Origin of the sequence: Litchfieldia sinesaloumensis, from assembly GCF_900156865.1 — a bacterium.
Classification (GTDB): domain Bacteria; phylum Bacillota; class Bacilli; order Bacillales; family Bacillaceae_L; genus Ferdinandcohnia; species Ferdinandcohnia sinesaloumensis.
Map to the genome: position 1 here is coordinate 978,756 of NZ_LT732529.1, position 57,671 is coordinate 1,036,426.

At 36.9% G+C, this 57,671-nt stretch carries 54 protein-coding genes (2 of these 54 cut by a window edge); all 54 read left to right on the top strand.

Annotated elements, in window-relative coordinates; translation table 11 throughout:
• On the top strand, positions 1 to 872 hold the 3' portion of the coding sequence (gene flhB / locus CZ490_RS04855; RefSeq protein WP_077617830.1) for a flagellar biosynthesis protein FlhB. 211 nt of this gene lie to the left of the window's left edge; only the last 872 of its 1,083 coding nucleotides appear in the window; its start codon lies beyond the left edge, outside the window; the stop codon is at positions 870 to 872.
• A gap of 71 nt (positions 873 to 943) precedes the next feature.
• Positions 944 to 2,980: a flagellar biosynthesis protein FlhA gene (gene flhA, locus CZ490_RS04860; protein WP_077617831.1), complete on the top strand. Its 2,037-nt coding sequence runs from the start codon at positions 944 to 946 to the stop codon at positions 2,978 to 2,980.
• The gene (gene flhF / locus CZ490_RS04865; protein ID WP_077617832.1) at positions 2,977 to 4,149 is read left to right on the top strand and encodes a flagellar biosynthesis GTPase FlhF; all 1,173 of its coding nucleotides are present in this window, start codon (positions 2,977 to 2,979) and stop codon (positions 4,147 to 4,149) included. Before flhA ends, flhF begins: the two co-directional genes overlap by 4 nt.
• Positions 4,146 to 5,018, top strand: a complete 873-nt coding sequence (locus CZ490_RS04870; protein WP_077617833.1) for a MinD/ParA family protein — start codon at positions 4,146 to 4,148, stop codon at positions 5,016 to 5,018. The genes flhF and CZ490_RS04870 overlap by 4 nt, the downstream gene beginning before the upstream one ends.
• 10 nt (positions 5,019 to 5,028) lie before the next feature.
• Positions 5,029 to 6,093 carry a protein-glutamate methylesterase/protein-glutamine glutaminase gene (locus CZ490_RS04875; RefSeq protein ID WP_077617834.1) on the top strand — a complete coding sequence of 355 codons (1,065 nt, stop codon included), beginning with the start codon at positions 5,029 to 5,031 and terminating at the stop codon, positions 6,091 to 6,093.
• Between the two features lie 17 nt (positions 6,094 to 6,110).
• Positions 6,111 to 8,150, top strand: a complete 2,040-nt coding sequence (locus tag CZ490_RS04880; RefSeq protein ID WP_077617835.1) for a chemotaxis protein CheA — start codon at positions 6,111 to 6,113, stop codon at positions 8,148 to 8,150.
• 30 nt (positions 8,151 to 8,180) lie between these two features.
• Positions 8,181 to 8,642 carry a chemotaxis protein CheW gene (locus tag CZ490_RS04885; protein WP_077617836.1) on the top strand — a complete coding sequence of 154 codons (462 nt, stop codon included), beginning with the start codon at positions 8,181 to 8,183 and terminating at the stop codon, positions 8,640 to 8,642.
• 5 nt (positions 8,643 to 8,647) lie between these two features.
• Positions 8,648 to 9,295 carry a chemotaxis protein CheC gene (locus tag CZ490_RS04890; RefSeq protein WP_077617837.1) on the top strand — a complete coding sequence of 216 codons (648 nt, stop codon included), beginning with the start codon at positions 8,648 to 8,650 and terminating at the stop codon, positions 9,293 to 9,295.
• The gene (locus tag CZ490_RS04895) at positions 9,282 to 9,779 is read left to right on the top strand and encodes a chemotaxis protein CheD (protein WP_077617838.1); all 498 of its coding nucleotides are present in this window, start codon (positions 9,282 to 9,284) and stop codon (positions 9,777 to 9,779) included. The genes CZ490_RS04890 and CZ490_RS04895 overlap by 14 nt, the downstream gene beginning before the upstream one ends.
• Before the next feature lie 42 nt (positions 9,780 to 9,821).
• On the top strand, positions 9,822 to 10,589 hold the full coding sequence (locus CZ490_RS04900; protein WP_077617839.1) for a FliA/WhiG family RNA polymerase sigma factor: 768 nt from the start codon (positions 9,822 to 9,824) through the stop codon (positions 10,587 to 10,589).
• A 25-nt stretch (positions 10,590 to 10,614) separates the two neighbouring features.
• A complete protein-coding gene (locus CZ490_RS04905; protein WP_159439910.1) occupies positions 10,615 to 11,970 on the top strand; it encodes a DUF342 domain-containing protein in 1,356 nt (451 codons plus the stop codon).
• A gap of 25 nt (positions 11,971 to 11,995) precedes the next feature.
• Entirely contained in the window at positions 11,996 to 12,298 is a 303-nt protein-coding gene (locus CZ490_RS04910; protein WP_077617841.1) for a hypothetical protein, read from the top strand.
• An 11-nt stretch (positions 12,299 to 12,309) separates the two neighbouring features.
• Positions 12,310 to 12,864: a hypothetical protein gene (locus CZ490_RS04915; RefSeq protein WP_077617842.1), complete on the top strand. Its 555-nt coding sequence runs from the start codon at positions 12,310 to 12,312 to the stop codon at positions 12,862 to 12,864.
• Positions 12,865 to 13,011: 147 nt separating this feature from the next.
• The gene (rpsB, locus tag CZ490_RS04920) at positions 13,012 to 13,710 is read left to right on the top strand and encodes a 30S ribosomal protein S2 (protein ID WP_077617843.1); all 699 of its coding nucleotides are present in this window, start codon (positions 13,012 to 13,014) and stop codon (positions 13,708 to 13,710) included.
• A gap of 184 nt (positions 13,711 to 13,894) precedes the next feature.
• A complete protein-coding gene (tsf, locus tag CZ490_RS04925) occupies positions 13,895 to 14,776 on the top strand; it encodes a translation elongation factor Ts (RefSeq protein ID WP_077617844.1) in 882 nt (293 codons plus the stop codon).
• A 226-nt stretch (positions 14,777 to 15,002) separates the two neighbouring features.
• Complete coding sequence (gene pyrH / locus CZ490_RS04930; RefSeq protein WP_077617845.1) at positions 15,003 to 15,725, top strand: UMP kinase; 723 nt, start codon at positions 15,003 to 15,005, stop codon at positions 15,723 to 15,725.
• Between the two features lie 4 nt (positions 15,726 to 15,729).
• Complete coding sequence (gene frr / locus CZ490_RS04935) at positions 15,730 to 16,287, top strand: ribosome recycling factor (RefSeq protein ID WP_077617846.1); 558 nt, start codon at positions 15,730 to 15,732, stop codon at positions 16,285 to 16,287.
• Positions 16,288 to 16,426: 139 nt separating this feature from the next.
• A complete protein-coding gene (locus CZ490_RS04940; protein ID WP_077617847.1) occupies positions 16,427 to 17,188 on the top strand; it encodes an isoprenyl transferase in 762 nt (253 codons plus the stop codon).
• A 37-nt stretch (positions 17,189 to 17,225) separates the two neighbouring features.
• Positions 17,226 to 18,017: a phosphatidate cytidylyltransferase gene (locus tag CZ490_RS04945; RefSeq protein ID WP_077617848.1), complete on the top strand. Its 792-nt coding sequence runs from the start codon at positions 17,226 to 17,228 to the stop codon at positions 18,015 to 18,017.
• A 24-nt stretch (positions 18,018 to 18,041) separates the two neighbouring features.
• Positions 18,042 to 19,199 carry a 1-deoxy-D-xylulose-5-phosphate reductoisomerase gene (locus CZ490_RS04950; RefSeq protein WP_077617849.1) on the top strand — a complete coding sequence of 386 codons (1,158 nt, stop codon included), beginning with the start codon at positions 18,042 to 18,044 and terminating at the stop codon, positions 19,197 to 19,199.
• Between the two features lie 40 nt (positions 19,200 to 19,239).
• Positions 19,240 to 20,499: an RIP metalloprotease RseP gene (rseP, locus tag CZ490_RS04955; RefSeq protein WP_077617850.1), complete on the top strand. Its 1,260-nt coding sequence runs from the start codon at positions 19,240 to 19,242 to the stop codon at positions 20,497 to 20,499.
• 31 nt (positions 20,500 to 20,530) lie between these two features.
• A complete protein-coding gene (locus CZ490_RS04960) occupies positions 20,531 to 22,234 on the top strand; it encodes a proline--tRNA ligase (RefSeq protein ID WP_077617851.1) in 1,704 nt (567 codons plus the stop codon).
• A gap of 132 nt (positions 22,235 to 22,366) precedes the next feature.
• Positions 22,367 to 26,674, top strand: a complete 4,308-nt coding sequence (locus tag CZ490_RS04965; RefSeq protein ID WP_077617852.1) for a PolC-type DNA polymerase III — start codon at positions 22,367 to 22,369, stop codon at positions 26,672 to 26,674.
• Positions 26,675 to 26,972: 298 nt separating this feature from the next.
• Entirely contained in the window at positions 26,973 to 27,446 is a 474-nt protein-coding gene (gene rimP, locus CZ490_RS04970) for a ribosome maturation factor RimP (protein WP_077617853.1), read from the top strand.
• Between the two features lie 96 nt (positions 27,447 to 27,542).
• Positions 27,543 to 28,676: a transcription termination factor NusA gene (gene nusA / locus CZ490_RS04975; protein ID WP_077617854.1), complete on the top strand. Its 1,134-nt coding sequence runs from the start codon at positions 27,543 to 27,545 to the stop codon at positions 28,674 to 28,676.
• Between the two features lie 11 nt (positions 28,677 to 28,687).
• Entirely contained in the window at positions 28,688 to 28,966 is a 279-nt protein-coding gene (gene rnpM, locus CZ490_RS04980) for an RNase P modulator RnpM (protein ID WP_077617855.1), read from the top strand.
• A gap of 1 nt (position 28,967) precedes the next feature.
• Entirely contained in the window at positions 28,968 to 29,270 is a 303-nt protein-coding gene (locus CZ490_RS04985; protein WP_077617856.1) for a YlxQ family RNA-binding protein, read from the top strand.
• A 19-nt stretch (positions 29,271 to 29,289) separates the two neighbouring features.
• On the top strand, positions 29,290 to 31,458 hold the full coding sequence (gene infB, locus CZ490_RS04990) for a translation initiation factor IF-2 (protein ID WP_077617857.1): 2,169 nt from the start codon (positions 29,290 to 29,292) through the stop codon (positions 31,456 to 31,458).
• Positions 31,455 to 31,733, top strand: coding sequence for a DUF503 domain-containing protein (locus CZ490_RS04995; protein WP_077617858.1), 279 nt, complete (start codon positions 31,455 to 31,457; stop codon positions 31,731 to 31,733). Before infB ends, CZ490_RS04995 begins: the two co-directional genes overlap by 4 nt.
• Before the next feature lie 16 nt (positions 31,734 to 31,749).
• The gene (gene rbfA, locus CZ490_RS05000) at positions 31,750 to 32,115 is read left to right on the top strand and encodes a 30S ribosome-binding factor RbfA (protein ID WP_077617859.1); all 366 of its coding nucleotides are present in this window, start codon (positions 31,750 to 31,752) and stop codon (positions 32,113 to 32,115) included.
• A gap of 133 nt (positions 32,116 to 32,248) precedes the next feature.
• Entirely contained in the window at positions 32,249 to 33,175 is a 927-nt protein-coding gene (truB, locus tag CZ490_RS05005; protein WP_077617860.1) for a tRNA pseudouridine(55) synthase TruB, read from the top strand.
• A gap of 30 nt (positions 33,176 to 33,205) precedes the next feature.
• Complete coding sequence (gene ribF / locus CZ490_RS05010) at positions 33,206 to 34,171, top strand: bifunctional riboflavin kinase/FAD synthetase (RefSeq protein ID WP_077617861.1); 966 nt, start codon at positions 33,206 to 33,208, stop codon at positions 34,169 to 34,171.
• A 103-nt stretch (positions 34,172 to 34,274) separates the two neighbouring features.
• Positions 34,275 to 34,544 (top strand): 30S ribosomal protein S15, encoded by a 270-nt coding sequence (gene rpsO / locus CZ490_RS05015; RefSeq protein ID WP_077617862.1) that lies wholly within the window; start codon positions 34,275 to 34,277, stop codon positions 34,542 to 34,544.
• A gap of 188 nt (positions 34,545 to 34,732) precedes the next feature.
• Positions 34,733 to 36,850, top strand: coding sequence for a polyribonucleotide nucleotidyltransferase (gene pnp / locus CZ490_RS05020; RefSeq protein WP_077617863.1), 2,118 nt, complete (start codon positions 34,733 to 34,735; stop codon positions 36,848 to 36,850).
• A 157-nt stretch (positions 36,851 to 37,007) separates the two neighbouring features.
• Positions 37,008 to 37,982, top strand: coding sequence for a polysaccharide deacetylase family protein (locus CZ490_RS05025; RefSeq protein ID WP_077617864.1), 975 nt, complete (start codon positions 37,008 to 37,010; stop codon positions 37,980 to 37,982).
• A 31-nt stretch (positions 37,983 to 38,013) separates the two neighbouring features.
• Positions 38,014 to 39,255 (top strand): M16 family metallopeptidase, encoded by a 1,242-nt coding sequence (locus CZ490_RS05030; RefSeq protein WP_077617865.1) that lies wholly within the window; start codon positions 38,014 to 38,016, stop codon positions 39,253 to 39,255.
• Between the two features lie 64 nt (positions 39,256 to 39,319).
• Positions 39,320 to 39,580, top strand: a complete 261-nt coding sequence (locus CZ490_RS05035; RefSeq protein ID WP_077617866.1) for a YlmC/YmxH family sporulation protein — start codon at positions 39,320 to 39,322, stop codon at positions 39,578 to 39,580.
• 332 nt (positions 39,581 to 39,912) lie between these two features.
• Positions 39,913 to 40,812 carry a dipicolinic acid synthetase subunit A gene (gene dpaA / locus CZ490_RS05040; RefSeq protein WP_077617867.1) on the top strand — a complete coding sequence of 300 codons (900 nt, stop codon included), beginning with the start codon at positions 39,913 to 39,915 and terminating at the stop codon, positions 40,810 to 40,812.
• Positions 40,813 to 41,418: a dipicolinate synthase subunit B gene (locus CZ490_RS05045; RefSeq protein ID WP_077617868.1), complete on the top strand. Its 606-nt coding sequence runs from the start codon at positions 40,813 to 40,815 to the stop codon at positions 41,416 to 41,418.
• Positions 41,419 to 41,543: 125 nt separating this feature from the next.
• Positions 41,544 to 42,596 carry an aspartate-semialdehyde dehydrogenase gene (asd, locus tag CZ490_RS05050; RefSeq protein ID WP_077617869.1) on the top strand — a complete coding sequence of 351 codons (1,053 nt, stop codon included), beginning with the start codon at positions 41,544 to 41,546 and terminating at the stop codon, positions 42,594 to 42,596.
• A 28-nt stretch (positions 42,597 to 42,624) separates the two neighbouring features.
• Positions 42,625 to 43,860 (top strand): aspartate kinase, encoded by a 1,236-nt coding sequence (gene dapG / locus CZ490_RS05055; protein ID WP_077617870.1) that lies wholly within the window; start codon positions 42,625 to 42,627, stop codon positions 43,858 to 43,860.
• A 219-nt stretch (positions 43,861 to 44,079) separates the two neighbouring features.
• Entirely contained in the window at positions 44,080 to 44,949 is an 870-nt protein-coding gene (gene dapA, locus CZ490_RS05060) for a 4-hydroxy-tetrahydrodipicolinate synthase (protein WP_077617871.1), read from the top strand.
• Between the two features lie 146 nt (positions 44,950 to 45,095).
• Positions 45,096 to 45,851: a ClpP family protease gene (locus CZ490_RS05065; protein ID WP_077617872.1), complete on the top strand. Its 756-nt coding sequence runs from the start codon at positions 45,096 to 45,098 to the stop codon at positions 45,849 to 45,851.
• Positions 45,848 to 46,057: a YlzJ-like family protein gene (locus CZ490_RS05070; RefSeq protein ID WP_077617873.1), complete on the top strand. Its 210-nt coding sequence runs from the start codon at positions 45,848 to 45,850 to the stop codon at positions 46,055 to 46,057. Before CZ490_RS05065 ends, CZ490_RS05070 begins: the two co-directional genes overlap by 4 nt.
• Positions 46,058 to 46,179: 122 nt before the next feature.
• Complete coding sequence (locus CZ490_RS05075; RefSeq protein WP_077617874.1) at positions 46,180 to 48,510, top strand: DNA translocase FtsK; 2,331 nt, start codon at positions 46,180 to 46,182, stop codon at positions 48,508 to 48,510.
• Positions 48,511 to 48,719: 209 nt separating this feature from the next.
• Positions 48,720 to 49,445 carry a GntR family transcriptional regulator gene (locus tag CZ490_RS05085; protein ID WP_077617876.1) on the top strand — a complete coding sequence of 242 codons (726 nt, stop codon included), beginning with the start codon at positions 48,720 to 48,722 and terminating at the stop codon, positions 49,443 to 49,445.
• A 104-nt stretch (positions 49,446 to 49,549) separates the two neighbouring features.
• Complete coding sequence (locus CZ490_RS05090; RefSeq protein ID WP_077617877.1) at positions 49,550 to 50,659, top strand: BMP family lipoprotein; 1,110 nt, start codon at positions 49,550 to 49,552, stop codon at positions 50,657 to 50,659.
• Between the two features lie 136 nt (positions 50,660 to 50,795).
• Complete coding sequence (locus tag CZ490_RS05095) at positions 50,796 to 52,322, top strand: ABC transporter ATP-binding protein (protein WP_077617878.1); 1,527 nt, start codon at positions 50,796 to 50,798, stop codon at positions 52,320 to 52,322.
• Positions 52,319 to 53,383 carry an ABC transporter permease gene (locus CZ490_RS05100; RefSeq protein ID WP_077617879.1) on the top strand — a complete coding sequence of 355 codons (1,065 nt, stop codon included), beginning with the start codon at positions 52,319 to 52,321 and terminating at the stop codon, positions 53,381 to 53,383. Before CZ490_RS05095 ends, CZ490_RS05100 begins: the two co-directional genes overlap by 4 nt.
• 1 nt (position 53,384) lies before the next feature.
• Positions 53,385 to 54,338 (top strand): ABC transporter permease, encoded by a 954-nt coding sequence (locus CZ490_RS05105; protein ID WP_077617880.1) that lies wholly within the window; start codon positions 53,385 to 53,387, stop codon positions 54,336 to 54,338.
• Positions 54,339 to 54,407: 69 nt separating this feature from the next.
• Positions 54,408 to 54,587: a hypothetical protein gene (locus CZ490_RS05110; RefSeq protein WP_077617881.1), complete on the top strand. Its 180-nt coding sequence runs from the start codon at positions 54,408 to 54,410 to the stop codon at positions 54,585 to 54,587.
• A gap of 7 nt (positions 54,588 to 54,594) precedes the next feature.
• The gene (locus CZ490_RS05115) at positions 54,595 to 56,064 is read left to right on the top strand and encodes a sodium:solute symporter family protein (RefSeq protein WP_077617882.1); all 1,470 of its coding nucleotides are present in this window, start codon (positions 54,595 to 54,597) and stop codon (positions 56,062 to 56,064) included.
• Positions 56,065 to 56,233: 169 nt separating this feature from the next.
• Positions 56,234 to 57,514: an EF-P 5-aminopentanol modification-associated protein YfmF gene (gene yfmF / locus CZ490_RS05120; RefSeq protein WP_077617883.1), complete on the top strand. Its 1,281-nt coding sequence runs from the start codon at positions 56,234 to 56,236 to the stop codon at positions 57,512 to 57,514.
• Positions 57,514 to 57,671, top strand: partial view of an EF-P 5-aminopentanol modification-associated protein YfmH gene (yfmH, locus tag CZ490_RS05125; RefSeq protein WP_077617884.1) — the start only. Its footprint extends 1,132 nt past the window's final position; the window shows 158 of its 1,290 coding nt (coding positions 1–158); it begins with the start codon at positions 57,514 to 57,516; its stop codon lies beyond the right edge, outside the window. The genes yfmF and yfmH overlap by 1 nt, the downstream gene beginning before the upstream one ends.

The following is a 57,671-nucleotide window of genomic DNA, read 5'->3' on the forward strand; positions in this document are numbered from 1 at the left end:
TTCGTCATTATTTATCCATTACACCCACTGAACAAAGTATCCAAGAGATATTTATCGAGTTATCTCTGGAAGCTGCCATATTATTAGCACCAATTATGTTGATTGCTCTTATTGCAGGGGTTGCAGCGAACCTTATGCAAGTCGGCTTCCTATTCTCAACAGAAGCGATTCAAATGAAGCTAAACAAACTTGATCCAATACAAGGATTTAAGCGTATTTATTCGATTCGTGCACTCGTTGAAATGATAAAATCAATTTTGAAAATTGTCATTGTTGGTGGCGTTACATTTGCGATTCTTTGGTTCCGTTTAGAGGATATTTTATCACTCTCTCAGAAAACCATTGGATCCGCTCTAATTGTTCTTTCTAAATTAACGGTCCAGATGGGCTTGTTTGCAGGTGGTGCACTTCTATTCTTATCTTTCTTAGATTATCTTTACCAACGTTTTGATTATGAAAAAAACATTAGAATGTCGAAGCAGGACATTAAAGATGAATATAAGAAGACTGAAGGAGATCCACTCATTAAATCCAAAATAAAGCAAAAACAACGTGAAATGGCAATGAGCCGAATGATGCAAGAAGTTCCAAAGGCAGATGTCATTATTACAAACCCAACTCACTTTGCAATTGCCCTAAAATATGATGAGTCTAAAATGGATGCTCCCTTTGTTGTCGCAAAGGGTGTAGATTTTGTAGCCCAACGGATAAAGGAAATTGCTAAAGAGCATGAAATAATCACCATCGAAAACCGACCCCTTGCTAGGGCACTATATGCTGGTACAGAAATAGGGGATGCTGTACCGGAAGAATATTTTAAAGCAGTTGCTGAGATTCTTGCTTATGTATACCGCTTAAAGGAACAAATTTAGATTTTTAGTTGAGCAGTTTCGTTGCTATCGAAACTCCCACCATGTGCTTTTGACTTAAAGGAGAGAAAACAATGCGAGTTAGAGATTTATCTGTTTTATTAAGTGTAATTTTAATAGTTGCAATGCTTATTATCCCTTTTCCATCGTGGATGCTAAGTATTTTAATTATTGTCAATATTTCTCTTGCATTGTTGGTTCTCTTAACCTCAATGAATATGCAGGAACCACTTCAATTTTCGATCTTTCCATCATTACTACTATTATTGACCCTATTCAGGTTAGGGCTAAACGTTTCAACAACTAGATCAATACTTGCTACAGGGGAAGCGGGTGGAGTCGTACACACCTTTGGTACCTTTGTAGTTGGTGGGAATGTTGTTGTTGGATTTGTTGTCTTTTTAATCCTCATTATTATTCAATTTATTGTTATTACAAAAGGTTCTGAGCGTGTATCAGAAGTTGCTGCAAGATTCACATTAGATGCTATGCCTGGTAAGCAAATGAGTATTGATGCCGATTTAAATGCTGGCATGATATCTGATAAAGAAGCCCGTGAACGACGTGAAAAAGTAAGCAGAGAAGCGGATTTTTATGGGGCTATGGATGGAGCAAGTAAATTTGTTAAAGGTGATGCGATTGCAGGTATCATCATAGTTCTTATCAACTTACTATTTGGATTTATCATTGGAATGACGCAGCATGGGCTAGGGTTCCAGGAGGCACTCTCAAAATTTACCCTCCTTACAGTTGGCGATGGAATTGTTAGCCAAATACCTGCTTTGTTGATTTCTACTGCTACTGGTATTGTGGTTACTCGTGCTGCATCAGAAGGTAACTTAGGAACAGACATTACAAGACAGCTGTTCGCGTATCCAAAAATGCTTTATGTTACTGCAGGTACAATCTTCCTTTTAGGGCTATTTACTCCAATCAATGACCTATTAACAATATCCATATCAGGTTTACTTGCAATTGGCGGATATATGATTGCTAGAAGTAACAACCAGGAAATCGAGTTGGAATCAGAAACGGAAGAAGAAGTACAAGTAGAGGATCTTAAGAGTCCGGAGAGTGTGGTTAATCTTCTTAATGTTGATCCAATTGAATTTGAATTTGGTTATGGCTTAATCCCATTGGCAGACACAAACCAAGGTGGAGATATTTTAGATCGAATCGTAATGATTCGAAGACAACTAGCAATTGAGTTAGGTCTAGTTATTCCTGTTGTCAGAATTCGGGATAATATTCAATTACAACCAAATGAATATCGTTTGAAAATTAAAGGTAGTGAAATGGCAAGGGGAGAACTTTTACTAGATCATTTCTTAGCGATGAGCCCTGGCTATGATGATCATTCAATTGAAGGTATTGATACAATCGAACCGTCGTTTGGATTGCCGGCAAAATGGATATCCGAGGAACTGAAGGACCAAGCGGAAATGCAGGGTTATACGGTAGTTGATCCACCTTCTGTCGTTTCCACACATATTACTGAAGTGATACGCAGAAATGCTCATGATTTGCTAGGTAGACAAGAAACGAAGCAATTAATCGATCATTTAAAAGAATCATACCCAATATTAGTAGAAGAAGTTACACCAACACCATTATCTGTTGGAGATATTCAAAAGGTATTAGCTAAATTACTGAAAGAAAATGTATCAATCCGGAATTTACCAATTATTTTCGAAACTCTTGCTGATTTTGGTCGAATGACCACTGATACGGATTTGTTAGCTGAATATGTGAGGCAGTCTCTAGCTAGACAAATCACCAATCAATTTATTGTTCCTGGGGAAACAATGAAGGTTGTTACACTGTCAGGAAAAGTAGAAAAGGCAGTGGCAGATGGTGTTCAGCAAACGGAGCATGGTAATTATCTATCAATTGAACCTCAGATTTCACAATCTATAATTGAATCTATTGCCAAGCAAATCGAAAATGTTAGTATCCAGGAGCAGTCTCCTATTTTATTATGTTCGCCAGCTGTAAGAATGTATGTTAGACAGTTAATAGAACGATATTTCCCTCAGGTTCCTGTGCTTTCATATAATGAGCTTGAGGCTAATGTTGAAGTTCAAAGTGTTGGGGTGGTGAATATAGATTGAAGGTAAAAAAATACATTGCTCCTTCCATGCCGGAAGCTATGAAGATGATACGTGCCGAATTAGGTAGTGAAGCGGTAATATTAAATTCAAAAGTCGTGCAAACTCAAGGCTTTTTTGGCCTGTTTCGTAAAAAGAACTTTGAAGTGATTGCAGCTATAGACTCAGAAATTCAAAGACCAGAGAGGATGCCAATTAAAGAAAAAGAAAAAAAAATAACGGATATTGAGTCGAAAAAAGAAATTGTAAAACCAGTTGTCCATGAATCTGTTAACATGAATGAAACGAAGAATATTCTCGAGACAACTCCAGAGCTTATAAAAGAAATTCAAGAGCTAAAAGCAGCAATGAAAGAATTTATCCCGGATATTAATTCTTATCCGGGTCAGCTACAAGAAATAAATGAACTGTTATTAGACCAAGAAATTACTCCAATTATTCGAAAAGATATTATGGCAAGTTTATTAGAAAGATGGTACCGATCCACAAAAAGTGCTTCTACAGAAGAACTCAAAAATTGGGCAAAGGAGATTATCATTTCTAAAATTTCGGATGTTGAATACGGAGGAATTTCGTATCAGAAAAAATATGTGAATGTTGTTGGTCCGACCGGCGTAGGTAAAACGACTACAATTGCTAAAATTGCAGCTGACTGTATGATGAAGGACAAAAAAAGCATTGCTTTTATCACCACTGATACGTTTCGAATTGCTGCGATTGAGCAATTAAAAACCTATGCTAAAATTCTTGGTGCACCTGTCGAGGTTTGTTATACGTTTGAGGATTTCAAGCAAGCAAAAGAAAAATTCAGGGAATATGATGTGGTTTTCATTGATACAGCTGGAAGGAACTTCCGTAATGAAAAGTATATTGAAGATTTAAATAACCTTATTCAATTTTCAAGTGATATGGAGTCGTTCTTGGTACTCTCCTTAACCTCTAAAATGGGTGATATGAGAGCAATATATGAACAATTTTCAAAAATCAACATATCGAAATTTATTTTTACTAAAGTAGATGAAACAGCAAATTATGGAGCAATGGTGAATTTAATTGCGGGTTATGGGATTGGTGTTGCTTACTTAACGAATGGACAAAATGTTCCAGATGATATAGTCCTGGCAACACCTACAATAATAGCGAATACTATCCTTGGAGACGATGAATCATGATGGATCAAGCTGAAGCTCTTCGCAAAAAACTAGCATCAATGAATGATGATAACCACCCGAAGACAATAGCTGTCATCAGTGGAAAAGGTGGGGTAGGTAAATCAAACCTGTCTTTAAACTTTTCCATTGCTCTTTCTAATTATGGTAAAAAGGTATTGCTTTTTGATATGGATATTGGAATGGGTAATATTGATATATTGATGGGGATTACTGCTCATCATACAATTGCTGATCTATTTGAAGATAATCTCACCATTAATGACATCATTATCAAAGGGACAGAAGGTATTGATTATATTGCTGGAGGTAATGGACTACCAAACCTCTTTAAGCTTGATGATAAGAAAACTGAATATTTAATTGACCAATTGCAACTTGTGTTAAATGAATATGACTTCGTACTTTTTGATATGGGTGCAGGTATGACTGAGGAAAATGTTAAGTTTCTTATGGCGATGGATGAAATATTTGTCATCACAACCCCTGAGCCAACATCAATTACCGATGCATACTCGGCGATAAAATATATATGTTTGTTTGACCAATCCATTCCTATGTATTTAGTCGTAAACCGTGCTGAGAACGAGTCGGATGGCTTACAAACTTTAAAAAGGTTGAGACAGGCGGTATTGCAGTTTTTAGTAAAGGAAGTCAAAATATTAGGTGTTTTACTTGATGATAGAACCGTGCAAAGAGCTGTAAGCCATCAAAAGCCGTTTTTATTGTATGCACCAAAAGCGGGAATCAGTAAGAATCTATTAGAAATCTGTAATAAATACCTAGAGAAAAATAACGAACAAAAATTAATAAGGAATCAACACATTTCCTTTATATCTAAGTTACAGCGTTTCTTCGTACGTGGTAGATAGGAGAATAATGATGACAAGAGTAAATGTCCTTATTGTAGATGATTCAGCATTTATGAGGAAGCTTATTACTTCCTTTCTTCAGGAAGACCCGAGAATTAATGTTGTTGGCACTGCAAGAAACGGAATTGATGCACTTGATAAAATAAAAAAATACAATCCAGATGTTGTTACATTAGACGTTGAGATGCCCGAAATGAACGGAATAGAAGCATTACGACAGATCATGAACGAATATCCACGACCTGTTGTAATGCTTTCAAGTACAACAAAGGAAGGGGCTGAAAATACCCTACTTGCAATTCAATATGGAGCTGTTGATTTTATTTCAAAACCATCTGGTTCGATTTCAATGGATCTACACCTTATTAAAGATGAAATGGTGTCAAAAGTACTACTCGCAGGGAAGGTTAATGTTGATTTACTTAAAAAGCCATTGAATATACAAGAAGAAACTACTAATAAGTTAGTAGATTATAGTAAAATAGAACTAGACTCAAATGTGAATGTTAAGAAAATTGTTTGTATGGGTACTTCTACAGGGGGGCCGAGAGCTTTGCAGCAGGTCCTTCCTAAATTTCCGAAGAATTTTCCTTCACCGATTGTCATCGTACAACATATGCCAGCGGGTTTTACAAAATCATTAGCCGATAGGCTTAACGGTTTATGTGAAATCACGGTAAAAGAAGCTGAAAATGGAGAGTTTCTAAAGGCAGGTACAGCTTATATAGCACCTGGTGGTTTCCATATGAAAATAAAAAAAATTGGTACTACTCTTGCAGTAAATATTGATGAAACAGAAATTCGAAATGGACATAGACCTTCAGTTGATGTTTTATTTGAATCAATTAGTGAGATTAAGGGAATTCCAAAGATTGCTGTAATTATGACCGGTATGGGTTCAGATGGTTCAAATGGGTTGATAAAACTTAAAGAAACTGGACAAGTGTTTTCAATTGCGGAATCGAAAGATACCTCTATCGTTTTTGGTATGCCAAAAGCCGCAATTGAAACTAATTTAGTTGATAAGGTTGATAATTTAGACGATATAGCGAGTACCGTGCTTCGTTTTACATAAGTAAAGGGGTGGATTTGATGGATATGGATCAATATTTAGAGGTGTTTATTGAGGAAAGTAAAGAACATCTACAGGCATGTAATGAGCATTTACTGCAATTAGAAAAGGAACCTGAGAACATTTCAATTGTAAATGAAATTTTTCGTTCGGCCCATACGTTAAAAGGGATGTCAGCTACAATGGGATATGAGGACCTTGCAAGCCTTACACATCAGATGGAAAACGTTCTAGATGGGATTCGTAATATGAAAATAAAAGTTACACCGTCCCTTTTAGATATTGTTTTTAAAGCGGTTGATTATTTGGAGGAGATGATTTTTTCAATTACCGATGGTGGTGATGGAAAGAAAAATGTTTCTGATGTTGTTTCGTTATTAAAGAAAATTGAAAGTGGAGAAGAATTTTCTGATTCAAGTACCACTGATTCTATTGAATCTATATCTATAGATAAACTTACAACAGTAAAATCAACATATGATGATTTTGAATTGACAGTCATTCAACAATCAAAAGAGCAAGGATTTAATTGTTATGAGATAACGGTATGTTTGGTTAATGACTGTTTATTAAAGGCAGCCCGTGTATTTATGGTGTTTGAGGTCCTTGAACAAGTTGGCGAAATTATCAAGTCAATACCATCAGTAGATCAACTTGAAGAAGAGTTGTTTCAAAATGAATTTAATGTAACGCTTGTATCTACGGAAACAGCTGAGGTAATTAAAAAACGAATTATGAAGGTCTCTGAAGTTGAGAATGTTATCGTTCATGATTTTGATTCAATGGCTCAGGTCGATGATCTTTTGGAAGCAGAGGCTGAAGTTGCCCCAGCAATCATGGAAACAGAAGAGAAACAAAAATCTGAAACTGCAGAAACGCCTTCGACTAAATCAAGCAATAAACAAGGTGGAAATCACAAGACAATTAGAGTCAACATCGAAAGACTAGATATTCTGATGAACCTTTTTGAAGAACTTGTCATCGACCGTGGACGCTTAGAACAAATATCTAAGGATCTCAATCATTCTGAGTTGAATGAGACAGTTGAAAGAATGTCTAGAATTTCTGGAGATTTGCAAAATATTATCCTAACTATGAGAATGGTTCCAGTTGAAACGGTATTTAATCGTTTCCCACGTATGGTTCGGCAGTTAGCGAAAGACTTGGATAAAAAAATAAATCTACAAATCATAGGGGCAGAAACGGAATTAGACCGAACTGTCATTGATGAAATAGGTGATCCACTTGTTCACCTTTTACGAAATGCACTTGATCATGGAATTGAAACACCAGACATCAGATTGCAAGAAGGTAAAAGTGAGGAAGGTACAGTTATATTACGTGCCTATCATAGTGGAAATCATGTCTTTATCGAAATTGAGGATGATGGTGCAGGGATTAGCAGAGAAAAAGTTATTCAAAAGGCTATTACTAAGGGGCTTATTACCGCAAAAGCAGGAGAGGCTTTAACAGATAGCCAGGTGTTTGATTTTATTTTTTCTTCAGGTTTTTCAACTGCTGAAAAGGTCTCAGGCGTATCGGGACGTGGTGTTGGGCTAGACGTTGTGAAAAACACAATTGAGGCATTAGGTGGCGCAATTACAATTCATTCAGCGATTGGAAAAGGATCAGTATTTTCTATCCAACTACCGCTCACATTATCAATCATATCGGTTATGTTAGTAGAGGTTCAGAAGGAAAAATACGCAATTCCACTATCTTCAATAATCGAAACAGCAATAATTAAGAAAAGTGAAATTCTTCATGCACATAATCAGAAAGTGATAGATTTCAGAGGAAAGGTCGTACCACTAGTAAACTTAAAAGATATATTTGACGTCCCGACCGTCACTGAAGAAGATGATTATGTGTCAGTTGTAATTGTGAAAAAAGGTGATAAGTCTGCTGGTCTAATTGTAGATTCCTTCATTGGTCAGCAAGAGATTGTGTTGAAATCGTTAGGGAATTATTTAACGAATGTATTTGCTATATCAGGAGCAACGATACTTGGAGATGGACAGGTAGCACTTATTATCGACTGTAATGCGTTAATAAAATAATTATATAGCTTTATTAAGGGGAGAGAATGAATGTCTGAACAAGCAGAGATGTTAAAAGTAATTGTTTTTTCACTACTTGATGAGGAATACGGTATCCCAGTTTCCCAAGTACGATCAATTGAGAAAGTCCAGCATATTACTCGTGTGCCAAGAACTGCACCATTTGTTAAGGGTGTTATAAATTTAAGAGGTGTCGTTACCCCAATCATTGACTTACGAACACGTTTTGCGATGCCTGAAACTGCCTACAAGGATAGTACCAGAATTATCATTGTCGCTACAGAGGACGTAGAGGTAGGGTTAATTGTCGATACAGCTAACGATGTAATGGATATACCTGTTGACACAATTGAGCCGCCACCAGAGATTGTAGGTAGTGTAGAAATTGAATACTTAGAAGGAGTAGCAAAATTGGATAAAAGACTACTTATCTTATTAAACTTAGATAGGGTTCTTAATCCAGATATCGTAAAGGAAAAGATTAAAGGGTAATTGCTATGACATTTTTTCAACGTATTAATTCCACACATTTAGATATTTTAAAAGAGATTGGCAATATAGGGGCAGGTCATTCTGCTACTGCCCTTTCAAAGCTTTTGAATCGAAAAATAGATATGCAGGTACCAAATGTAAAGATTGTTTCTTTTGATGAAATGATGGAGTCTGCTGGTGGTTCTGATAATGTAGTTGCAGCTATCTTCCTTCGAATTGAAGGGGATTTAACAGGTAATATGTTTTTTATATTACAGCTTCCACAAGCAACAAAACTAATTCAGGATTTATTGGGTGATGAGCATTTTACCTTTGAAAGTGAAGGTAAGCATGAAATGGGAATCTCTGCTTTTCAAGAGGTCGGAAATATTTTATCGGGTTCCTATCTTACTTCATTATCCGATTTTACCGGTTTAAATTTATATCCGTCTGTTCCAGGTTTTTCGATAGACATGGTTGGTGCAATTATTGGATATGGTTTACTGGAACTCTCGCAGGTAAGTGATTTTGCAATTGTAATCGAAACAGCGATTAATGAATCTGAAAATCTTGAAAACAATAATATAAATGGGCACTTTTTACTGTTGCCAGATCCTGATTCATTTGAAAAAGTCTTTCTTGCATTAGGAGTTCAAACAAATGACAGAGACTAATCAAGTAATTAAAGTTGGGATAGCTGACATGAATGTTATTACTGCTCCAGATTTAATTCGAACATCGGGATTAGGTTCATGTGTAGGGGTTGTCATTTATGATCAGGCCAAAAAGGTAGCAGGACTTGCCCATATCATGTTACCGAGTTCAGCATCTACAAAAGCAGGCAACTTAAATATTGCAAAATATGCTGATACTGCTATTGAGGAGCTTATCCAACGAATTATTAAAATTGGTGGGAGAGCCAAGAGTTTAAAGGCAAAAATTGCGGGTGGAGCTCAAATGTTCCATTTTCAAACTGGAAGCGATATTATGAGAATCGGTCCTCGAAATGTAGAGGCAGTTGAAGCAGAATTACAGCGATTTAACATACTTGTAGTTGCTTCGGAAGTTGGTGGAAGCAATGGTCGGACAATTGAATTTGATCCTGCTACAGCGATTCTTAAAATTCGAACAGTAAATAAAGGTATTAAGGAAATATAAGCAGGCAAAAATAACTAAACGTTAGAGTAAAGGAGGAGTAGAATGTCCAGATTATCAAACTCAGATCATCAGGAATATTGGCAGAAATGGACCGAGTCTCGAGACTCAGATGCGGGGGATGTCCTGGTTAGAAAATATATGCCTCTCGTTTCATATCATGTGCAGCGAATCTCAGTCACACTTCCCAAAAGTGTAAATAAAGATGACCTAAAAAGTCTCGCGATGATTGGTTTATATGATGCTCTGGAAAAATTCGATCCTTCTCGTGATTTAAAATTTGATACATATGCTTCTTTTCGGATTCGAGGAGCAATTATTGATGGTCTTAGAAAAGAAGATTGGTTACCTAGAAGCTCAAGAGAAAAATCAAAAAAAGTGGAAGCTGCTATTGAAAGACTTGAGCAAAACCTGATGAGAAATGCAACGTTACCGGAAATTGCAGCAGAAGTCGGAATGACCGAAGATGATGTATATCAAACAATGAATGAGGGTTTCTTTGCCAATGTTCTTTCAATGGATGATTATCAACATGATGATGAAACTAATGAAAAATCAGCGTTTTCAATAAAGGATCATTCAACATTAACACCAGAAGAACATATCGTAAAAAAAGAGATACTAAACCAATTAGTGAATGTCATTAAACAATTGAATGAGAAAGAACAGCTTATTATTAGTTTGTTTTATAAAGAAGAACTTACATTAACTGAAATTGGTCAGGTTATGGGGCTTTCTACATCTAGAATATCTCAAATTCACTCAAAGGCTCTTTTTAAGCTGAAGGGAATCTTACAAAAACACATCCATTAATTAGGTGCAAAAAGGTGGGAGGACTGTGGCGGAAATAGAATTAATAGTGTCCAAAGACAAGTTTACGGTACACCTCAACGTTATTAATGATACTCTACCACTAGATTTCGAGGAGATTGATGTGTATTCATTGCTGTCTAAGCAGGGAATTTCATTCGGTATAAAACGAGATGTGATTTCTAAGATGATTTCAGATCCTGAGACCTCACTATTTCCTTTGTTAGTCGCTGAAGGAGAAGCGCCAACAAAAGGTAAAGATGGCTTTATAAAACTAGAATCAGGTGAAAAGAAACATGATCGTCATTCACCTGATATCTTAAATTTTCGTAATGTACGCAAAATACCATCTGTAAGAGCTGGACAACTTATAGCAACAGTTTATCCGAACAAACCAGGAAATCCAGGAAGAAATGTACTTGGGCAACCTATTCAAGCAACAAGTGGTAAACCTTACTCTTTGAAACTTGGAAAAAATGTTGTTGAAACCAATGGGAAGATTTATGCCACAATAGATGGACAGATTAGCCTCTCTGGGAAAAAAATGAGTGTCCTTCCAGTATTTGAAGTGAATGGTGATTTAAACCTAAAAACAGGCAATATTGATTTTATTGGAAATGTAACGATTAATGGCAATGTGCCTAGCGACTACCGCATAAAAGCAGGTGGAAACATCTCGGTATATGGAATTGTTGAAGGAGCTCATTTAGATGCAGGAGGTTCCATCTATATTTCAGGTGGCATCGCAGGCTTTACCAAGGCCAAGGTACATGCTGAAGGTGATATTATTGCCTCTTATTTAAATCAATGCCAAGTATATGCAGGAAACAACATTGAAGTAACGGGATTAATCTTACATAGCATATGTGATGCAAAGTGCGATGTTCGCTCAATGAGTAGTATAATTGGGGGCCAAATAGTAGCCGGGAATCATGTGTATTCAAAGGACATAGGAAACACTTTACATACAAAAACAGAGATACATATCCGGGAGAGTAATCACCCAAATGAAGAAGAGAAAAGGCTTCGGATGGAGATTGAGACAATTAAAGCTCAACTTCAAAAAGTATATCTAATTCTTCAAAAGTTAACAGAAAAGTATAAAAGAACATCTACGCTTTCAGAAGATGAAATTCTACTACTTAGAAGAGATAAACTCACACAAACGGAGCTAACCAAAAAATTAGCAGAATTAGAGTCTGAATTAGATACTACTACAATTAAACAACATGAAGCCATTACTACTTCCATAACTGCAACGGGAGGTCTCTACCCTAACGTCCATGTCCAGTTTGGAAAGTACCAAAGAATTATAAACCAGCAATTTCGCTCTGTAATAGTGCAATTATTAAATAAGGAAATAACTATTTACAATCTTTCATAAATAAGAATCGGAAGAAGTGAATCCTTTGAGTCTAAAATTAGTCGAATTACAGGTTGCAATTCCTAGAACACAAGATGCAGGAAAACTTCATGAACAACTAATGATGCGCGGGCAACATATGCAAGAACATATTTCGGCTGAAACCGAAAAGATGGAAAAGAGAAATCGACAAAGTGTTAACGAGAAGAACAAATCAGAAAACGCACAACTACAGAAGGATTCTTCTTCAAATAATTTAAAACATCCTCAACAGAAGACCGAAAGCCCAGAACAGGAAGAAAAAGAACAACATCCCTACAAGGGTAACTTTATTGATTTCATGGGATAGAGGGAATAGGAATGACAACCATTTTATTAATACTTTGCTTTGCGTTACTAGCATTAGCGTTTTTTTTAATTATTCTTTTGTATCTTAAAATTTCACAATTAAAAGATGTTGAAAAGAAACAAGAACGCTTATTAAAAGAATTTGAACATGTCATCACCTCATATGTGATGGAAATCAAAGAAGAGAATGAAGTGTTTTTAAATCGAATTAAACATATGAACCAACCTAACAATGACGAAAAGATTCAGGAGAGAGATGGCCCTAATCCAGAAGAGAAATCTGATAATAAAAGAGTAGATTTAATTGAATTGGAATTAACTTCGGATGATCTACAGGACCTTCTACCATCTAATTATGATGAGGAAGAAGAATTGAAGGAACAAAAGCTAACAGAAACAGACAATAAAGAAGAGTCATCCGAAAAAGATGCAAAAAATGTAGAAATTCTTTTCAAAGATATCGAACACCTTATTAAACTTGGTCTTTCTTATGAAGAAATTGCCAAAAAGTTAAATAAAGGTAAGACTGAAATTGAGCTTTTACACAAATTTCGTCAAAACCACTAATTTTTCTTGATTGAAGGTTACGATTGTGATATATTAATTTTTGGTGTTATTACACACGTTCATAGATTTAAGCAATGGTGCTGGTAAAACAGTTTTGTTTAAAGATGATATGAACGGAGGAAAAAAAACCATTAGGAGGATTTACACATGTCAGTAATTTCTATGAAGCAATTGCTTGAAGCTGGTGTTCACTTCGGTCACCAAACACGCCGTTGGAACCCAAAAATGAAGCGTTACATCTTTACAGAGCGTAACGGTATCTACATCATCGACCTACAAAAAACAGTTAAAAAGGTTGAAGAAGCTTATAATTTCGTAAAGGAATTAGCAGGTAACGGCGGAACAATGCTTTTCGTTGGTACTAAAAAGCAAGCTCAAGATTCTGTTAAAGAAGAAGCTGAGCGTTCTGGAATGTACTTTGTTAACCAACGCTGGTTAGGTGGTACATTGACAAACTTTGAAACAATTCAAAAGCGTATCAAGCGTCTTAAAGACATTGAAAAAATGCAAGAAGACGGAACTTTTGAAGTTCTACCTAAGAAAGAAGTAGTTGGGCTTAAGAAAGAATTAGAACGTCTTGAAAAATTCTTAGGCGGAATTAAAGATATGAAGCAATTACCAGATGCTTTATTCATCATTGACCCTCGTAAAGAGCGCATTGCTGTTGCAGAAGCACATAAATTAAACATCCCAATCGTTGGTATCGTTGATACTAACTGTGATCCAGATGAAATTGATTATGTAATTCCAGCTAACGATGATGCAATTCGTGCGGTTAAACTTCTAACAGGAAAAATGGCTGACGCTATCCTAGAAGCTAAACAAGGTGAAGAAACATCTGCTTAATGAGCGAAAGGTGATAAGAGGGTTATGCCTTTTATCACCTTTTTTAAAGAAGATGACTAGATCTTCTTTAGAATTATATATTTTTACGAATTAAGTCATAATAGATACAGATTGTTATAACTTTTTTATGGCTTTGCACAAAACAAATGATTAAAGTACATAGTGTCTTAAGGAGGAAAACATAATGGCAGTTACTGCACAAATGGTAAAAGAGCTCCGTGAAAAAACTGGAGCAGGTATGATGGATTGTAAGAAGGCTCTTACAGAAACTGATGGAGATATGGAAAAAGCAATTGATTACCTTCGTGAAAAAGGTATTGCAAAGGCTGCGAAAAAAGGTGACCGTATTGCTGCTGAAGGTTTAACTTCTATTGAAGTTCAAGGTAACGAGGCGGTAATTTTAGAAGTTAACTCTGAAACAGACTTTGTTTCAAAGAACGAAGGTTTCAAAACTCTAGTAAAAGAATTAGGTGCTCATCTATTAGCGAAAAAGCCTGCTAACGTTGAAGAAGCAATGGAACAAAAAATGGACAACGGTTCAACTGTTTCTGAGTATGTAAATGCTTCAATTGCAAAAATAGGTGAAAAACTATCACTTCGTCGTTTTGAAGTTGTTACTAAAGAAGATGGTGATGCATTCGGAGCATACCTTCACATGGGTGGACGTATCGGCGTACTAACAGTTCTTGGTGGTACTTCGGATGAAAGTGCTGCGAAAGACGTTGCAATGCATATTGCTGCAGTAAATCCTAAATATGTAACACGTGACCAAGTTTCTGCTGAAGAAGTTGAACGTGAGCGTGAAGTGTTAACACAACAAGCATTAAATGAAGGAAAACCAGAAAATATCGTAGCGAAGATGGTTGAAGGACGTCTAAGTAAGTTTTTTGAAGACATTTGTCTTCTTGACCAAAGCTTTGTTAAGGACCCAGATCAAAAAGTACGCAAATTTGTTGAATCTAAGGGTGCTACAGTGAAGAGCTTTGTTCGTTACGAAGTTGGTGAAGGTATCGAGAAACGTCAAGATAACTTTGCTGAAGAAGTAATGAGCCAAGTGAAGAAGTAAAAAGAAAACAGGGAACACTTCATGTGTTCCCTCTTTTTGAAGATAAGAAAGTAAAAATTTCGTATCTAGTATTCAGTGTCTAGCTCCAGTGCCTAGCCCCTCGAGGTCACAAGTCGTTTCTTCAAGTAGGTCAAAGGACGACCTTCTTGACGACTCGTCTTGTGCTATGCCTGAGGCTGAACAAGGCGCTTGCGCTTTTCTAATTAAGATGGAGGTTTTTTATTCGATGAGCAATGCCAAATATAGACGTGTAGTGTTAAAATTAAGTGGAGAAGCATTAGCGGGTGAGCAGGGGTTTGGCATAAATCCATCTGTAATCCAGTCCGTAGCACAACAAGTGAAAGAAATTGCTGAACTTGGAGTTGAAGTTGCTGTAGTTGTTGGCGGTGGAAATATCTGGAGAGGTAAGATTGGTAGTGAAATGGGTATGGACCGTGCCAATGCTGACTACATGGGAATGCTTGCAACAGTGATGAATTCTTTGGCTTTACAGGATAGCTTGGAAAATGCAGGGATACAAACTCGAGTTCAAACATCCATTGAAATGCGTCAGGTTGCTGAACCATACATAAGAAGAAAAGCAATCCGTCATCTAGAGAAAAAGCGGGTTGTTATCTTTGCAGCAGGTACAGGAAATCCTTACTTCTCAACAGACACTACTGCTGCTCTACGTGCTGCAGAAATTGAAGCAGAAGTTATTTTGATGGCTAAAAATAATGTTGATGGTGTGTACAGTGCAGATCCAACGAAAGATAAGACAGCAGTGAAGTATGAAACATTATCCTATCTTGATGTTATTAAAGAAGGATTAGCTGTAATGGATTCTACAGCTTCTTCACTTTGCATGGATAATGACATTCCGTTAATCGTCTTCTCTATCATGGAAGAAGGCAACATTAAACGTGCAGTACTTGGTGAAAATATCGGAACAATTGTAAGGGGGAAATAACTTTATGGCAAATAACACGTTAAATCAAGTTAAAGATAAGATGTCAAAAGCGATTCAGGCACTTTCTCGTGAACTAGCAACTGTTAGAGCTGGCAGAGCAAACCCAGCTATTCTTGATAAAGTTACGGTCGATTACTATGGGGCAGCTACACCTTTAAATCAGTTAGCTTCTATTAACGTTCCTGAAGCAAGAATGCTTGTTATTCAACCATACGACAAGTCAGCATTGGGAGATATGGAAAAAGCTATCCAAAAGGCTGATCTCGGCTTGAATCCAACAAATGATGGTTCAATTATCCGTATCTCAATCCCGCCACTAACAGAAGAAAGACGTCGTGAATTAGTGAAAGTGGTTAAGAAATATGCAGAAGAATCCAAAGTTGCGGTTCGTAATGTTCGTCGTGATGGAAATGATGAATTGAAAAAGCTAGAGAAGAATGGTGAAATCACTGAGGATGAGTTACGTAGCTTAACTGATGACATTCAAAAAATCACGGACGAATCTATTAATAAAATTGATTCTGTAGCTAAAGAAAAAGAAAAAGAAATCATGGAAGTCTAATCCATTTCAATGTACAATATATTGTAAAAAGACCCTCTTACGTTTACAGGGGGTTTTTTTGTTAATACTGTCTACTAATTAGTCACCTCGAACAAAAAGATGGTAAAATGGATTGATACGGGTGTTGGAGGACTTATGCATGTTTGAAAAATTTAGAAAGCCAAAAAAGGGACCAGTAGCTATTTCTGAGGAAGAAATAGTAAAAGGGCCAATTCCTAATCACATAGCAATTATAATGGACGGTAACGGGCGATGGGCGAAAAAACGATCATTGCCACGAACTGCTGGTCACCATGAAGGAATGAAGGTTGTAAAAAAAGTGACAAAACTTGCAAGTAGACTAGGGGTTAAGACATTAACAGTTTACGCATTTTCAACAGAAAACTGGAAGCGTCCAGAGGATGAGGTTAATTACTTACTAAAACTTCCTCAAGAATTTATGGGAACTTTCTTGCCAGAATTAATTGAGGAAAATGTTCGGGTGCGAATTATGGGGGATAAAGATGCGATTCCTGCACACACCCAAAAAGCAGTCGATAAAGCTGTAAACGATACAAAGAATAACACGGGTCTTGTTTTAAATTTCGCACTTAATTACGGAGGTCGTGCGGAGATCTTGGATGCAGTAAACCACATTGTTACAGACTTTCGAGAAGGAAACTTACAAAAAAAAGTAGATGAAGATCTATTTTCAGGGTATTTAATGAGTGCTGGATTACAAGATCCTGATTTGTTGATTCGGACAAGTGGAGAGATTCGATTAAGTAACTTTATGCTCTGGCAGCTTGCATATACGGAGTTTTGGTTCACTGATGTACTGTGGCCTGATTTTAAAGAACAGCACCTATTAGAGGCCATCTATGGATTTCAAAAGAGAGGTAGACGTTTTGGTGGTATTTAAGTAAACAACCGAATCGTATAAAAAAAGGAATGATACAATGAAACAAAGAATTATTACAGCAATAGTTGCAGCAGCAGTTTTTCTACCTATTGTGATTATTGGGGGCATCCCGTTTACGATTTTGGTCTATTTAATGGGGGCTATTGCTACTTTTGAGCTTTTGCGGATGAAGAATATCAAAATAGCATCGATACCTGGTATTATCTCCATTTTATTGTTATGGGTGATTTTAATACCTAGTAAATACAATGAAGTATTTACTACACTTAAATTTACAAAAATAGAAATAGTCCTTCTCATTGTTTTATTTATTTTAACGTATACAGTGATTTCAAAGAATAGCTTTAGTTTTGATGATGCAGGTCTTGTTATATTGGCAGCGATGTATATTGGATTTGGATTTTATTATATGATTGAAATAAGAGCGATGGAACTAGCATATATATTCTATGCATTCGTTGTTATTTGGACAACAGATTCTGGTGCTTATTTCGTTGGTAGAAAGCTTGGTAAAAACAAACTTTGGCCGGAGATTAGTCCGAACAAAACGATAGAGGGTTTTGTAGGCGGAATTTTAACAGCTATTGTATTTGCGTTTATCTTTAATATGATTACACACTTATTTGATTCTTTCATCTCCTTATTCTTTGTAACATTGGTAGTTTCTGTTTTTGGTCAAATTGGGGATTTAGTAGAATCTGCACTAAAGCGACATTACAAGGTCAAGGATTCAGGTACGATTCTGCCTGGACATGGTGGAATTTTGGATAGATTCGATAGCATGCTATTCATCTTACCGATTCTCTATTTTTTGCGTTTAATTATTTAGTGGTTGTTTATTGGGAGTGAGTTTGTGAAAAAAATTAGTTTATTAGGTGCTACCGGCTCGATTGGGCAACAAACTTTGGATGTAATTGAACAGCATCCAGATCAGTTTGAGCTTGTAGCAATGTCACTTGGGGATAATAGTACCCTAGGACGGGAAATTATACATAAGTTTTCACCAAAGCTTGTTTCTGTGAAGTCAAAGGAAACATATGAACTATTCAGGAATGAATTTTCGAGTGAAATTCAATTCGTATATGGTGACGAAGGATTAATTGAGGTGGCTACCTTCGACGAAGCTACTATAATCCTTAATTCAGTAGTTGGAAGTGTTGGACTATTACCGACTCTCAAGGCTATCGAAGCGAAAAAGACGATTGCCCTTGCAAATAAGGAAACATTAGTAACTGCAGGTCATATAGTCATGGAAGCTGCTAAAAGAAATGGTGTAGCTATATTACCAGTTGACAGTGAACACTCAGCTATTTTTCAATGCCTTCAAGGTGAAAAAGAAAAAAATGTTGAAAAGATAATTCTCACGGCTTCTGGTGGAAGCTTCCGTGATCGAACGCGAGAACAACTTAAAGATGTTTCGATAAAAGATGCTCTAAATCATCCGAATTGGTCAATGGGTGCTAAAATTACAATCGATTCTGCAACGATGATGAATAAAGGATTAGAGGTAATCGAGGCTCATTGGTTATTTAATTTACCATATGACCAAATTGATGTACTTCTTCATAAAGAAAGCATAATTCATTCTATGGTAGAGTTTCATGATAGTAGTGTAATTGCACAACTTGGAACACCAGATATGAGAGTCCCTATTCAATATGCCTTTTCATATCCAGATCGATTACCTATGTCAGCATCTAAGGATCGATTGCGACTTTGGGAGATCGGAAAACTACATTTTTCGAAACCTGATTTTGACAGATTTAGATGCCTTGGACTTGCTTTTCACGCAGGGAAAACAGGCGGCACTCTTCCAACCGTTTTGAATGCAGCCAATGAAGAGGCGGTTGCAGGATTCTTGAGTGAGAAAATCTCATTCTTGGAAATAGAAGAAATTATAGAAGATACATTAGAAAAACATGATACCATCCAAAATCCTAGTTTAGATATTATTCAACAGGTGGACATGGAAACACGGGCTGTTGTTCGTTCTTTAATACAGAAGAAATAATAAAAAGTCAAAGTCAATCTAACAAAAGGTGGTTAAATATGTGGAGACTGTGATAGCCTTTATCATTATATTTGGTGCACTCGTATTTTTTCATGAGTGGGGTCATCTCGTTTTAGCAAAACGTGCAGGTATTCTCTGTCGCGAATTTGCAATAGGGATGGGACCAAAGGTGTTTACCTTTAGAAAAAATGAAACACTTTATACGATTCGTCTCCTCCCAATTGGCGGATATGTTAGAATGGCTGGTGAAGACCCAGAGATGATTGAAATAAAACCCGGTCATAATATCGGTTTAATGTTCGATGAAAATGGGAAAGTAGATAAGATTATTCTTAATAACAAAGATAAGTATCCAAATCTAAAGGTGATTGAAGTCGAGGAAGCAGATTTGGAACATAATCTTTTTATTTCTGGCTATGAAGATGGGGACGATGAAGTATTAAAGAGGTTTGATGTTAGTGACACTGCGTTTTTTGTTGTAGATGGACAAGAGACTCAAATCGCACCTTATAATCGTCAATTCGCTTCTAAAACTCTTATGCAACGTACATTGGCTATTGCTGCTGGACCGGCAATGAATTTTGTGCTCGCCTTCTTTATTCTAATTGCAATAGGACTCTTACAAGGAACCCCTGTTGATAAACCAATATTGGGGACATTAACGGAAGATGGTGCAGCACTTCAGGCCGGTCTACAAGAAGGTGATATTGTTCGAGAGGTTGACAACGAACAAGTATCAAGTTGGAATGAAATTGTACAGATCATTCAAGCCCATCCAGAAGAGGAAATAGGTTTTGTTGTAGAGCGAAATGGCGAGCTCCATGAACTTTCGGTAACACCAAAAGCTCAACAACGTGAGGATCAAACAATCGGTATCATCGGTGTATATGGACCAGTAGAAAAATCAGTCTTACCATCTTTAAAGTACGGGGTTATGGAAACCTTCACGTGGACCAAGGAAATCTTATTGGGGCTTGGAAAGCTTATAACCGGGCAATTCTCAATAGATATGCTTTCTGGACCAGTAGGTATCTACGTTTCAACCGATACCGTTGTTCAATCAGGAATCTATTATGTGATGAAATGGGCTGCTATCCTAAGTATAAACCTAGGTATTGTCAACCTATTACCGTTGCCTGCACTTGATGGCGGGAGATTGGTATTCTTTGCTTTAGAAGCAGTACGAGGAAAACCAATTGATAAGCATAAGGAAGGCATGGTTCACTTTATTGGTTTTGCCTTACTAATGCTGTTGATGTTGGTTGTTACGTGGAACGATATTCAAAGATTCTTTTTATAAAATTAAGCTGAAAATATAAGAGGTGCAAGATATGAAACAAAGTATGATGCTTATACCTACACTACGAGAAGTGCCAGCAGATGCCGAAATAAAAAGTCACCAGCTTTTAATAAGAGCTGGTTTTATTAGACAAAATGCGAGTGGAGTATATAGTTATCTTCCGTTAGCAAAACGAGTATTACAAAAGATTGAGACCATTGTCCGCGAAGAAATGGAGCGTGCAGGTGCTGCTGAACTGCTCATGCCTGCTTTAACACCAGCAGAGCTGTGGCAGGAATCTGGTCGATGGTATTCATATGGACCGGAACTAATGAGATTGCATGACCGTCATGAGCGCGACTTTGTACTAGGTCCCACTCATGAAGAGGTAATAACCAGCTTAGTCCGTGATGAAATAAAGTCATATAAAAGATTACCTATTACCCTTTATCAAATTCAAACAAAATTTCGTGATGAAAAAAGACCACGCTTCGGGCTATTACGAGGTCGTGAATTTATTATGAAAGATGCATATTCTTTCCATGCTAATCAAGAAAGTCTCCACGACGTATATGAAAAGATGTATACTGCATATTCTAATGTGTTCTCTCGTTGTGGCTTAAACTTCCGTGCGGTAATTGCGGATTCAGGGGCAATGGGTGGAAAAGACACGCATGAATTTATGGTTCTATCAGAGGTAGGAGAGGATACAATTGCTTATTCTGATACTTCCTCATTTGCGGCAAATATTGAAATGGCACCTGTTGTTATGGAATATCCAAAAAGTGATGAGCCAGTTAAAGAACTAGAAAAAGTGGAAACAGTTGGTAAAAAATCAATTGAAGAGGTTGCTACATTCCTCAAAGTGTCAGAAGAAAAATGTATTAAGTCACTACTCTTCCAAGTCGATGAAAAATTTGTACTTGTATTAGCTCGTGGGGACCACGAAATTAATGATATTAAAGTGAAAAACTTACTTGAAGCGACAAACGTAGAATTAGCAAATACAGAAGACACTGAACGTATAATGGGCAGTACATTTGGGTCTTTAGGTCCAATCAATGTGTCAGATGATATTACTGTAATAGCTGACCTTGCAGTAGCTTCTGTCGTTAACGGTGTTTGTGGTGCAAATGAAGAGAATTTTCATTATCTAAATGTTAATCCTGAGCGGGATTTCACTGATGTTCAATATGCAGATCTCCGTTTTATTAAAGAAGGCGACCCATCTCCAGACGGACAAGGTAAAATTGTCTTTGCTGAAGGGATTGAGGTAGGTCATATTTTTAAGCTTGGTACGCGATACAGTGAAGCGATGAACGCGACTTTCCTTGATGAAAATGGAAGATCACAACCTATGATTATGGGATGCTATGGAATTGGAGTTTCAAGAACGCTATCCGCAGTTGCTGAGCAATCAAACGATGAAAATGGTTTAATATGGCCAGCTAACCTTGCTCCGTTTGATATGCATCTAATCCCCGTAAATATGAAGAACGAAGAACAAAAAGCCCTTTCTGAATCGTTATATCTAACCTTAAAGGAAAGTGGTTATGACGTTTTATTCGATGACCGTGCCGAGCGTCCAGGTGTAAAATTTGCAGATTCAGATTTAATCGGATTACCACTACGTATAACCGTTGGTAAACGTGCAAGTGAAGGTATAGTCGAGGTAAAAGTACGACAAACAGGGGAAACATTGGAAATAAATATTGAAAATCTTATCGAGACAATTAGCAAATATGTAGTAAAATAAATAATAGAAAAGAAAAGGGTACCTCACAGATTGATGAGGTACCCTCATTAATGTGAAAGTGGAAGAGGAAGGTTTGACCGTTTGTCACTCCAATCGCATAACTAGCATTCTGTCTGAAGAGGGGGAACGAAGATGGAATTAACGCCACAGCAGAAGGAGCGTTTTACTGTACTGCTTCAGCAGCTTGAATTAACTGATGATGCAATGGTAGCGCACTTTGAAAATGCAGGGATAGAAAAACTCATGATAGAAAAAGACAAAAAGACATGGCATTTCTTTTTTACTTTTGAAAAGGTAATTCCTGTGGATGTCATGAGAATTTTTGCTACGCAATTACGAACAAAGTTTTCTCATATAGCGTCTGTAACCTTTTCTTTAAATGTACAGTCACAGCAAATAACAGAAGAAATGGTACAAGACTATTGGTCACTATGCTTACAAGAATTAGACGGAATTGCACCACCAATTCTTTCTTTATTGCATAATCAAATTCCAACTCAACAAGGTCTTAAGCTTCATATCAAAACAAGAAATGACACCGAAGCGGTTGCTATTAAAAAGAAATATGGGCAATTAATTGGACAAGTGTATCAATCATATGGTTTTCCATTCTTTCAACTTGAAACTGAGGTAGAAGCTTCAACTAAAGAGTACGAACAGTTTCTAGAAAAAAAACAACAGGAAGATCAAGAAAAAGCTTTATTAGCTGTTGCAGATATGCAGAAGAAGGATAAGGAGCAGGAGAGTGCACCTTCTGGACCAATTACAATTGGTTATACGATAAAAGCAGATGAAGATATTAAGGAGATTAGTTCAATCCTAGATGAAGAACGAAGAATTGCAATCCAAGGATATATCTTCTTTGCAGAAACAAAAGAATTACGAAGTGGAAGAACACTGCTAACCTTTAAAATGACGGATTATACGGATTCCATCTTAGTTAAGGTCTTTTCTCGTGATAAAGAGGATGTTCATCTACTGCAATCCATCAAAAAGGGAATGTGGGTACGAGCTCGAGGAAGTATTCAAAATGATACGTTTGTAAGAGACCTAGTCATGCTTGCAAATGATATTAATGAAATTCAGCCAATGAATGAAAGAATAGACACGGCACCTGATGGAGAAAAACGTGTTGAATTACATCTGCATTCTCCGATGAGTCAAATGGACGCTGTTACTTCAATAAGCCAGTATGTAGGACAAGCTAAAAAATGGGGACATACAGCAATTGCTATAACGGACCATGCTGGTGCGCAATCATTTCCGGAAGCCTATTCTGCTGCTAAGAAAAATGGGCTTAAGATGATTTATGGAGTTGAAGCAAACTTAGTAGACGATGGTGTACCTATTGCGTATAATTCGCAACATCGTTATCTAGAAGATGACACTTACGTCGTATTTGACGTTGAAACAACTGGGTTATCTGCAGTTTATAATACAATAATCGAATTAGCTGCTGTGAAAGTGAGAAACGGTGAGGTCATCGACCGATTTGAATCTTTTGCTAACCCACACCATCGATTAAGTGCAACAACAATTGATTTAACTGGTATTACAGATGATATGGTTAATACAGCACCTGAGGTCAGTGAAGTGCTGACTAAGTTCAAAGAATGGACAGCAGATGCGATACTAGTCGCTCATAATGCTAGCTTTGACATGGGCTTCTTAAATGTGGGTTATAAAAAGTGTGGCTTTGAACAAGCAACTAACCCAGTAATTGATACACTTGAACTTGCTAGATTTTTATATCCAGAATTAAAAAATCACCGTTTAAATACGTTGTGTAAGAAGTTTGATATCGAATTAACGCAGCATCACCGCGCTATATACGATGCAGAAGCAACAGGGTACTTAGCTGTGAAGCTTTTAAAGGATGCCGCTGAAAAAGAAATTAAATATCATGATCAGTTGAATGATTATATGGGCCAAGGTAAGGCTTACCAACGCTCCAGACCATATCACGCCACATTATTAGCTCAAAATGACGTGGGTCTAAAAAATCTATTTAAATTAATTTCTATATCTCATATTCAATACTTTTATCGTGTACCTCGTATACCACGATCTCTATTACAAAAGTACCGCGAGGGCATATTAGTTGGTTCTGCTTGTGATAAAGGAGAAGTTTTTGAAGGGATGATGCAGAAGTCACCTGAGGAAGTTGAATCAATTGCTCAATTTTATGACTATTTGGAAGTACAGCCACCTTCTAATTACAGACATTTAGTAGACCTAGATCTTATCCAAAATGAACGTGAACTTAGGGATATCTTGAAAAACATTGTCAATTTAGGCGAAAAGTTAAATATACCTGTTGTTGCAACAGGGAATGTCCATTATTTAAACCCAAATGATCATATTTATCGTAAAATCTTAGTTAGGTCACAAGGTGGTGCAAATCCATTAAATAGACACGCTCTTCCTGAGGTTCATTTCCGAACAACGAATGAGATGATAGACTGTTTTTCATTCCTTGAAAAAGAAAAAGCTAAGGAAATAGTGGTTACAAATACACAAAAGATTGCAGAATTGATTGGAGAAGTAAAGCCAATTAAAGATGATCTCTATACACCTAAAATTGAAGGTGCTGAAGATGAAATTCGAAATATGAGCTATAGTATGGCAAGAAGCATCTATGGTGAGGAACTACCAGAAATCGTTGAGAAGCGCTTGGAAAAGGAACTAAAAAGTATTATTGGTCATGGATTTGCAGTTATTTATTTAATTTCTCATAAGCTTGTTAAAAAATCACTTGATGATGGATACCTTGTAGGTTCTCGTGGTTCTGTAGGATCTTCGTTAGTAGCAACGATGACAGAAATAACGGAAGTAAATCCATTACCACCACATTATGTATGCCCAGACTGTAAACATTCTGAGTTCTTTAATGATGGTTCTGTAGGTTCAGGTTTTGACCTGCCTGATAAGGATTGTCCGAATTGTGGTGCGGAATATAAAAAGGACGGTCATGATATTCCGTTCGAAACATTCCTTGGATTTAAAGGAGATAAGGTACCCGATATCGATTTAAACTTCTCAGGTGAATATCAGCCGCGTGCACATAATTATACGAAGGTGCTATTTGGTGAAGAGTATGTTTATCGTGCAGGAACCATCGGTACAGTAGCGGAAAAGACAGCTTATGGGTACGTTAAAGGATATGCGAATGATAACAATATCACGATGCGCGGAGCAGAGACAGATCGATTAGTTGCTGGTTGTACAGGTGTTAAGCGGACAACGGGGCAGCACCCAGGTGGTATTATCGTAGTACCAGACTATATGGATATATATGATTTTTCACCTATTCAATTCCCTGCCGACGATACAAATTCTGAGTGGAAAACAACGCATTTTGACTTCCATTCAATTCATGACAATGTGTTAAAACTTGATATTCTGGGACACGACGATCCAACGGTTATTCGGATGCTTCAGGATCTTAGTGGTATTGATCCGAAAACCATTCCAACAGATGACCCAGAGGTTATGAAGATATTCAGTGGAACAGAATCTCTAGGTGTTACGGAAGAACAAATCATGTGTAAAACAGGAACATTAGGAATCCCTGAATTCGGGACTCGTTTTGTACGTCAAATGCTTGAGGACACTAAGCCGACTACTTTCTCAGAATTAGTCCAAATCTCAGGTCTTTCACATGGTACAGATGTATGGTTGGGTAATGCACAAGAGCTTATCCATAACAATATATGTACGCTAAGTGAAGTAATCGGTTGTCGTGACGATATCATGGTGTACCTCATATATAAAGGACTTGATCCTTCGTTAGCCTTTAAGATTATGGAATCTGTTCGTAAAGGTAAAGGACTAACAGACGAGTTCATAGAAGAAATGAAGAAAAATGATGTTCCAGATTGGTATATAGATTCATGTCTGAAAATAAAATATATGTTCCCTAAGGCCCATGCTGCTGCTTACGTACTAATGGCCGTGAGGATCGCTTATTTTAAAGTTCATTTACCTTTGCTCTATTATGCTGCTTATTTCACAGTTCGAGCTGATGATTTCGATGTTGATGCAATGGTTCGAGGTTCGAGTACAATACGAGCACGGATTGATGAAATCAACGCTAAAGGACTTGACGCTTCGCCTAAAGAAAAGAACCTCTTAACGGTTCTTGAATTATCACTTGAAATGTGTGAGCGAGGATTTTCATTTAAGAAGGTTGATTTATATCGTTCTAGTGCATCAGAATTTATTATTGACGGTGATGCTTTAATTCCTCCATTTAACTCGATTCCAGGGTTGGGTACAAACGCTGCAATTAATATTGTAAAAGCCAGAGAACACGGTGAATTTCTATCTAAGGAAGATTTACAAAAACGTGGTAAAGTATCAAAGACAATTATGGAATACCTAGAAAACCATGGTTGCCTAGAGGATATGCCGGAACAAAACCAATTATCATTGTTCTAATTTTTGATGTCTAGTATTAGGGAGCTATTGCTCTTTACTATTTATATTTAATTTGCATATAAATAGCGATTATGTTATAGTTTTTATGGAAATGCTATGTATATTACTGGTAAAAGAGTGGGGCTTCCCACTCTTTATTCTTTGGCTGAGGCTAAAAATTGTGTAACAACGTTTGTAAGATGGAACTTCTCTATATTTTCCAACTGCCTCCCTGCTACTATAGCAGGGTGTTTTTACACTACTTAGGAAATACTATAAGAAAAACAAAGGAATTCCTTATCAGCTTAGGAGGAAAAACATGAGTAAAAAGGTAACACAAATAGTGGAAGAATTAGTGATACCTATATTAACTGACCTACAGATGGAACTTGTTGATGTTGAGTATGTAAAGGAAGGAAAGGATTGGTTTCTACGTGTCTTCATTGACTCAGATAAGGGTGTAGATATTGAAGATTGTGGGACAGTTAGTGAAAAATTGAGCGAAAAGCTTGATGAAATAGATCCTATTCCTTATAACTATTTTCTTGAAGTTTCAAGTCCCGGTGCGGAACGCCCTTTGAAAAAGGTTAGTGACTTTGAAAAGTCAATTGGAAAACAAGTGTATGTAAAAACGTACGAACCAATCGATGGTGAAAAGATTTTTGAAGGTGAGCTTACTTCATTCGATGGAAAGATAGTTACAATCAATATCATGATTAAAACACGCAAAAAATCTGTAGAAATTCCGTATGAAAAAATTGCAAATGCAAGACTTGCTGTTACTTTTCACTAAAAGTGAGCGTTCAAAGAGGAGTTAGGGGTCTTTTTCACCCTACTATTTGAACAGCATCTATTAGGTTTGAGATAATAAAGGGGGATTAGAAATCCAATGAGTAGTGAATTGTTAGATGCCTTAACATTGCTCGAAAAAGAAAAAGGCATTAGTAAAGATGTAATTATTGAGGCAATTGAGGCAGCGCTTATTTCTGCATACAAGCGGAATTTTAATCAAGCACAGAATGTAAGAGTAGATTTGAACTTAGCAAACGGTTCTATGCGTGTGTTTGCTAGAAAAGATGTAGTAGACGAAGTATTTGATCCTCGATTGGAAATCTCCGTAGATGAAGCTAGAACCATTAATCCTAATTACCATGTAGAGGACGTTGTTGAAATCGAAGTAACTCCAAAAGATTTTGGGCGAATTGCTGCTCAAACTGCAAAACAAGTTGTTACTCAACGTGTACGTGAAGCGGAAAGAGGAGTTATTTATTCAGAGTTTATTGACCGTGAAGAAGATATCATGACAGGAATCGTTCAACGCCTAGATTCTAAGTTTATCTATGTAAGTTTAGGTAAAATTGAGGCATTATTACCTGTAAACGAGCAAATGCCTAATGAACAGTATAAGCCTCATGATAGAATTAAGGTCTACATAACAAAGGTTGAAAGGACAACAAAGGGTCCACAAATTTTTGTTTCAAGAACTCATCCGGGATTATTAAAACGTCTTTTTGAAATCGAAGTTCCAGAAATCTATGACGGAACAGTAGAAATTAAGTCGGTTGCTAGGGAAGCGGGAGATCGCTCTAAGATTTCTGTTCACTCAGATAATCCAGAAGTAGACCCAGTTGGTTCTTGTGTTGGTCCAAAGGGTCAGCGTGTTCAAGCAATTGTTAATGAACTTAAGGGCGAAAAAATTGATATTGTTAAGTGGTCTGACGATCCAGTTGTTTTTGTTGCCAATGCTCTAAGTCCATCGAAAGTTCTTGATGTCATTGTAACTGATGAGGAAAAGGCAACAACTGTTGTTGTTCCAGACTATCAATTATCATTAGCAATTGGTAAGCGTGGGCAAAATGCGCGGTTAGCCGCAAAATTAACAGGCTGGAAAATTGATATTAAGAGCCAAACTGAAGCAGAGCAAGCTGGGATTTACCCTCGAGACGGATTTGGCATATTTGATGAAGACACAATAGAAGAAAATGAGGATACATTCGATTTGCATACTGAAGAAATCGAGTGAGGTGAAGGAAAATGGTAGGGAATAAAAAAATACCATTACGTAAATGCATAGCCAGTGGTGAAATGAAGCCAAAAAAAGAACTTGTTAGAATTGTACGTTCCAAAGAGGGCGAAGTTTCAATCGACCTTACTGGAAAAAAGTCTGGTCGTGGTGCGTACCTCAGTAAAGATAAAGAGTACATCTTGCTTGCAAAGAAAAAGAATATTCTTGCAAGCCAACTTAAAGCAACCATTGATGATTCAATTTATGAAGAGTTACTCCAACTGGTAGAAAAGGAGAAACTCTCGTAGAATGAAGAATAAGGAATGGATATCGTTATTGGGTCTTGCCAATCGAGCAAGAAAGGTCATATCAGGTGAAGAACTTGTTGTAAAAGAGATTCGTAATGGAAATGCAAAACTAGTTCTATTATCTGAAGATGCTTCAGCAAACACTACAAAAAAAATTAATGATAAAAGCACGTATTATCAGGTTCAACTTCGTACTGTAAGCGATAGGTATACACTAGGTCATGCTATTGGAAAAGATGCCAGAGTAGTTGTCGCGATTACAGAAAGTGGGTTTGCAAAAAAAATTAGTCACTTGCTCGATTAACATATTTGGGGGTGAACATATGAGCAGAATGCGTGTATACGAATATGCAAAGAAACAAAATATCTCAAGCAAAGAAGTAATTAATAAGCTTAAAGAGATGAACATCGAAGTTAAAAATCATATGGCAACAATTGAAGGAGATATTTTGAATAAATTGGATCAAACATTTGGTAAAAAGCCTGAAACTGCAAAGGCTACAAGCGAAAATAATAAAAACAATAACCCTAAACCACAAGTGAATAATAACACTACAACTAAAGTGGCTGATAAACAAGATAGTAAGAAAAAGCCTGCACCTCCTAAAAATCAGGGACAGAGGAAAGGTTTCCAGTCAAATAATAGAAATAATAATCAAAAGAATAAAAATAGACAAAAGGGTAATAATCGCCCTAATCATCAACAACAACCGATTCAACCAAAACCTGAAAAGAAATTACCTGAAAAGATTACTTTCGTAGGTTCATTAACGGTTGGTGAATTAGCTAAAAAACTTGGAAGAGAGCCTTCGGAAATTATTAAAAAGCTCTTCATGCTAGGTGTTATGGCAACAATCAACCAAGAACTAGATAAGGATTCGATTGAACTAATAGCTTCTGAGTATGGTGTAGAAGTAGAAGAAGAAATTGTTTTTGACGTAACTGAATTTGAACAGTATGTTGAAGAGGACAATGAAGCAGATCTTATTGAAAGACCTTCAATTGTTACAATCATGGGACACGTTGACCATGGTAAAACAACGACGCTTGATTCAATCCGTAATACAAAGGTGACTGCTGGAGAAGCTGGTGGTATTACACAACATATTGGTGCCTATCAGGTTGTTGAAAATGGTAAGAAAATTACGTTCTTAGATACACCAGGTCACGCTGCCTTTACAACAATGCGTGCAAGAGGTGCACAAGTTACTGATATTACTGTATTAGTTGTAGCAGCAGATGATGGTGTAATGCCGCAAACGGTAGAAGCAATTAACCATGCTAAGGCTGCTGAGGTTCCAATCATCGTTGCGGTGAATAAAATGGATAAACCAACTGCAAATCCTGATCGAGTAATGCAAGAATTAACTGAGCACGGTCTAGTTCCTGAAGCTTGGGGCGGCGAAACAATCTTTGTTCCCATTTCAGCGTTAACCGGAGAGGGAATTGACAATTTACTTGAAATGATTCTTTTAGTTAGTGAAGTTGAAGAATATAAAGCCAATCCAAAACGAAGAGCTACAGGTACTGTAATTGAAGCTAAGCTTGATAAAGGCAGAGGTTCTGTAGCTACTCTATTAGTACAAAATGGAACACTACGTATTGGTGACCCAATTGTAGTTGGAAACACGTTTGGTCGTGTACGTGCTATGGTTAATGATTTAGGCCGTCGTGTTAAAGAAGCAGGACCTTCAACTCCAGTTGAAATTACAGGACTTAATGATGTCCCACAAGCTGGTGATCAGTTTGTTGTCTTCGAAGATGAAAAGAAAGCACGCCAAGTAGGTGAAGCAAGAGCTCAGAAGCAATTAGTTGAGCAACGTGGCGATAAAGTAAAGGTAAGTCTTGAAGATTTATTTGAACATATTAAACAAGGTGAAATGAAAGAAATCAACTTAATTGTTAAAGCAGATGTTCAAGGTTCTGTTGAAGCTTTAGCAGCTTCTCTTCAAAAAATTGATGTAGAAGGTGTAAAAGTTAAAATTATTCATACGGGTGTTGGAGCTATTAATGAATCAGATATTACCCTTGCTTCTGCGTCAAATGCGATTGTAATTGGATTTAATGTACGGCCTGATGTAAATGCCAAGCGTACTGCAGAGGCAGAAGAGGTAGATATCCGACTTCACCGTATCATTTATAAAGTAATTGAAGAAATTGAATCGGCAATGAAGGGAATGCTTGATCCAGAATTTGAAGAAAAAGTTATTGGTCAAGCAGAAGTGCGTACGACCTTCAAAGTTTCAAAAATTGGAACTATTGCGGGAGCGTATGTAACAGATGGTAAAATTACCCGAGATAGTGGAGTTCGTCTCATTCGTAATGGAGTCGTTATTTTTGAAGGTGAAATTGATACATTAAAGCGTTTCAAGGATGATGTAAAAGAAGTTGCGACAAATTATGAGTGTGGTATAACAATTGAAAAATATAACGATATTAAAGAAGGAGATATCATTGAAGCATTCGTGATGCAAGAAGTTGATCGTAAGTGATCGGCTATGTTGAGTGCGAATGTGTCATCTATGATGCAAATTCTCTAAAGGCAAAACGATCTGTTTTACAGAGTGTTATGACTCGACTCAAGCAAAAGTATAATGTTTCAGTAGCGGAGGTAGACTACCAGGATACATGGCAGCGTACTAAACTTGCGATTGTTACAGTATCATCTAGCCGCAAAATTACTGAACTTGAGTTAAACAATGCCCTAAAGTTTATTGATTCGTTTCCGGAATTAGATCGAACAGTAACTGATTTTGAGTGGTTATAAACGAGGTGATACTAGGATGAGTTTACGACCAAATCGTGTTGGAGAACAAATGAAAAAGGAATTAAGTGACATTATTGGACGGAAGATTAAGGATCCTCGGATTGGATTTGTAACTGTAACTGACGTTCAAGTTACTGGAGACCTTCAGCAAGCAAAAGTATTTATTTCGGTTTTAGGTGATGAAGAGCAACGACAAAACACTTTAAAAGGTCTGGCAAAAGCGAAAGGTTTTATCCGCTCAGAAATCGGTCAGCGTATTCGTTTACGAAAAACACCCGAGATTCTATTTGAGTTTGATGAATCAATTGACTATGGAAATCGAATTGAAACGATTCTTCATGAAATAAATAAGGATTCAAACCAAGAATCTAACCGAGAATAGAAAAAAGGATAGGCTTTTTATAAGTCTATCCCTTTTTTCAATTCATTTATTTTATAACATTAAAGTAACACCAAAGAAATTATACTTACTATATATAAGTAGCAATTAATCAAAGTTAGGGGATTGACTCTAGGTGGATGGAATTTTATTACTAAATAAACCAAAAGGTATGACTTCTCATGATTGTGTCTTTAAGGTACGTAAGCTCGTAAAGATGAAAAAAGTAGGACATACAGGTACGTTAGACCCTGATGTTTCAGGTGTTTTACCAATTTGTTTGGGACGGGCGACAAAAATTGTGGAATATGTGACCGCTGCAAATAAAACGTATGAAGGTGAAGTAACCCTTGGTTTTTCTACAACTACGGAAGATTCTTCTGGTGAAAAAGTAGATGAAAAAAGAGTAGACAAAGAAATAACAATCAATGAAGTTTCAAATGTCTTTCGTGCATTAACAGGTGAAATTATACAAACTCCCCCTATGTACTCTGCAGTTAAAGTAAATGGCAAACGCCTTTATGAGTATGCGAGGCAGGGAATGGTAATCGAACGTCCATCGCGTAAAATTACTATTCATAAACTAGAGTTGCTTAGTGAAATCCAGAAAGAAAATGATACTCTCTCATTTCGCTTCCGAGTAACTTGTAGCAAGGGGACCTATGTGCGAACGCTAGCTGTACAAATAGGGGAAAAACTAGGATATCCATCACATATGTCAGACCTTAAACGAACAACCTCGGGCGATTTTACACTGGATCAGTGTCTAACACTAGAGGAAGTCGAAAATTCAGTACAGAATGGAACCATTGAGAACCATTTACTTTCAATTGAAGATGCACTCTCTCATTTGCGGAAAGTAATAATTAATGATAAAGTAGCAGAGAAAGTAAAAAATGGGGCTGTTTTGCCGGTTCCACGAGAATTAAGCAATATACAGGTTGGAGAACCTTTTACTACCCAATATATGGGGGAAATACTAGCAATATATCAAAGACATCCAGATAAACCACAATTGATAAAACCTATTAAAGTATTAGTTAATAACCAGGAATTAAAATAGGTTATTCAGTGTAGAAAAGGTGAAATAGAAGTGAAAACGATACATATCACACATCCACATTCATATACTCAAACGGATTTTCCACCAACTGTGTTGGCTTTGGGATACTTTGATGGGGTGCATTTAGGCCATAAAAAGGTGGTTGAAACTGCAAAGAAGGAAGCTGAGAACCTAGGGATAGCTTGTTCAGTTATGTCATTTGACCCGCATCCATCAATTGTATTAAAAAAGGATATAACTCATGTTGAATATATTACCCCACTCAATCATAAAGAAGAGCTTTTTGCAGAAATGGGGATAGATTATTTATATATTGTCAACTTCTCTGCTGAGTTTGCAAGCCTTTCGCCACAACAATTTGTGGATGAATATATAGTTGGTCTTCAAGTTAAGCATGTTGTAGCTGGATTTGATTTCACATTTGGTCGATATGGTAAAGGTACAATGGAGTCACTCCCAGAATATGCAAAAGAAAGATTTACTCAAACGACTGTAGAAAAATTAACTTACCGGGACGAAAAGGTTAGTTCAACCCTTATCCGTGATTTAATTCAATCAGGAAAGGTTGAACAGCTTCCACCTGTTTTAGGGAGATACTATTCATTAAAAGGGACTGTCGTTGATGGCGATAAGCGCGGTAGAACCATTGGCTTCCCTACAGCTAATATAAAAGTGAACGGAGATTACATTATTCCGAAAATGGGTGTTTACGCAGTCCGCTTAAGAGTGGAATCAACATGGTATAACGGTGTATGCAACCTTGGATTAAAACCTACTTTTCATGAGAACAAGACAGAACCATCCGTTGAGGTTCATTTATTTGATTTTAATAAAGATATTTATCATGAAGAAGTAACTGTTGAATGGCATATGAGAATCCGTTCCGAAAGAAAGTTCTCTTCAATTGATGAATTGGTGAAACAAATAGGACTTGATAAGGAAAAAGCAAAGGAATACTTTGAGAAAATAGACGAACATACTTGCTTTTTATCGTAATAAGTTGTATTCTAGTTAAGTATGAAAAAGAACCTTTGCTTGGCAGTTCGAGTCACCAACGTCTGCTAGGTAATTGGGGATATTATAATAGGAGGTGAATAGGATGGCTATCACACAAGAGCGTAAGAACGAAATTATCAGCGAGTTTAAAACTCATGACAATGACACTGGTTCACCAGAGGTTCAAATCGCTGTCCTAACTGAGCAAATCAATAAGCTAAATGATCATTTACGTACACACAAGAAAGATCATCATTCACGTCGTGGTCTATTAAAGATGGTTGGTAAACGTCGTAATTTATTAACATATCTTCGTAATAAAGACGTAACTCGTTACCGTGAATTAATCAACAAGCTTGGACTACGTCGATAATCTACGAAAAAGCGGGAGCATTCCCGCTTTTTTATTAGGTTAAAAACAGAGGGATTTTTTTCCTTCTTTTCTATCAAATTGAACTAAAATTCACTTTACATATGAACTGAGTATTGATATGTTCGAATAAATTAGTTCATACTATCATTACATAAACTTGAATGTGATATAGAGAGGGGTACTATAATATGGAACAAGGAAAGCAAGTCTTCTCGATGGACTGGGCTGGACGACAGCTGACCGTTGAAGTTGGTCAATTAGCGAAGCAAGCAAACGGCGCTGTGTTAATTCGCTATGGAGAAACGGCAGTATTAAGTACAGCAACTGCATCAAAAGAGCCAAAACCGTTGGATTTCTTTCCACTGACAGTAAACTATGAGGAACGATTATATGCAGTTGGTAAAATCCCTGGTGGTTTCATTAAACGTGAAGGTAGACCAAGTGAAAAGGCGATTCTAGCAAGTCGATTAATTGACAGACCTATTCGACCTTTATTTGCTGATGGTTTCAGAAATGAAGTTCAGGTTATTAGCATTGTTATGAGTGTGGATCAAGATTGTTCTTCAGAAATGGCAGCAATGTTTGGTTCATCACTGGCATTATCTATTTCAGATATTCCGTTTGAAGGACCTATTGCAGGTGTAACGGTTGGTAGAGTAGATAACCAATTTATTATTAATCCATCTGTGAAAGAACAAGAAAACAGTGACATTCATCTAGTGGTTGCTGGCACAAAAGATGCAATTAACATGGTAGAAGCAGGTGCTGATGAAGTTCCTGAAGAAGTAATGCTTGAAGCCATTATGTTTGGACATGAAGAAATCAAACGTTTAATTGCATTTCAAGAGAAAATTGTTGCAGAGGTCGGTAAGGAAAAAACAGAGATTGTTCTTTTTGAATTAGACTCAGAACTAGAAGCTCAAATTCGTTCAAAGGCTGAACAAGACATTAATAAAGCTGTACAAGTTGTTGAAAAGCATGCAAGGGAAGATGCAATTAATGAAGTGAAAGCAGCGGTTGTTGCAGAATATGAGGAACAAGAAGCTGATGAAGCGACTATTAAGCAAGTTAAGCAAATCCTGAGTAAACTTGTAAAAGAGGAAGTTAGACGTTTAATTACAGTAGAAAAAGTTCGCCCGGATGGAAGACAAATTGATGAAATTCGTCCGCTATCTTCAGAAGTAGGATTACTTGCACGCACACATGGTTCTGGACTGTTTACACGTGGACAAACTCAAGCACTAAGCATTTGTACATTAGGTGCATTAGGTGATGTGCAAATACTTGATGGTTTAGGAATTGAAGAAACAAAACGGTTTATGCACCACTATAACTTCCCACAGTTCAGTGTCGGTGAAACTGGCCCAATGAGAGGTCCTGGTCGTCGTGAAATTGGACATGGTGCATTGGGTGAACGAGCATTAGAACCAATTATTCCGTCCGAAAAGGATTTCCCTTATACCATTCGTCTTGTTTCTGAAGTTTTAGAATCTAATGGTTCAACTTCTCAAGCTAGTATTTGCGCAAGTACATTAGCAATGATGGATGCTGGTGTACCAATAAAAGCTCCTGTAGCTGGTATTGCAATGGGACTTGTTAAATCGGGAGAACATTACACTGTATTATCAGATATCCAAGGGATGGAAGACCACTTAGGAGATATGGACTTTAAGGTAGCAGGAACTTCAAAAGGTGTAACTGCACTTCAAATGGATATTAAAATTGAAGGTCTATCTCGTGAGATTTTAGAAGAAGCATTACAACAGGCTAAAAAAGGCCGTTTGCATATTCTAGATTCTATGCTAGCGACATTAACCACACCAAGATCTGAGCTTTCTAAATATGCTCCTAAGATTTTAACAATGTCAATCAACCCTGATAAGATTCGTGATGTTATTGGACCAAGCGGTAAACAAATCAATAAAATCATTGATGAAACTGGTGTTAAAATCGATATTGAACAAGATGGTACAGTCTTCATATCTTCAGTGCATGAAGATATGAATCAAAAAGCTAAGAAAATCATTGAGGATATAGTTCGTGAAGTTGAAGTTGGACAGATGTATCTTGGAAAAGTAAAGCGAATTGAAAAATTCGGTGCATTTGTTGAAATTTTCAGTGGAAAAGACGGTTTAGTTCATATTTCTGAGCTTGCTGAAGAGCGAGTTGGAAAAGTTGAGGATGTTGTTTCCATCGGAGATGAAATCCTTGTAAAGGTTACAGAAATTGATAAACAAGGACGTGTAAACCTTTCTAGAAAAGCCGTTCTACGTGAACAAAAAGAAAAAGAACAACAACAACAATAAATTAACATCCTAAAGCCTGGTGAACCGGGCTTTTTAGGTTTTAATCGAAATGGTACAATTTTGTTTTGTTGTCTAGATCTAGCTCGATATACTTTTCTTAATTTATGTTCTACCTTGTCCCTCCTTTACATATTTTCTAGTAAAGAGGGGGATAGCTATGAAAAAACAATACATACATTTCATTGTTTTTATATGCATTTTATTGATTTCAATAGGCTCATTACATAATCCGTTTACAAATGAGTACGTTCAGGGACTGAAAGAACGTACAGAAGCCGTCCCAGTTAGTAGTAAAGGTGATCAACTTCTTAATGAAATAGAAAAAAGGGCAATCGAATATAATATTCCTGCAGAAGATGCAAAAATTGATCCTGTTTGGAAAGCAACACCCGGTCTAAATGGACTAGAAGTAGACATAAAAGCTTCATATGAAAAAATGAAAAAAGATGGTGTGTTTAATGAGAGTAAGCTTGTGTATAAGCAACTTCCACCAAAGGTACATCTCGATGAACTACCTTCTTCTGCCATTTATCGTGGAAACCCAAACAAACCAGTTGTTTCATTTTTAATAAATGTAGCGTGGGGGAATGAATATATCCCGGATATGCTAGAAACTCTAAAAAAACATAATGTGAAAGCGACCTTTTTCTTAGAAGGTAGGTGGGTAAAGGAACATCCTGATTTAGCAAAAATGATTGCGGATGCTGGTCACGAAATTGGTAACCATTCTTATACCCATCCAAATATGAAAACATTGTCCGCGGATCTTGTAAGAGAGGAATTAATTAAGACGAATCAGGTAATCGAGGCAGCTACTGGTAAACAGCCAACTCTGTTTGCACCTCCTAGTGGTAATTATCGGGATGAGGTTGTGAAAATATCAGATGAACTTGGTATGAAAACAATTATGTGGAGTGTTGACACGATAGATTGGCAGCGTCCCCAACCACATATCTTAGTTCAAAGGGTAATGGGTAAGGTTCATCCCGGAGCAATGGTTTTAATGCATCCAACATCACCAACCGCCCAAAGCCTTGAAAGATTGATTTTATCTATTAAACAAAAAAATCTCGAAATCGACAATGTTTCTACATTATTAAGTGAAGAACGTATAATACTAAAGAAAAAGTAATGTCGTGTCCTAGAACAGGAGGAATATAGCTTTGATCAAAAAACATACTTGTCAAAATGGAGTAAGAATTGTATTAGAAAATATCCCAACTGTTCGATCAGTTGCAATTGGCGTTTGGATTGGGACAGGTTCAAGAAATGAAACACCAGAGAACAATGGAATTTCACATTTTCTAGAGCACATGTTTTTCAAAGGAACAAAATCTAGGACTGCTAGGGAAATTGCCGAGTCTTTTGACAGTGTTGGTGGCCAGGTAAATGCATTTACTTCTAAAGAATATACATGTTATTACGCAAAGGTCTTGGATGAACATGCAAAATATGCATTAGATGTGCTTGCTGACATGTTCTTTAATTCGACCTTTGATGAAGAAGAATTGAAAAAAGAAAAAAATGTCGTCTATGAAGAAATTAAAATGTATGAAGATACTCCAGATGATATTGTTCATGATATATTAAGTAAAGCTACATATGAAAACCACCCACTCGGGTTTCCGATTTTAGGTACAGAAGAAACTCTTGAAACCTTTAATGGTGATAAACTACGTCAATATATGACTGAAATGTATACACCAGAAAATGTGGTTGTGTCAATAGCAGGTAATATTGATGATTCGTTTATTTCAGAGGTTGAAGCTTATTTTGGTAAATATTCGGGTAATCACTCCAATCAGGAATTGCAAAAACCTTTATTCCATACGAATAAAATTACTCGTAAAAAAGATACAGAGCAAGCTCACCTATGTCTCGGCTTTAATGGCCTGCAAATCGGTGATAAAGATGTGTATGATTTAATTGTGTTGAACAACATTTTGGGTGGCAGTATGAGCAGTAGATTGTTCCAAGAAGTACGTGAGCAAAGAGGCTTAGCGTATTCTGTCTTTTCCTATCATTCTTCTTATAAAGATACTGGTATGGTTACAATATACGGTGGAACAGGAAGCAATCAATTAAACCTATTGTACGAAACAATTCAAGATACATTAGCAAAGCTTAAGGCTGAAGGGATTACTGAAAAAGAACTAAAGAACAGTAAAGAGCAGATGAAGGGTAGTCTCATGTTAGGTCTAGAAAGTACAAACAGCAGGATGAGCCGAAATGGTAAAAATGAATTACTATTAAGAGAACATAAAAGCCTTGATCAAATTCTGGACGAAATTAATGCAGTTAATGAAGACAGTGTAAATGCAATGGGGAAACGAGTGTTTACCGAGGACTTTTCACTAGCTTTAATTAGTCCTACAGACGACCTACCAGTAAAACTTACAAACTGATTTTGCTTCTAAAAATGTGGACTACTCCATAGAATGTAGTAAGGATATTGAAGGGGTGGTCTTTTTGAGGCTAAGTGAACTAAGTGGAAAAGAAATTGTCGATGTAAAGCGAGCCGAGAGACTCGGTGTTTTGGGTCAAACGGATTTAGAAATTGATGAAAGAACAGGTCAAATAAAGGCTCTAATCATTCCTTCTTTAAAATGGTTTGGCCTTAAGAAACAAGGAAGTGAAGTCCGTGTTTCATGGCAACATATACGCAAAATTGGAACGGATATGATTATTATTGATATACCGGACGAATTTGGAACAAATGAAAATGATTAGCAATCCATTAAACCCACGGGAACTCCGTGGGTTTTTTATTTATGTCTCGTACTATCCCACAGTTAAAAATCCAACTAGAGTGATTCTTATTTATGTGTAATTACTATCGCAAGAAAATTTCAACTTGTTCATTCACCTATTTTAACAATGCCTCATAGTATGGTGAAGTAAATAAAGTTATGGTGATTTTATTGAATAGCAGTACATGTGTAATCACGAGATTTAAAATGATGTAGAAGGTAAAAGGATTATGATGCTAGCGAGCATCGCCTTATGTTTAAACTCAACTAAATTTTGAGTTTCACTTTAGGTAAAAGAAGGTGATAAAACGTATGTTGACAGATATGCATGTTGCAATAATTGGTGGAGATGCACGACAGTTAGAAGTGATTCGTAAGCTTATTGAATTGGATGCAAGACTTTCTTTAATTGGTTTTGATCAATTAGATCATGGATTTACAGGGGCATCAAAAGTACGATTAGATGAGATTGATTTTTCAGATATAGACGCAATTATTTTACCCGTTGCCGGAACTAACAGTGAAGGAGAAGTTGAGACAATTTTCTCAAATGAAACAGTTGTTTTATCTGAAGAAATTTTATCAGAAACACCTGAACACTGTGTGGTTTATTCGGGAATAAGTAATGCGTATTTGGATGGAATCATTAGTGCTACAAATCGAAAGTTAGTTCGATTATTTGAAAGAGATGATGTTGCAATTTTCAATTCCATTCCGACGGTTGAAGGTACCATTATGATGGTGATCCAACACACAGATATAACGATTCATAATTCAAATGTGGTAGTTCTAGGACTTGGAAGAGTTGGAATGAGTGTTGCAAGAAGTTTTGCAGCATTAGGAGCACATGTAAAGGTTGGTGCTCGAAAAACGGAGCATATCGCAAGAATTACGGAAATGGGATTGACACCATTTCATTTATCGAACATTGCTGAAGAGGTTAAGGATGTTGATGTTTGTATCAATACAATCCCACATTTAATTGTAACGGCGAGTGTTATTTCGAAGATGCCTGCTCACACTTTGATTGTTGATCTAGCCTCTAAACCAGGAGGGACGGATTTTAGATATGCAGAAAAACGAGGAATTAAAGCACTATTAGCACCAGGATTACCTGGTATTGTCGCACCAAAGACTGCTGGGCAAATTGTTGCGAATGTATTGTCTCAATTACTTCTTGAGTTATTGCAACAAAGAAAGGAGAACGAATAAATGACTTCATTAAAAGGAAAAAGAATTGGTTTTGGTGTTACAGGATCCCATTGTACGTACGATGCAGTATTTCCAGAGATTGTGAAACTAGTAAATGAGGGTGCTGAAGTAATACCAGTCGTCTCATGGACGGTTCAATCAACAAATACCCATTTCGGAGAAGGAGCAGAATGGATTGAACGGATAGAAAAAGCCACTGGTAATAAAGTGATTGATTCAATTGTAAAAGCAGAGCCATTGGGGCCAAGAATGCCTCTAGATTGTATGGTTATTGCACCACTTACTGGGAATTCAATGAGTAAATTCGCGAACGCTTTAACAGATTCTCCAGTTTTGATGGCAGCTAAAGCAACATTGAGAAATCAAAATCCAGTTGTCTTGGGAATCTCAACAAATGATGCACTAGGACTAAATGGTATAAACTTAATGAGACTTATGGCTACAAAGAATATCTATTTTATCCCATATGGCCAGGATGCACCAACAAAGAAGCCAAATTCAATGGTAGCTCGTATGACAATGCTAAGAGATACTGTTGTCGCGGCGATTGATGGAAAACAAATACAGCCGGTAGTTATTGAAAAATTCCGAGATGATGAGAAATAGTCATAATTTCAACAAAAAGGAGAAAGAATGAAAAATTCTTCTCTCCTTTTACTTGTATGTGGTAGAATATATATCATTAAACGTAAATTAGACAATCTAGTGGGACTAGGAAGGGGATATTCAAAATGACAGTTGAAAGAGAAATACATGTTGCAGTAGTGGGTGCTACCGGAGCGGTTGGAATGCAAATGATCAAAACACTCGAAGAAACAGATTTTCCATTAACTAAGTTAACTTTATTATCATCAGAACGTTCTGCTGGTAAAAAAATTATGTATAAAGGTCAGGAGATAACAGTTGAGGTTGCAACACCAGAAAAATTTGAGGGTGTTGATATAGCATTATTTAGTGCTGGTGGAGGAGTTTCAAAGGAGTTAGCTCCAGAAGCAGTAAAAAGAGGTGCGATTGTAGTAGATAATACAAGTGCATTTAGGATGGATGAAAATGTACCACTTGTTGTACCAGAGGTAAACGAAAAAGACCTTCTCAATCACAATGGTATAATTGCAAATCCAAACTGTTCAACAATCCAAATGGTTGTTGCTTTAGAGCCTATTCGTCAGACATATGGATTGAGTAAGGTCATCGTTTCAACATATCAAGCAGTTTCCGGATCAGGTGTTGCAGCGATAGAAGAAATGAATGAACAAACAAAAGATATCATTGAGGGAAATGAGATTTCGGCAAAGGTTTTACCTGTTAAAGGTGATAAGAAGCATTACCAAATTGCTTTTAACGCAATTCCACAAATTGACAAATTTGAGGATAATGGGTTTACTTTTGAAGAAATGAAGATGATAAATGAAACTAAGAAGATTATGCATTTACCAGATCTTCATGTGGCTGCTACATGTGTTCGTCTTCCGGTTGAAACAGGTCATTCAGAATCAGTATATTTTGAAATCTCACAACCTGGTGTTTCTTCACAGGATGTAAAAGAATTATTAGCATCTTCACCGGGAGTTGTTTTAGAAGACAATCCGGCAGAGCAAGTGTATCCAATGCCTATCCATGCTGTTGGTAAAAAGGATGTATTTGTAGGTAGAATTAGAAAAGATCTCGACCAGGATAATGGGTTCCACATGTGGGTAGTATCTGATAACCTATTAAAAGGCGCAGCATGGAACTCCGTACAGATAGCTGGAAGTTTATTAAAACTAGGTTTAGTTGCAAAATAATCGTTTCAACCAGACAAGAGGTGGTAACATGAATATTGTTGTACAAAAATTTGGAGGAACATCAGTACGGGATGAAGCATCACGAGAAAGAGCTAAAAAACATATTGAGAATGCCATCTCGGATGGATATAAGGTCGTCGTCGTTGTTTCAGCTATGGGACGTTCAGGTGATCCATATTCTACCGATACGCTACTTGGTTTAGTTGGTGAGCAAAATCCAGGAATAAGTAATAGAGAAATGGATATGTTAGTGTCCTGCGGAGAGATTATTTCCAGTGTTGTTTTTACCAGCATGTTAAACAAATCAGGGATAACAGCCACTGCACTTAATGGTGGGCAGGCAGGTTTCCGTACAAATAATGATCATACAAACGCTAGAATTACTGAAATGAAGTGTGACCGTTTGCTTCAAACACTTCAAACCCATGACGTGGTCGTAGTTACTGGCTTTCAAGGAATCTCTAAAATAGGTGATGTTACTACCCTAGGTAGAGGTGGAAGTGACACATCTGCAGCAGCTCTAGGAGTCGCTCTACAAGCAGACTGGATTGATATTTTTACTGACGTAGAAGGTGTTATGACAGCAGACCCTCGCATCGTTGGAGATGCAAAACCATTATCTGTTGTCACATATAACGAAATTGTAAATATGGCGTACCAAGGGGCGAAAGTAATTCACCCCCGAGCTGTTGAAATTGCAATGGAAGCAAAGATACCAATTCGTGTTCGTTCAACTTATTCCGACGGGCTTGGTACACTTGTGACATCTATAGATAAACATAAAGGTTTCGAGGTTAAGGAAAGATTAATTACCGGTATTGCACATGTAACCAATGTAACTCAATTAAAGGTCAGAGCTAAAGAAGGCCAATATAATCTTCAAACAGAAGTTTTTAAGGCAATGGCAAAGGAACAAATCAGTGTCGACTTTTTTAATATAACTCCTAATGGAGTCGTGTATACTGTTGCGGGCGAGATGACTGAACGTGCAGTTTCTAAACTGAAAGAAATGGGCTATGAACCAATCGTAACTGAAAAATGCGCAAAAGTAGCAACAGTTGGTGCGGGAATGACGGGAGTTCCTGGAGTCACTGCAAAAATTGTAACTGCACTATCTGAAAAAGGGATTCAGATTTTACAGTCGGCAGACAGTCTCTCAACGATTTGGGTACTTGTTAAGGAATCCGAAATGAAGGAAGCAATAAATGCGCTCCACAAAGCGTTCCAATTGTCTAGTGGACCTATTGGATCAGAAGTAGACTGATAATCTGTCCCTCGAACTGCTACAATAGAAAATGATAATAAGGTTATCGATAAATAATGAGACGAACACTAGTAAAGTAGATTTTAACAAAAAAAACGTACGACAAGATACTACAATTATGAATTCTATTCGTGTCGTTTCATTCTATGAAAATTTTTAAAGCAAGCCCAGGTAAACGATCATTAAATGCCTGGCGTATTTGATGGGAGTTGTAAGTACATGATTGATTTTGGAAGAATTTCTACAGCTATGGTGACACCCTTTGATAATAAAGGAAACATTGATTTCGGTAAAACTACACAGTTAATCAACTATTTAGTAAACAATGGTACAGAATCATTGGTTGTAGCAGGGACAACTGGTGAATCGCCAACATTATCATCTGAGGAAAAAATTGCTCTTTTCCGTCATGTAGTAAAAGTCGTTGACGGCCGAGTTCCAGTTATTGCTGGGACAGGAAGCAATAATACGTACGCATCTATTGAACTTACAAGAAAGGCTCAAGAAGCTGGTGTGGATGCAATTATGTTAGTCGTACCGTATTATAACAAGCCAAGTCAAGAAGGACTCTACCAGCATTTCAAAACCATAGCAGAAAATACAGAACTACCTGTTATGCTATATAATATACCGGGTAGATCAGTAATAAACATGTCAGTAGAAACAATTATTAAATTATCTAAGATTCCAAATATCGTTGCGGTTAAAGAAGCGAGTGGGAGCTTAGAATCAATGACTGAAATTATTGCAAATACCGACGATGCCTTTGAATTATACAGCGGTGACGATGGAATTACATTACCTGCCCTTTCTATTGGCGCTAAAGGTGTGGTTTCAGTTGCGGCTCATGTTATTGGTAACGAAATGCAACAAATGATAAAGGCATATTTAGCTGGAAACATATCAGAGGCAGCAACTTTTCATCAGCAACTATTACCAATCATGAAGGGACTATTTACAGCCCCGAATCCTGTTCCAGTAAAAACAGCTCTTCAACTGAAAGGATTAGATGTAGGTTCTGTCCGTTTACCACTCGTGCCATTAAACGAGCAAGAACGACTTCAACTATCAAACCTAATATCAAGATAAAAATTATAAATATATTCAAAACCAATCATAGCGATTGGTTTTTTTATGTTTTTGCAGACTGATGTATTGTGATTTATTACTTTACGCGGAATGAAATAAAGCTATGTGTTTATACTAATTGGTAAATGGGTTGAAAGGAGATTACGATGAATAATAACCAATACATAAATGAAAATCAACCACAAGGGGATCAAGATAAAAACGAAACAAAGGGCTCTTCTTTAGTCGAAAAAATCCAATCGTTAGGACAAACAAATGTTCCTCAATTGTCAAATGACAGTAAAATTCATTGTCTTACGATTGTCGGTCAAATTGAGGGGCATATTCAATTACCTCCACAAAATAAAACGACGAAATATGAACATGTAATACCACAGATTGTAGCAATTGAACAAAATCCAAAGATTGAGGGTTTATTAGTCATATTAAATACAGTTGGAGGAGATGTAGAGGCAGGACTTGCAATTTCTGAAATGCTAGCTTCACTCTCAAAACCAACTGTTTCAATTGTTTTAGGAGGGGGACATTCAATCGGAGTTCCGATTGCTGTAGCTTGCGACTATTCTTTTATTGCTGAAACAGCAACTATGACAATACACCCAGTTAGGCTGACTGGTCTTGTAATTGGGGTTCCACAGACATTTGAATATCTAGATAAAATGCAAGACCGTGTTGTTAACTTTGTGATAGGGCATTCTGATATTACGGAAGAAAAATTTAAAGAATTAATGTTTTCAAAGGGTAATTTAACAAGGGACATCGGTACAAATGTTATTGGCTCTGATGCAGTTGATTATGGTTTAATAAATGAAATTGGAGGAATTGGACAGGCCATTAAAAAACTAAATGAGCTAATTGAGGAGAAAAATCTATCCGAAGAAAGTGGGCAGATGATCCAATGATTTTATATACTATGATGCCGCAGGAACTGATATATCCACAAACCGAAACAGAGTCAAGCAATTTAAAATATGTGGATATAGAAGGAGTTTCATTAGCAGTTAGCCAAGGCACGAATGGTGAATACACAATCGAGAGAGTTATGAGCACAAATCCACAGCACTTTTTAGAAGGCAGATACGCACCAGGGCAGAAAATAAGGTTTTGATTGATACTCTATCACTAATTGTCCCAAATTGGTATAATGTGCTATAATTTAACTGAATTTCATTAAGTATGCAGCCAAAATTTGGCTGCTTTCTTCTTATTTATTGGTAGAGTAGGTGTAGTATGGCAAAACGAAAACGAAGGCAATCGAAGAAAAAAGATGAGTGGAAAAAAACTCTTAAATTTGAATTGTTAGGATTATTATTACTAGCTCTAGCTTGTATTGGATTAGCTAGACTTGGTACCGTTGGAACTGGACTTGTCTATTTATTTCGATTCTTCCTTGGGAATTGGGACATTCTCGGGTTGATTGGATTATTACTAGTATCGGTTTATATCATTTGGAACCGTACCTGGCCAACATTAGTTACAAGGCAGTTAATCGGGGTCTACTTAATTATAAGCGCCATTTTATTGTTAAGTCATATTCCGTTATTTAACTTACAAACGAATGAAGGCAAATTTACGGATCCCAGTGTAATTAAAAATACGTGGAGTATGTTTTGGGCTGTTGTCAATGGTAATACGAGTACAACAGATTTAGGCGGGGGGATGATTGGATCGCTTTTGTTTGCCGCGTCGTATTTCTTATTTGACGAAGCTGGTACAAAAATTATTTCTGTATTCCTAATCATTATTGGTGGTGTACTTGTAACGGGTAAGTCACTCCACGATACCTTAGCAAAAATCCTAAGTCCAATTGCTTCCTTCTTTAAGAACCAATGGGTTGCTTTTATTGAAGATATCAGGAATTGGTTTCAACAAAGGCAAAATAAACCTAAAAAAGAAAAACAAAAGAAGAGAAAGGAAAATAAACAATCCGATGATCAAGCAAAACCCAATTATGTGATGGAAGAAGCAACGGCTGAAATACCGATTGAACCTATCATTTCAAATTTCGCAGATAAAGCTTATACAAAAGACCAGGAAGCACAGGATAGAAAAGGCGAGAAAGTGCAACAGGATAGTAATGTAGAAGACCATGATGAAAAAATAGCGATTACCTTTACCGAGGGTGTACTTGAAAATGTAGATTATGAACTACCTCCTATCGATCTTCTTCATCCACCAAAGCAAACAAACCAAAGTGCAGAGCATGAAAATATTTATGAAAATGCTAGAAAGCTAGAGAAAACTTTTCATAGCTTTGGTGTAAAAGCAAAGGTTACAAAAGTCCATCTCGGACCAGCTGTAACTAAATATGAAGTGTACCCGGATGTTGGTGTAAAGGTAAGTAAAATTGTGAATCTAAGTGATGATTTAGCCTTAGCTTTAGCTGCAAAAGATATTCGTATCGAAGCACCTATTCCTGGAAAATCAGCAGTTGGAATCGAGGTTCCAAATTCCGAAATTGCAATGGTATCTTTACGTGAGGTGCTCGAGGATATTGAGCCTCAGCGTGATTCCAAATTGCTAATCGGTCTTGGTCGCGATATATCAGGTGAAGCAAAATTTGCAGAACTAAACAAAATGCCTCACTTATTGGTAGCTGGAGCTACGGGTAGTGGGAAAAGTGTGTGTATCAATGGCATTATTACAAGTGTTTTAATGCGGGCAAAACCACATGAAGTAAAAATGATGATGATTGACCCAAAGATGGTTGAACTTAATGTCTATAATGGTATCCCGCATTTGTTGGCGCCAGTAGTGACAGATCCAAAAAAGGCATCCCAAGCACTGAAAAAAGTTGTGAATGAGATGGAACGAAGATATGAACTATTTTCTCATACACATACGAGAAACATTGAGGGGTACAACGAGTACATTCGCCGCCATAACAATGAGGAAGAAGCAAAGCAACCAACTCTCCCTTATATCATTGTAATTGTAGACGAACTAGCAGACTTAATGATGGTCGCTTCTTCGGATGTTGAAGATTCTATTACGCGTTTAGCACAGATGGCACGTGCTGCAGGAATTCACTTAATAATAGCAACACAACGACCATCCGTAGATGTGATCACTGGGGTTATTAAGGCGAATATCCCTTCCCGTATAGCCTTTAGTGTATCTTCTCAAACTGACTCTAGAACTATTTTAGATATGGGTGGAGCAGAAAAGCTGTTAGGTCGTGGCGATATGCTATTTTTACCTGTTGGTGCATCAAAGCCAGTACGTGTTCAGGGAGCCTTTTTATCAGATGATGAAGTTGAAGAAATTGTTAACTTTGTCATTGCACAACAAAAAGCTCAGTATCAAGAGGAAATGATTCCAAACGATACTGTTGAACCAATTGAAGAAGTAGAAGATGAGTTATATGATGAAGCAGTTCAGCTCGTTATTGAAATGCAAACGGCATCTGTTTCTATGCTGCAACGTAGATTTAGAGTTGGATACACTAGAGCAGCGAGATTGATTGACGCAATGGAAGCTAGAGGTGTAGTAGGTCCGTATGAGGGAAGTAAGCCTAGAACTGTTCTTGTTTCTGCAAAAAGTGAAGACGTTGGAAGTTAATGGAAAATATATTTTACTTTGAAGTAAAACATAAAGAGAAAACAGAAATATTACATCTTTTTGAAAGAAGAAGAGCATTTGCTCTTCTTTTTTTCGACAAATTGCGCAATTTATATTTCTTTCTTTACAAAAAAATGATATATTTATGTCGGATTGATATCGGTCTAACATCAGAGGTCTGATGACTATACATAAATGGGGGGAAGAAGATGAGTATCAAGTTAGATAATCGACCATTGTACTTGCAAGTTATTGATCAAATCAGACTTGATATTGAAAATGGTGTTTACAAAGAGAAGGAAAAACTACCATCCGAATTTCTCCTAGCAAAACAATTAGGTGTGAGTAGAGCAACTCTAAGAGAGGCATTGCGCATCCTAGAAGAAGAGAGCGTCATTATTCGAAGACATGGTGTTGGAACCTTTATTAATGCGAAACCTCTTTTTAACTCAGGGATTGAGCAAATAAGCAGTATAACAGATATGATTATCAATGCTGGGATGTCACCAGGTACTATCTTCTTATCGAAAACAATAAAAGGACCTACAGATGGTGATATAAAAGGTTTTAATTGCTTGGAAAATGAAGAAATAACCGTAATTGAAAGAGTTCGTACTGCGAATGGTGAGCCAGTGGTTTATTGTATTGATAAAATATTAAGTGAAAATTTACCATCTAGCTATTCTCATGAAGAATCAATATTTGATCTATTAGAGAAAAAAGCAGGAAGAAAAATCACATATGCGGTTACACATATTGAGCCGATTGGGTATCACGATACAATTTCCCCTATATTGAATTGTGATCCAGAAACAGCTCTACTATTGTTAAAACAAATGCACTATGATGAAAATGATGAACCTATCTTATTTTCACTCAACTATTTTAGAGCTGACAAGTTTTCATTCCATGTCGTTCGAAAACGCACGGTATAGAACTGTAGTAGATTCTGACTTTAAGGGGGTGAATAAATAATCAGGTATTAACAAATATTTATTTTATAGAATTGTTACATTACATTTTTTTAGGGGGTAAACTCATGTTTAAAAAGAAGGCTAGTTTTGGACTTGCTTTTCTTCTAGCAGCTGGTACATTGCTTGGTGCATGTGGAGGCGCAGATGAAGAAGGTACAGGATCAGGTGAAGGTAATAACAAAGGTAAAGATCTTAAAGTAGGTATGGTAACTGACGCTGGTACAATCGATGATAAATCGTTTAACCAGGGTACATGGGAAGGGATTCTAGCTGCGAAAGAAGAGCTTGGAATTCAAGAGAAATATCTTAAGCCAGCAGGTACTACAGAAGCTGAATATTTAAAAGAGATGGGTAACCTTTACGATGCAGATTATAAATTCATCGTAGCACCAGGTTTCAAATTTGAAACTGCAATTTACCAAGCTCAATCTAAATACGAAGATGCGAAATTCGTAATTCTAGACGGTAATCCACATAAGGGAGACTTTGTTCCAGCTGTCGCTGACAACACTGTTGCTGTATTCTTTGCAGAGCATGAATCTGGATTCTTAGCTGGTGTAGCTACTGCTCTTGAATTAAAAGAAGGAGAAGCTGGTTTCATCGGTGGTATGGAAATCCCAGCAGTTCAAAAATTCAATTGGGGCTTCCAACAAGGTCTTGCTTATGCTAATGAAAACCTAGGAACAAACTTCACAATTAAAGAAGATAACGTAGTATATCAAGGTTCATTTGATAATGTAGCTGCTGGACAACAAATTGCAGCTCAAATGTATGATCGTGGTGTTAATGTAATCTTCGCTGCTGCTGGTGGTGTAGGTGTTGGTGCTTTTAATGAAGCTAAAACTCGTGTTAAAGCAGGAGACGATGTCTGGATGGTTGGAGTTGACGTAGACCAATATTCAGAAGGAATCTACGAAGGTGAAAAATCAGTAACTCTAACTTCAGCAATGAAGAAATTAGCTCATGCTACACAAGAACTAATTGAAAGAGAGTTAGATGGAGATTTCCCTGGTGGAGAAACTCTAACTTATGATGTGAAAAATGACGGAGTTGGTATCCCAGAGGAAAATCCAAACTTAAGCGAAGAAACTGTTAATAAGGTAAAAGAAGTCTTCGAACAAATTAAATCTGGTGAAATTAAAGTCTCCGGCGAACAAGGTAATTTAATCAAGTAAGATGAGTTGAAAAAGAGGCGGTTTTCATCCGTCTCTTTTATATGTAACTTCAAATGTCAATTTCTACATTATTTATGTGTGGATAGGGGACTCCTAATTACAAGGATTTGAGTCTAGAAAAAAGGTGAGTGCTACTATGGAATATGTTGTAGAAATGCTGAATATTAGGAAAGAATTTCCTGGTATTGTAGCAAATGATAATATCACTCTTACTTTAAAAAAGGGAGAGATACATGCTCTACTTGGTGAAAATGGGGCAGGGAAGTCCACTCTAATGGGCGTGTTATTTGGAATGTACCAACCTGAACAAGGGATTATTAAGGTGAATGGGGAACAAGTGCATATCACCAACCCTAATGTGGCAAACCGTTTAGGTATTGGTATGGTACACCAACACTTCAAGTTGGTTGATAATTTCACAGTAACTGAAAATATCATCTTAGGAAGCGAACCATTAAAGAGCGGGGTAGTTCTTGATATTGAAAGTGCCGCAAAACGAATTGAGGAATTGTCCAAGCATTATGGACTGAATGTGGACCCGCATGCAAAAATAGAAGATATTTCTGTTGGTATGCAACAACGTGTTGAAATTATTAAAATGCTTTTCCGTGAAGCAGATGTGCTTATTTTTGATGAGCCTACAGCTGTGTTAACTCCTACTGAAATTGATGAATTAATGAAAATCATGCGAAACCTTATTAATGAGGGAAAATCAATTATAATCATTACTCATAAATTAAAAGAAATAAAAGCTGTTGCCAATCGCTGTACAGTCATTCGTCGAGGAAAATATATTGGGACGGTTAATGTTGCTGAATCAAGTGAAGCTAGCTTAGCAGAAATGATGGTAGGTAGACATGTATCCTTTAAAGTTGAAAAAGAAGATAGTAAACCAGGTGATGTGGTTTTAGAAATAGATTCGCTTTCTGTCAAGAATAACAGAAAAGTCATGGGATTAAAAAACTTTTCACTTACCGTTCAAAAAGGTGAAATAGTAGGGATTGCAGGTGTTGAAGGGAATGGCCAGTCTGAGCTCGTGGAAGCGATTACAGGCCTTCGTAAGGCAGAATCTGGAAAGGTTCTCTTAAATGGCCAAGATATTACGACAATCCCTGTTCGTCAAAGAATTGAAAAAGGAATTGCTCATATTCCCGAAGATAGACAAAAGCGTGGCCTTGTTTTAGACTACACACTTCAATCCAATATGGTACTTGAGGTTTATAATAAACCACCGTTTTCAAAGTATGGATTATTGAATGTGGCAGCAATGAAAGAGTATGCAAAAAAAATTCTGCAAAATTTTGATGTACGCTCAGGAGAAGGGGAAGTTTCCATCGCAAGAACCTTATCTGGTGGTAACCAACAAAAAGCGATTATCGGGCGCGAACTAGAGTTGGATCCAGATTTGCTAGTTGCTGTTCAACCAACACGTGGCCTTGATGTTGGCTCAATTGAATATATTCATAAACGGTTAATTGAGCACCGTGATAAAGGTAAAGCAGTACTTTTAGTATCACTCGAATTAGATGAAGTATTGCAACTATCTGATCGTATTGCCATCGTCAATAATGGAGAACTTATTGGGGTTGTAAATGCCTCTGAAACAAATGAAAATGAGGTAGGTCTCATGATGGCTGGTGTAGGTAAGGAGAGAAGTGTATGAGAAATACAATCATTTCATTAATCGCAGTACTTCTGGGTCTAATAGCTGGTGGATTATTAATGTTGTTTATAGGTAGTAATCCATTTGAAGGGTACACATACTTATTTCAAGGTGGACTTAAAAATATCTCAAGAATTGGTGATACATTAGCAACTGCAACACCTCTAATCTTTACTGGATTATCGGTAGCATTTGCTTTCCGTACAGGTCTATTTAATATAGGAGCCTCTGGTCAAATGCTAATTGGTGGTTTACTTGCAACCGCTATTGGTCTAACATTTGACTGGTCTAGACCTATCCTACTTCTTGCTATGATTTTAATGGGGTTCCTTGGTGGAGCTCTCTGGGCTTTTATACCTGGGCTGCTTAAAGCAAGATTTAATGTTCATGAAGTAGTTTCAACTATTATGATGAACTGGGTTGCCTATTGGACCGTGTATTATGTTGTTCCTGGTTATTTTAAGGGTGAATTTTTAGAAACTGAATCAAGAAAATTACCAGATGAAGCAACATTACGAGTACCCTTTTTAACAGATATGTTCCAAGGCTCGTATATTAACCTAGGTTTGTTCTTAGGTATTATTGCGGTTATCGTCGTTGGATTTATTATTAATAAAACAACGCTAGGGTTTGAATTAAAAGCAGTAGGTTTTAATCGACATGCCGCTGAATATGCAGGTATGAGAGTTAATTCCAATATCATATTATCAATGTTAATATCAGGTGGTTTAGCAGGACTAGCAGGAGTTGCAATGTATACCGGTAATGCGACGAGTATGCAAATAGGTATTCTACCTGCGCAGGGGTTTGATGGCATTGCGGTAGCTTTATTAGGGGCCAACAGTCCGATAGGAGTATTTTTTGCAGCCATATTCTTCGGAATCCTATACTCTGGTACAGGATTTATGAACGCAATGACGGAAATTCCACCTGAGATTGCAAATACGATTATAGCAATTATTATTTATTTTGCAGCTACAAGTATATTAATGGAACGCTTACTAAATAAATTTAAAAAACGAAAAAGCGATAATTCTGCTGTGAAAAAGGAGGAAGCGTAAAATGTGGGCTTTAATTGAACAGATTTTTCCATACGCCATTGTTTTTACAATCCCTCTTCTTATAACAGCGCTTGGTGGATTATTTAGTGAACGAAGTGGTGTTGTAAATATCGGCTTAGATGGGCTGATGATCTTTGGAGCTTTTGCAGGGTCACTTACGATTTACTACCTCCAAGATAATATGGCAAATCAAAGCTTAGTTCTTTGGATAGGTTTATTAGTTGCTGCGATTGTGGGAATGCTCTTTTCCCTTCTACATGCATTTGCAAGTATTAACTTAAATGCTAACCAAATCATAAGTGGTACCGCAATCAATATGATTGCTGGAGCACTTACTGTGTTTTTAGCTAGAAATATTACAGGTAGTGGGAATATCCGAATTACAAGTGGATTTTCACCTAGTGACATTCCTGGTTTATCTTCAATCCCTGTAATTGGTGACTTGTTTTTCACAAAAACATACCCAACTACTTGGTTTATCTTATTTGTCTTATTAGTTAGCTCTTTTGTTTTATATAAAACAAAAACAGGGCTTCGGTTACGTTCTTGTGGAGAATATCCTCAAGCTGCAGAAGCGGCTGGTGTAAATGTTAGAAGAATACGCTATCTAGGTGTATTACTATCTGGTGCATTTTCTGGGTTAGGAGGAGCACTAATTATTGTAACGTATGCTGGTGAGTTTACAGGTACCGTTTCAGGATTAGGATTCTTAGCTCTTGCTTCACTAATCTTTGGACAATGGAAACCACTTGGTATTCTAGGTGCTACATTGTTCTTCGGCTTTGCGAGTACTGTAGCAAACGTATCACAGGTTATTCCAGAACTCGCTGTGATACCACCAATCATTTTGAAGATTTTTCCATATGTGGTAACACTTATAGCTTTAGTGTTGTTTTCTAAATCTTCGCAGGCACCAAAAGCTGCAGGAGAGCCATTTGACTCTGGTAAACGTTAAGAATATAGTTAAAAAAAGGAATGGCAGTATTGTCATTCCTTTTTTTAAACTTTTTCAGGGAGGAAAAAAATGAGTAAAAAGGAGATTTTTTGGGGGAGTATATGCCTCATTGTAGTTGTGATGGCCTATATTGTTCCTTATGTTTTCTTATCTGATGTAGCGGTGTGGTATGGAAGTTTTCTGCTATGGGTTGTTTTAGGTTTAATTATTATCGTAATCAATTATATATTGACTAGAAACTGGAGGTGAGACATGAATGAGTGCAAACATTGTTTGGTGGGGAATAGTTATTTATGTTGCTCTAGCCGTATATATTGCTTATTTATCTCGAAGTGAAAAGCAGGTAAATATGGAAGGGTATTTTTTAGGAAACAGAAAAATGAATGGTTTTGTTTCTGCTCTAAGTTATAGTGCTACAACCTATAGTGCATTTATGATGGTTGGTTTAGCTGGTTTGACTTATCGAGGTGGTGTCGGAGCTTTAGGTTTTGAAATTATATATTTTATTGGTGTTTCACTAGTTGCCTTTTTTGGTCCTCGATTTTGGATAGTAGGAAAGAAATATGGTTATGTAACACCATCCGAGATGTTAGGTGATCGCTACAATGATAAAAGAGTCGCCGCTATTATCTCAATTTCTAGTTGTATTTTTCTTATCCCTTACAGTGCTGTTCAATTAGCGGGTGTAGGTTATTTACTAGAGGGAATGACAAATGGTGGAATTTCTTTTACAACAGGTGCAATTTTAGCTACAGTATTAGCATTAATTTTTACATATATTTCAGGTATCCGTTCAGTAATGTGGACAGATTCCCTTCAGGCACTTGTAATGATTGTATCATCTAGTTTAGTTGTCATTTTAGTAGTAAATGCTCTAGGCGGGTTTGGAAGTTTCTTTAGTGAATTAAGGACTAACCATCCAGAGTCGTTAACCGTTCCTGGAAACGGATATTTCAGCTTCCCAACCTTTCTATCTTTAACCATTCCCTGGATTTTCTTTAGTCTTTCAAATCCTCAAGTGAGCCAGCGATTATACATGCCAGCATCCTTAGGAGACTTACGTAAAATGTTATTAGGGTTCCTAGGTTTTGGTTTTATTTATACAATTGTTTCTGTTATGTGGGGGTATTCAGCTATATTAATATTCCCAGGACTTAAGAATCCCGATGTTGCAACTCCAAATCTACTTTCATCGGAATATGTACCAGTGATATTAGGTGTTATTGTGATGGTGTCGATTATGGCAGCTGCTATTTCAACAATTGATTCAATCTTGTTGACACTCTCTTCGTTATTTGCAAGAGATGTTTATGGCATGTCGTTAAAACGTAAGGATGAACAACGACAGTTAAAGGTAGGTAAATTTGTAATTCCAGTAATTGCTGTTCTTGCATATGGCTTTGCTGAATTACAGTTAGATTTAATAGCGGTACTGTCAGTTGCATCCTCTGCAGGCTTAATCGTTGTCGTTCCAGCAATCATAGGTGCTTTTTTCTGGAGAAGGGGTACAGCGGCGGGAGTTATTTTAAGTGTAACGATAAGTGGAGCCGTTGTGATTTTTTTGGAAGCTCTGCAGCTTAAGCCATTTGGATATGGTTCGGGTGTTTGGGGGCTTCTACTTTCCATCCTGATCTATGTTGTTGTAAGTTACATGACGAAAGCACCTGAAAAGAAGGCAAATGAATTCTTAACATATTTAAAAACCGAACTTGCAAAAAATCAATAAACAAAGGACAAACCGGTTACGGTTTGTTTTTTTTATATAAGGAAAATCTTGGAGCCAAAACTTGAATTTATTGCTAATTTGAGGTTATAGTGATTTTAAGATTAAATAAACGGTTTTAGTTGAAAAATAGCCATATAGGATTTGGAATGACCAAAAAGGAGGCTGTTACATGTTTTTACTGGACGAAACTGAGCAAAAAGTCAATGGCTTAACTCTCCATACGATTCATACAGATAAATTTAAAACAAATACAATTGTGCTTAGAATGAAAGCTCCATTGGATGAAGAAAATGTAACACAAAGAGCATTATTACCTTATGTTTTGCAAAGTGCAACACCTAGCTATCCGCAAACAACCCTATTACGATCTTATTTGGATGAATTATACGGTGCAGTTTTATATGTGGACCTAGCAAAAAAAGGGGAACACCATATTATTACTTTCTTCATGGAAGTTGCTAACGAAATTTTCTTAAAGGACCAAACACCACTTCTAGATAAAGCGCTAACGTTGTTACAGGAAATTGTACTTTCCCCGGTCACTGAAAATGGAGCCTTTAAAAGCGAGATTATTGAGAAAGAGAAACGTAGCTTAAAACAACGGATTCAAGCCGTCTACGATGATAAAATGAGGTATTCAAATTTACGATTAATTGAAGAAATGTGTAAAGATGAGCCCTATCATCTTCATGTAAATGGACGAATTGAGGATCTTGAGGTTATTTCTGCTGAATCTCTCTATGCCTATTATCAAAAAGCAATCGCAGAGGATGAAATTGATTTATATATTATCGGTCATATTGATTCAGCGAAGGTAGCTGAAACAGTGTCATCAACATTTAATTTTTCCGATAGAAACGTGCGTTTACAACCGGAAGCAAAAACAAAACATGTTGCTGAAGTTAATGAAGTCATCGAAAAGCAAGATGTAAAACAAGGAAAACTCAATATTGGGTTTAGAACAAATACCACGTATAGTGATTCAGACTATGATGCTCTCCAAGTGTTTAATGGAATTTTTGGCGGGTTTTCACATTCTAAATTATTTATAAATGTTCGCGAAAAAGAAAGTTTAGCGTACTACGCGGCGTCACGTGTAGAAAGTCATAAAGGGCTTCTAATGGTGATGTCAGGAATCGACGCTGCAAATTATGAACGTGCAGTTACCATCATTAAGGAACAAATGAAGGCAATGATCGACGGAGATTTTACTGATGAAGTCCTGGCTCAAACAAAAGCGGTGATTAGAAACCAGTTATTAGAAACGATTGATACATCAAGAGGGATTGCAGAGGTATTATACCACAATGTTGTCTCTTCAAAATCGAGAAAGCTTGAGGAATGGATAGCTGGAATTGAGGCAGTTACGAAGGAGGAAGTAGTCAATGTTGCAAAGAAAATTGAACTTGATACCATCTACTTCCTTACTGGATTGGAGGGCGGCAAGTAATGGAAAAAATCACATTTGATCAATTACAAGAGGATCTTTTTCATGAAAAGCTTGAGAATGGCCTTAATGTCTACATCCTCCCAAAAAAGGGTTTTAACAAAACGTATGCAACCTTCACCACAAATTATGGCTCTGTAGATAATCAATTTGTACCTTT

What these genes read in the sequence shown, in the direction of transcription:
- CZ490_RS04895 (WP_077617838.1), top strand. Translation starts at nt 9,282, where the DNA reads ATGACAGAGACTAATCAAGTAATTAAAGTTGGGATAGCTGACATGAAT.
- CZ490_RS05095 (WP_077617878.1), top strand. Translation starts at nt 50,796, where the DNA reads ATGGAATATGTTGTAGAAATGCTGAATATTAGGAAAGAATTTCCTGGT.
- dapG (WP_077617870.1), top strand. Translation starts at nt 42,625, where the DNA reads ATGAATATTGTTGTACAAAAATTTGGAGGAACATCAGTACGGGATGAA.
- CZ490_RS04875 (WP_077617834.1), top strand. Translation starts at nt 5,029, where the DNA reads ATGACAAGAGTAAATGTCCTTATTGTAGATGATTCAGCATTTATGAGG.
- CZ490_RS05025 (WP_077617864.1), top strand. Translation starts at nt 37,008, where the DNA reads ATGAAAAAACAATACATACATTTCATTGTTTTTATATGCATTTTATTG.
- asd (WP_077617869.1), top strand. Translation starts at nt 41,544, where the DNA reads ATGACAGTTGAAAGAGAAATACATGTTGCAGTAGTGGGTGCTACCGGA.
- CZ490_RS04870 (WP_077617833.1), top strand. Translation starts at nt 4,146, where the DNA reads ATGATGGATCAAGCTGAAGCTCTTCGCAAAAAACTAGCATCAATGAAT.
- CZ490_RS05100 (WP_077617879.1), top strand. Translation starts at nt 52,319, where the DNA reads ATGAGAAATACAATCATTTCATTAATCGCAGTACTTCTGGGTCTAATA.
- CZ490_RS04960 (WP_077617851.1), top strand. Translation starts at nt 20,531, where the DNA reads ATGAAACAAAGTATGATGCTTATACCTACACTACGAGAAGTGCCAGCA.
- CZ490_RS05045 (WP_077617868.1), top strand. Translation starts at nt 40,813, where the DNA reads ATGACTTCATTAAAAGGAAAAAGAATTGGTTTTGGTGTTACAGGATCC.
- CZ490_RS04890 (WP_077617837.1), top strand. Translation starts at nt 8,648, where the DNA reads ATGACATTTTTTCAACGTATTAATTCCACACATTTAGATATTTTAAAA.
- pyrH (WP_077617845.1), top strand. Translation starts at nt 15,003, where the DNA reads ATGAGCAATGCCAAATATAGACGTGTAGTGTTAAAATTAAGTGGAGAA.
- rpsB (WP_077617843.1), top strand. Translation starts at nt 13,012, where the DNA reads ATGTCAGTAATTTCTATGAAGCAATTGCTTGAAGCTGGTGTTCACTTC.
- rpsO (WP_077617862.1), top strand. Translation starts at nt 34,275, where the DNA reads ATGGCTATCACACAAGAGCGTAAGAACGAAATTATCAGCGAGTTTAAA.
- CZ490_RS05115 (WP_077617882.1), top strand. Translation starts at nt 54,595, where the DNA reads ATGAGTGCAAACATTGTTTGGTGGGGAATAGTTATTTATGTTGCTCTA.
- infB (WP_077617857.1), top strand. Translation starts at nt 29,290, where the DNA reads ATGAGCAGAATGCGTGTATACGAATATGCAAAGAAACAAAATATCTCA.
- CZ490_RS04915 (WP_077617842.1), top strand. Translation starts at nt 12,310, where the DNA reads ATGACAACCATTTTATTAATACTTTGCTTTGCGTTACTAGCATTAGCG.
- flhA (WP_077617831.1), top strand. Translation starts at nt 944, where the DNA reads ATGCGAGTTAGAGATTTATCTGTTTTATTAAGTGTAATTTTAATAGTT.
- CZ490_RS05090 (WP_077617877.1), top strand. Translation starts at nt 49,550, where the DNA reads ATGTTTAAAAAGAAGGCTAGTTTTGGACTTGCTTTTCTTCTAGCAGCT.
- rnpM (WP_077617855.1), top strand. Translation starts at nt 28,688, where the DNA reads ATGGTAGGGAATAAAAAAATACCATTACGTAAATGCATAGCCAGTGGT.
- frr (WP_077617846.1), top strand. Translation starts at nt 15,730, where the DNA reads ATGGCAAATAACACGTTAAATCAAGTTAAAGATAAGATGTCAAAAGCG.
- yfmF (WP_077617883.1), top strand. Translation starts at nt 56,234, where the DNA reads ATGTTTTTACTGGACGAAACTGAGCAAAAAGTCAATGGCTTAACTCTC.
- dpaA (WP_077617867.1), top strand. Translation starts at nt 39,913, where the DNA reads ATGTTGACAGATATGCATGTTGCAATAATTGGTGGAGATGCACGACAG.
- CZ490_RS05070 (WP_077617873.1), top strand. Translation starts at nt 45,848, where the DNA reads ATGATTTTATATACTATGATGCCGCAGGAACTGATATATCCACAAACC.
- CZ490_RS05105 (WP_077617880.1), top strand. Translation starts at nt 53,385, where the DNA reads ATGTGGGCTTTAATTGAACAGATTTTTCCATACGCCATTGTTTTTACA.
- CZ490_RS04985 (WP_077617856.1), top strand. Translation starts at nt 28,968, where the DNA reads ATGAAGAATAAGGAATGGATATCGTTATTGGGTCTTGCCAATCGAGCA.
- pnp (WP_077617863.1), top strand. Translation starts at nt 34,733, where the DNA reads ATGGAACAAGGAAAGCAAGTCTTCTCGATGGACTGGGCTGGACGACAG.
- CZ490_RS05110 (WP_077617881.1), top strand. Translation starts at nt 54,408, where the DNA reads ATGAGTAAAAAGGAGATTTTTTGGGGGAGTATATGCCTCATTGTAGTT.
- rimP (WP_077617853.1), top strand. Translation starts at nt 26,973, where the DNA reads ATGAGTAAAAAGGTAACACAAATAGTGGAAGAATTAGTGATACCTATA.
- CZ490_RS05085 (WP_077617876.1), top strand. Translation starts at nt 48,720, where the DNA reads ATGAGTATCAAGTTAGATAATCGACCATTGTACTTGCAAGTTATTGAT.
- CZ490_RS04880 (WP_077617835.1), top strand. Translation starts at nt 6,111, where the DNA reads ATGGATATGGATCAATATTTAGAGGTGTTTATTGAGGAAAGTAAAGAA.
- CZ490_RS04885 (WP_077617836.1), top strand. Translation starts at nt 8,181, where the DNA reads ATGTCTGAACAAGCAGAGATGTTAAAAGTAATTGTTTTTTCACTACTT.
- dapA (WP_077617871.1), top strand. Translation starts at nt 44,080, where the DNA reads ATGATTGATTTTGGAAGAATTTCTACAGCTATGGTGACACCCTTTGAT.
- CZ490_RS05075 (WP_077617874.1), top strand. Translation starts at nt 46,180, where the DNA reads ATGGCAAAACGAAAACGAAGGCAATCGAAGAAAAAAGATGAGTGGAAA.
- CZ490_RS05065 (WP_077617872.1), top strand. Translation starts at nt 45,096, where the DNA reads ATGAATAATAACCAATACATAAATGAAAATCAACCACAAGGGGATCAA.
- tsf (WP_077617844.1), top strand. Translation starts at nt 13,895, where the DNA reads ATGGCAGTTACTGCACAAATGGTAAAAGAGCTCCGTGAAAAAACTGGA.
- CZ490_RS04940 (WP_077617847.1), top strand. Translation starts at nt 16,427, where the DNA reads ATGTTTGAAAAATTTAGAAAGCCAAAAAAGGGACCAGTAGCTATTTCT.
- CZ490_RS04900 (WP_077617839.1), top strand. Translation starts at nt 9,822, where the DNA reads ATGTCCAGATTATCAAACTCAGATCATCAGGAATATTGGCAGAAATGG.
- rbfA (WP_077617859.1), top strand. Translation starts at nt 31,750, where the DNA reads ATGAGTTTACGACCAAATCGTGTTGGAGAACAAATGAAAAAGGAATTA.
- CZ490_RS04945 (WP_077617848.1), top strand. Translation starts at nt 17,226, where the DNA reads ATGAAACAAAGAATTATTACAGCAATAGTTGCAGCAGCAGTTTTTCTA.
- CZ490_RS04965 (WP_077617852.1), top strand. Translation starts at nt 22,367, where the DNA reads ATGGAATTAACGCCACAGCAGAAGGAGCGTTTTACTGTACTGCTTCAG.
- nusA (WP_077617854.1), top strand. Translation starts at nt 27,543, where the DNA reads ATGAGTAGTGAATTGTTAGATGCCTTAACATTGCTCGAAAAAGAAAAA.